The sequence below is a fragment of the Acinetobacter sp. V89_7 genome, assembly GCF_029967895.1.
Classification (GTDB): domain Bacteria; phylum Pseudomonadota; class Gammaproteobacteria; order Pseudomonadales; family Moraxellaceae; genus Acinetobacter; species Acinetobacter soli.
Genome location: NZ_JASCAJ010000024.1, coordinates 173,014 through 219,216, shown reverse-complemented (window position 1 = coordinate 219,216; position 46,203 = coordinate 173,014). Strand labels below are relative to the sequence as shown.

The 46,203-nt window shown below is 46.6% G+C and carries 42 protein-coding genes and 1 rRNA gene (1 of these 43 only partly in view); 23 read left to right on the top strand and 20 right to left on the bottom strand.

The features are described 5' to 3' along the window. Positions 1-239: 239 nt before the first annotated feature. Positions 240-354, top strand: a 5S ribosomal RNA gene (gene rrf / locus QLG00_RS06735). Positions 355-438: 84 nt separating this feature from the next. Here the strand turns inward: rrf and QLG00_RS06730 are convergent. Both QLG00_RS06730 and QLG00_RS06725 read right to left on the bottom strand, forming a co-directional pair. After that, positions 439-978, bottom strand: coding sequence for a type 1 glutamine amidotransferase domain-containing protein (locus QLG00_RS06730; RefSeq protein WP_004944561.1), 540 nt, complete (start codon positions 976-978; stop codon positions 439-441). Positions 979-1,134: 156 nt separating this feature from the next. Beyond that, a complete protein-coding gene (locus QLG00_RS06725; RefSeq protein WP_004944564.1) occupies positions 1,135-2,232 on the bottom strand; it encodes a putative zinc-binding peptidase in 1,098 nt (365 codons plus the stop codon). Positions 2,233-2,557: 325 nt separating this feature from the next. On the opposite strand from QLG00_RS06725, the gene QLG00_RS06720 reads away from it, so the two are divergent. The 4 genes from QLG00_RS06720 (at position 2,558) to zupT (ending at position 6,926) form a co-directional block, all read left to right on the top strand. Beyond that, positions 2,558-4,006: an aldehyde dehydrogenase family protein gene (locus QLG00_RS06720; protein WP_004944566.1), complete on the top strand. Its 1,449-nt coding sequence runs from the start codon at positions 2,558-2,560 to the stop codon at positions 4,004-4,006. Positions 4,007-4,402: 396 nt separating this feature from the next. Then, positions 4,403-5,881 carry a sodium-dependent transporter gene (locus tag QLG00_RS06715; RefSeq protein ID WP_004944572.1) on the top strand — a complete coding sequence of 493 codons (1,479 nt, stop codon included), beginning with the start codon at positions 4,403-4,405 and terminating at the stop codon, positions 5,879-5,881. A 12-nt stretch (positions 5,882-5,893) separates the two neighbouring features. After that, the gene (locus QLG00_RS06710; protein WP_004933550.1) at positions 5,894-6,037 is read left to right on the top strand and encodes a methionine/alanine import family NSS transporter small subunit; all 144 of its coding nucleotides are present in this window, start codon (positions 5,894-5,896) and stop codon (positions 6,035-6,037) included. An 82-nt stretch (positions 6,038-6,119) separates the two neighbouring features. Then, complete coding sequence (gene zupT, locus QLG00_RS06705; RefSeq protein WP_048765172.1) at positions 6,120-6,926, top strand: zinc transporter ZupT; 807 nt, start codon at positions 6,120-6,122, stop codon at positions 6,924-6,926. Positions 6,927-6,957: 31 nt separating this feature from the next. Here the strand turns inward: zupT and rsmB are convergent, their stop codons facing one another. After that, positions 6,958-8,262, bottom strand: coding sequence for a 16S rRNA (cytosine(967)-C(5))-methyltransferase RsmB (rsmB, locus tag QLG00_RS06700; protein WP_048765174.1), 1,305 nt, complete (start codon positions 8,260-8,262; stop codon positions 6,958-6,960). Further along, a complete protein-coding gene (fmt, locus tag QLG00_RS06695; protein ID WP_048765176.1) occupies positions 8,259-9,218 on the bottom strand; it encodes a methionyl-tRNA formyltransferase in 960 nt (319 codons plus the stop codon). The genes rsmB and fmt overlap by 4 nt, the downstream gene beginning before the upstream one ends. Positions 9,219-9,530: 312 nt before the next feature. Here fmt and ilvD point away from each other — a divergent pair, with 312 nt between their 5' ends. The 4 genes from ilvD to QLG00_RS06675 all read left to right on the top strand — a co-directional run bounded on the left by ilvD (position 9,531) and on the right by QLG00_RS06675 (position 14,985). After that, positions 9,531-11,216 (top strand): dihydroxy-acid dehydratase, encoded by a 1,686-nt coding sequence (gene ilvD, locus QLG00_RS06690; RefSeq protein WP_111812401.1) that lies wholly within the window; start codon positions 9,531-9,533, stop codon positions 11,214-11,216. A gap of 72 nt (positions 11,217-11,288) precedes the next feature. Continuing rightward, positions 11,289-12,611, top strand: a complete 1,323-nt coding sequence (locus tag QLG00_RS06685; protein WP_048765178.1) for a hypothetical protein — start codon at positions 11,289-11,291, stop codon at positions 12,609-12,611. A 186-nt stretch (positions 12,612-12,797) separates the two neighbouring features. After that, the gene (locus QLG00_RS06680) at positions 12,798-14,117 is read left to right on the top strand and encodes an NAD(P)/FAD-dependent oxidoreductase (protein WP_282470691.1); all 1,320 of its coding nucleotides are present in this window, start codon (positions 12,798-12,800) and stop codon (positions 14,115-14,117) included. 127 nt (positions 14,118-14,244) lie between these two features. Then, positions 14,245-14,985 carry a sulfite exporter TauE/SafE family protein gene (locus QLG00_RS06675; protein ID WP_055415573.1) on the top strand — a complete coding sequence of 247 codons (741 nt, stop codon included), beginning with the start codon at positions 14,245-14,247 and terminating at the stop codon, positions 14,983-14,985. Here the strand turns inward: QLG00_RS06675 and QLG00_RS06670 are convergent. The 4 genes from QLG00_RS06670 to QLG00_RS06655 form a co-directional block, all read right to left on the bottom strand. After that, positions 14,977-15,891 (bottom strand): LysR family transcriptional regulator, encoded by a 915-nt coding sequence (locus QLG00_RS06670; RefSeq protein ID WP_088458657.1) that lies wholly within the window; start codon positions 15,889-15,891, stop codon positions 14,977-14,979. The two genes, QLG00_RS06675 and QLG00_RS06670, sit on opposite strands and share 9 nt — an antisense overlap. A 112-nt stretch (positions 15,892-16,003) precedes the next feature. Further along, positions 16,004-17,299 carry a solute carrier family 23 protein gene (locus QLG00_RS06665; RefSeq protein ID WP_004933573.1) on the bottom strand — a complete coding sequence of 432 codons (1,296 nt, stop codon included), beginning with the start codon at positions 17,297-17,299 and terminating at the stop codon, positions 16,004-16,006. 271 nt (positions 17,300-17,570) lie between these two features. Beyond that, complete coding sequence (gene ppc, locus QLG00_RS06660) at positions 17,571-20,255, bottom strand: phosphoenolpyruvate carboxylase (protein ID WP_004933575.1); 2,685 nt, start codon at positions 20,253-20,255, stop codon at positions 17,571-17,573. Positions 20,256-20,442: 187 nt separating this feature from the next. After that, complete coding sequence (locus QLG00_RS06655; RefSeq protein WP_282470690.1) at positions 20,443-21,057, bottom strand: TetR/AcrR family transcriptional regulator; 615 nt, start codon at positions 21,055-21,057, stop codon at positions 20,443-20,445. A gap of 148 nt (positions 21,058-21,205) precedes the next feature. On the opposite strand from QLG00_RS06655, the gene QLG00_RS06650 reads away from it, so the two are divergent. From QLG00_RS06650 to QLG00_RS06625, 6 genes are all read left to right on the top strand, one after another. After that, positions 21,206-22,312, top strand: a complete 1,107-nt coding sequence (locus QLG00_RS06650; RefSeq protein ID WP_282470689.1) for an efflux RND transporter periplasmic adaptor subunit — start codon at positions 21,206-21,208, stop codon at positions 22,310-22,312. Next, on the top strand, positions 22,309-25,437 hold the full coding sequence (locus QLG00_RS06645; RefSeq protein WP_282470688.1) for an efflux RND transporter permease subunit: 3,129 nt from the start codon (positions 22,309-22,311) through the stop codon (positions 25,435-25,437). The genes QLG00_RS06650 and QLG00_RS06645 overlap by 4 nt, the downstream gene beginning before the upstream one ends. Positions 25,438-25,569: 132 nt before the next feature. After that, positions 25,570-25,947 (top strand): hypothetical protein, encoded by a 378-nt coding sequence (locus QLG00_RS06640; RefSeq protein ID WP_004933584.1) that lies wholly within the window; start codon positions 25,570-25,572, stop codon positions 25,945-25,947. Between the two features lie 102 nt (positions 25,948-26,049). Next, complete coding sequence (dnaJ, locus tag QLG00_RS06635) at positions 26,050-27,168, top strand: molecular chaperone DnaJ (RefSeq protein ID WP_004944612.1); 1,119 nt, start codon at positions 26,050-26,052, stop codon at positions 27,166-27,168. A gap of 119 nt (positions 27,169-27,287) precedes the next feature. Continuing rightward, positions 27,288-28,109, top strand: coding sequence for a 4-hydroxy-tetrahydrodipicolinate reductase (gene dapB / locus QLG00_RS06630; protein ID WP_004933588.1), 822 nt, complete (start codon positions 27,288-27,290; stop codon positions 28,107-28,109). A 199-nt stretch (positions 28,110-28,308) separates the two neighbouring features. Next, positions 28,309-28,956, top strand: a complete 648-nt coding sequence (locus tag QLG00_RS06625) for an START domain-containing protein (RefSeq protein ID WP_282470687.1) — start codon at positions 28,309-28,311, stop codon at positions 28,954-28,956. A gap of 62 nt (positions 28,957-29,018) precedes the next feature. Here the strand turns inward: QLG00_RS06625 and QLG00_RS06620 are convergent, their stop codons facing one another. Both QLG00_RS06620 and dkgB read right to left on the bottom strand, forming a co-directional pair. Then, the gene (locus tag QLG00_RS06620; protein WP_004944623.1) at positions 29,019-30,197 is read right to left on the bottom strand and encodes an MFS transporter; all 1,179 of its coding nucleotides are present in this window, start codon (positions 30,195-30,197) and stop codon (positions 29,019-29,021) included. Positions 30,198-30,206: 9 nt separating this feature from the next. Beyond that, a complete protein-coding gene (gene dkgB, locus QLG00_RS06615) occupies positions 30,207-31,010 on the bottom strand; it encodes a 2,5-didehydrogluconate reductase DkgB (RefSeq protein ID WP_282470686.1) in 804 nt (267 codons plus the stop codon). Between the two features lie 141 nt (positions 31,011-31,151). On the opposite strand from dkgB, the gene QLG00_RS06610 reads away from it, so the two are divergent. Next, positions 31,152-32,057: a LysR family transcriptional regulator gene (locus QLG00_RS06610; RefSeq protein WP_111812395.1), complete on the top strand. Its 906-nt coding sequence runs from the start codon at positions 31,152-31,154 to the stop codon at positions 32,055-32,057. On the opposite strand, the gene QLG00_RS06605 is transcribed toward QLG00_RS06610, so the two are convergent. Next, a complete protein-coding gene (locus tag QLG00_RS06605; protein ID WP_025096039.1) occupies positions 32,040-32,399 on the bottom strand; it encodes a hypothetical protein in 360 nt (119 codons plus the stop codon). The genes QLG00_RS06610 and QLG00_RS06605 overlap by 18 nt on opposite strands. 90 nt (positions 32,400-32,489) lie before the next feature. On the opposite strand from QLG00_RS06605, the gene QLG00_RS06600 reads away from it, so the two are divergent. Next, positions 32,490-33,902 (top strand): PLP-dependent aminotransferase family protein, encoded by a 1,413-nt coding sequence (locus QLG00_RS06600; RefSeq protein WP_048765192.1) that lies wholly within the window; start codon positions 32,490-32,492, stop codon positions 33,900-33,902. A 42-nt stretch (positions 33,903-33,944) separates the two neighbouring features. Here the strand turns inward: QLG00_RS06600 and QLG00_RS06595 are convergent, their stop codons facing one another. From QLG00_RS06595 to QLG00_RS06560, 8 genes are all read right to left on the bottom strand, one after another. Then, positions 33,945-34,967 (bottom strand): NAD(P)-dependent alcohol dehydrogenase, encoded by a 1,023-nt coding sequence (locus QLG00_RS06595; protein ID WP_004933617.1) that lies wholly within the window; start codon positions 34,965-34,967, stop codon positions 33,945-33,947. A gap of 23 nt (positions 34,968-34,990) precedes the next feature. Further along, positions 34,991-35,545, bottom strand: a complete 555-nt coding sequence (locus QLG00_RS06590; RefSeq protein ID WP_004933621.1) for a DNA-3-methyladenine glycosylase I — start codon at positions 35,543-35,545, stop codon at positions 34,991-34,993. Positions 35,546-35,579: 34 nt separating this feature from the next. Next, a complete protein-coding gene (locus QLG00_RS06585) occupies positions 35,580-35,825 on the bottom strand; it encodes a hypothetical protein (RefSeq protein ID WP_025096036.1) in 246 nt (81 codons plus the stop codon). Positions 35,826-35,836: 11 nt separating this feature from the next. Then, positions 35,837-36,403, bottom strand: a complete 567-nt coding sequence (locus tag QLG00_RS06580; protein WP_227264933.1) for a M23 family metallopeptidase — start codon at positions 36,401-36,403, stop codon at positions 35,837-35,839. A 7-nt stretch (positions 36,404-36,410) separates the two neighbouring features. Then, complete coding sequence (gene mutY / locus QLG00_RS06575; RefSeq protein ID WP_048765194.1) at positions 36,411-37,445, bottom strand: A/G-specific adenine glycosylase; 1,035 nt, start codon at positions 37,443-37,445, stop codon at positions 36,411-36,413. Positions 37,446-37,575: 130 nt separating this feature from the next. Further along, the gene (locus tag QLG00_RS06570; RefSeq protein ID WP_004933633.1) at positions 37,576-37,938 is read right to left on the bottom strand and encodes an HIT domain-containing protein; all 363 of its coding nucleotides are present in this window, start codon (positions 37,936-37,938) and stop codon (positions 37,576-37,578) included. 59 nt (positions 37,939-37,997) lie between these two features. Beyond that, positions 37,998-38,741: a dienelactone hydrolase family protein gene (locus tag QLG00_RS06565; protein WP_119690655.1), complete on the bottom strand. Its 744-nt coding sequence runs from the start codon at positions 38,739-38,741 to the stop codon at positions 37,998-38,000. 192 nt (positions 38,742-38,933) lie between these two features. Then, positions 38,934-39,092, bottom strand: a complete 159-nt coding sequence (locus QLG00_RS06560; protein WP_004933640.1) for a DUF1328 domain-containing protein — start codon at positions 39,090-39,092, stop codon at positions 38,934-38,936. 187 nt (positions 39,093-39,279) lie between these two features. Between QLG00_RS06560 and QLG00_RS06555 the strand changes: the two genes are divergently transcribed. After that, a complete protein-coding gene (locus QLG00_RS06555) occupies positions 39,280-39,732 on the top strand; it encodes a YcgN family cysteine cluster protein (protein ID WP_208476702.1) in 453 nt (150 codons plus the stop codon). Here QLG00_RS06555 and QLG00_RS06550 read toward each other — a convergent pair. Further along, positions 39,729-40,367 carry a cation transporter gene (locus tag QLG00_RS06550; RefSeq protein WP_004944645.1) on the bottom strand — a complete coding sequence of 213 codons (639 nt, stop codon included), beginning with the start codon at positions 40,365-40,367 and terminating at the stop codon, positions 39,729-39,731. The two genes, QLG00_RS06555 and QLG00_RS06550, sit on opposite strands and share 4 nt — an antisense overlap. 64 nt (positions 40,368-40,431) lie before the next feature. On the opposite strand from QLG00_RS06550, the gene QLG00_RS06545 reads away from it, so the two are divergent. From QLG00_RS06545 to QLG00_RS06525, 5 genes are all read left to right on the top strand, one after another. Next, positions 40,432-40,845 (top strand): Cd(II)/Pb(II)-responsive transcriptional regulator, encoded by a 414-nt coding sequence (locus QLG00_RS06545; protein ID WP_151746029.1) that lies wholly within the window; start codon positions 40,432-40,434, stop codon positions 40,843-40,845. A 122-nt stretch (positions 40,846-40,967) separates the two neighbouring features. Continuing rightward, entirely contained in the window at positions 40,968-42,158 is a 1,191-nt protein-coding gene (locus QLG00_RS06540; RefSeq protein WP_151746030.1) for a PQQ-dependent sugar dehydrogenase, read from the top strand. After that, positions 42,159-43,343: a class C beta-lactamase gene (gene ampC / locus QLG00_RS06535; RefSeq protein ID WP_151746031.1), complete on the top strand. Its 1,185-nt coding sequence runs from the start codon at positions 42,159-42,161 to the stop codon at positions 43,341-43,343. Positions 43,344-43,422: 79 nt separating this feature from the next. After that, positions 43,423-44,697 carry a replication-associated recombination protein A gene (locus QLG00_RS06530; protein WP_025096028.1) on the top strand — a complete coding sequence of 425 codons (1,275 nt, stop codon included), beginning with the start codon at positions 43,423-43,425 and terminating at the stop codon, positions 44,695-44,697. A gap of 476 nt (positions 44,698-45,173) precedes the next feature. Continuing rightward, positions 45,174-46,203, top strand: the 5' portion of a protein-coding gene (locus QLG00_RS06525) for a bifunctional diguanylate cyclase/phosphodiesterase (protein WP_282470685.1). Its footprint extends 1,007 nt past the window's final position; 1,030 of the gene's 2,037 nt are visible here — the first part of the coding sequence; the start codon lies at positions 45,174-45,176; its stop codon lies beyond the right edge, outside the window.

The following is a 46,203-nucleotide window of genomic DNA, read 5'->3' as shown; positions in this document are numbered from 1 at the left end:
AGCATAGTGATATGTGAAGCTGACCAATACTAATTGCTCGTGAGGCTTGACTATACAACACCCAAACAGTTGTTGTATCAAGATAAATTCGATACGAATACTTGATTTAGTGAAAGCTAGAACATAAAATACCGACTCAATAGTCCAATCCGTTAAACTCATTTGGTACAAAGTACGGCACATACTGTGAAATACAATCCACAGTCTGAATAAGACCCGAAAATGTCCATAAACAGTTTGCTGGCGACAATAGCAAGAGTGAACCACCTGATCCCTTCCCGAACTCAGAAGTGAAACCTCTTCGCGCTGATGGTAGTGTGGCGTTAGCCATGTGAGAGTAAGTCATCGCCAGCTTTTAAATACTAAGCCCCCTTAACATACGTTAAGGGGGCTTTTTTATGCCTAAAATAAGTGGAAAACCAATTAACTTTCTACCACTTAACTTAATTCTTTTAAAATTGCCGCGTTAAATTCAGGAATATCATCTGGATTACGTGATGTAATCAGTACCCATCCGCCTGTATTGCAGCGATGAACGGCTTCATCTACCCAGTTTGCTCCTGCATTTTCAAGATCTAGTCGGATACTTTTATACGACGTCAGGTTTTTATCTTTAATGCGTTCTGCATTGATAAATACCCACGGCGCATGGCAAATCGCGGCGATGGGCTTTCCTTGGTCGGTAAAGTGTTGAATAATGTTGAGCGCGTCTGAATTTAAACGCAATAAATCGGCATTGACGGTACCACCTGCAATGACGAGTAAGTCGTAGGCTGAGGGATCAACATCAGCTAAAGCCAAATCTGGCGAATATTTTTCACCTAATTCTTGATCTCCAACAACAGTTTGAACCGCTTTGTGATGCTCAGCAGCATGCTGTGTAGCAAAACCTTTTGATTTTAAAAATTCGAGTGGTTTGATCAGCTCGTCATGTTCGATACCTGCATTTGAGGTAATAAAAAGCACATGTTTGGTCATTGTTGGTCTCGTTGTTGTCATGAGTGCTTCAAGACTAACCAATACCTTTACCCAACCGTGTTGCAGTTTTATACGTGAACTGTGTCGTTAGATCAAATTTGTAAGGATTCAATACCTTTTCGATTGAATCGCAGTCATGGAGGATGATGTTTATCTTTATATTAACTCTGAAGGATTACGAGTTTCGGGTTTGAGCGCAACTTTCATCAGCGTTCGATGAATAAATCGTAATTTATCGAGTACCCCGTTAGATAGAGTAAACGGATAAGCATCGCCCAATCCCATACTTCGGTTTAGTGCATTGAGTGAGTAACTTAAAGCAAACCAGTTGTTAATGGTATGCTCAAAGTCGACAGATCCAATCGGTGATTCTTTGAAGTGCATATCCGGATCGTTTTTACGATTGGCTTCGATACACAGACCTGAATGATAAGCCGTGTCTAGGGTATCCATCATATGTAAATAATGCGCCCATGTTTCAGCCCAGTCTTCCCATGGATGTGCACAGGCATAGCGACTGATATAAAACTCTTGCCAGTTCATGATTGGCCCATTTTCATAATATTCTTGTAGCGCTTGGCCATAGTCTAGTCGTTCATCGCCAAAGAAATAGCGAAACTCTTCAAGCCAATCTGGATATAAATAGGTCATGACATCAAAGTAATAATGCCCACTTTCATGACGGAAATGTCCCAAAACGGTTCGATAGTTTTCGCCCATATCGAGTCGAGTTTTTTCACGATGAACCACATCAGCCTCACTGGCATTGAGGGTGATGGTGCCCATATGATGACCAGTCATCACGGGTTGGTTTGGCAAAGGTACTAAAAAATTAAATCTTAGACCATAACGATCCTGATCGTTTTTTTTGGGACGTGGAAAGATATTGAGTTGTTGAGTCAGATATAAAAAACGGCGTTTGGCTTGTTCAAGTCGATGCCAATACATCGTGCTGTTGTTAATGGATAAGTCCGGAATCGTATGCGTAAGCCGACACGATTCACAGTAAATATTCGGGTCATCTGCTGAAACCATCCAGTTACAAGCATGATGATGGTGGTAGTTGTAGCAGGGTTTATATAACTCTCCTGCATCGTCTGGATTCAGGCTTTTCCACTTTAGTTCTTCAATTCGATCAAAAGTTCCAATCGTCTTGCGATTCACTTGATAGCCCAGCAACGCATTGCAGTTTTGACAAAAGGTATTGTTAAAAAATACCTGATGATGGCAATTGTGACAGTAGAAAACTTTCATAGGAATGATCTTTTATGACGGTGGAGAACTGCTGGGCCTGATAGAGACAACAGTAGAAGACTTGATCAAGCTGATCAACCAATGCACATTACAGTTTCAATTATACGTGAAATTGTTGCCGATGAAATCATCTGAGCAAAGAATATGCTGGGCCATTTAATACTCGATTGAATAACATAATGATCGTAAAAGCCAGATGAGTGGCTTTGCCAAAGGTCTTTTTTTGTTACCGAAACACAGTGTATTTCCATACTCAAAGCGATAATGATAAGCACATAAGCCAGAAAGAATCTATAAATTCGATAGATGACAATAAGGAACCAGAATGACAACAAGCTCCAAAAAACCAATCGAATATCCACTTTATGTGGCTGGAAAAGCCAGTAAAACCGGGCAATGGCTGGATGTTCATCATAAATATACCGGTGAGGTGTATGCACGTGTTGCAGTCGCTGATGCCAAGACCCTAGAAAAAGCGACTGTTGCAGCGGTACAAGCCGAAGCTGATATGGCAGCGCTTAAGCCGTATCAAAAGCAGCAGATTTTACTGCATTGTGTGCGACGTTTTACGCAAGAAAAAGCGCTGCTGACTGATATTTTAATAGCAGAGGGAGGCAAACCACGCGCTGCAGCCGCTGCTGAGGTTGAGCGATTGATCAATACCTTTCAACTGGCGGCCGATGCGACCACGCAAATGGATGCTGGCCGGGTGATGCCACTGGCAGTGACGCCTGTTGCGGCAGCTTATGAAGGCATGGTGAAGCATGTGCCTATTGGGGCTTTGTCGCTGATTAGTCCGTTTAACTTTCCACTGAACCTGACCGCACACAAGATTGCACCCGCCATTGTGGCAGGTTGTCCTTTTGTACTCAAACCAGCCAGTTTGACGCCTATTAGTGCCCTCAAGATTGCTGAAATCTTGGCTGAAACTGATCTGCCTCAAGGAGCGTGGTCGATACTGCCTTGTGAGCGCAGTGCGGCAGATATTTTGGTAACTGATGACCGTTTTAAAATGCTAAGTTTTACTGGTTCAGATCAGGTGGGATGGGATATGAAAGCCCGAGCTGGCCGTAAAAAGGTTACGCTTGAGCTTGGTGGCAATGCTGCGGTCATGATTGAGCCTGATACAGCGCTAACAGACGCTTTGATTGATCGTTTAATTGCGGGAGCATACGGTCAGTCAGGGCAGGTGTGTATTAGCGTACAGCGTATTTTGGTTCATAGTGATCTTTATGCCGAGCTGAAAAAGAAACTACTGGCCAAAGTTAAAAAACTCAAAGCGGGTGATCCGGCACAGGAGTCGACAGTAGTTGGGCCAATGATCAAGGAAAAAGAAGCGGTTCGCTTAAAAAAATGGATAGACAAAGCAGAGAAGAAAGGCGCCAAAATTTTGGCAGGTGGCGAACTTAATGGTGTTTTATTTGAGGCGACGTTGTTAGAACAGGTGGATGAAAATCTCGAGATTTATAAAGATGAAGCCTTCGGGCCTGTTGCCATTTTAGAAAAATACAAAAATTTTGAGCAGGGAATTGCCAAAATAAATCGCAGTCGTTTTGGCTTACAAGCAGGTGTATACACTCAAAATCTAAACAAAATGCTGTATGCATGGGAGCATTTACAGGTGGGTGGGGTGATCATTAATGATATTCCCACTTTCAGGGTAGATAACATGCCTTATGGAGGCGTCAAAGATTCCGGTTTAGGGCGTGAAGGAATTCATTCCGCTGTTCGGGATATGCAAGAAGAGCGCCTATTAGTCATCAAAAACGGCTAAGCTTGAGTATCCAGCACTGTACAAAAACTGTTCCACGTGGAACAGTTTTTTCTTTGAGATGGTGATATCTGTTAAGCCAGCCTGATCAACAGATCGACTAAAAATATATTTTTGCTTTAAAAATAGGCAAATCTGATTGAAATGATTATCCAGTTCATGAATCAATGCATCAAAAAAGAGAAAATCTTGATAAAAACAGGTATTGTTCAAGCATAAGAAAGACAAAAACCACATGAACCATCTTTAAGGAAGAAGGAACAGTTTTTTGTCTGTTTGGGGTATGTCGTGACGCTTACCCAGCGAGGCTGCCATCAATACGTTCAAGATTTTACAGGTGGTATTTTTCTTGCAGTAATCAATAAAAATTTAAGCAAGAAAAACCAGGGAATTTATATTATGACTGATACTCGTGAAAACTGGTCCTCGCGATCAGGTTTTATTATTGCTGCGGTGGGGTCTGCCGTGGGCTTGGGCAACATCTGGCGTTTTCCTTATGTGGCCTACGAAAATGGCGGTGGTGCATTTTTAATTCCATATTTACTGGCACTGATTACCGCAGGTTTACCGCTGTTATTTCTCGATTATGCGGTGGGGCATCGCAGTAACAGTTCACCACCCAAAGCTTATCGTAAATTATTTAAAGGCGGCGAAACGCTTGGATGGTGGCAGGTCTGTGTCTGTATCGTGATTGGGCTGTACTACGCCAGTGTACTCACGTGGGCTGGTAGTTATATTTACTTCTCCGTCGGTCAAATGTGGGGCAGTAATCCAGAAGATTTTTTCTTCAATACTTATTTGCAAACCAGCAAAGCATCGGGGCTTGATCTGACTTTTGTAAGTCATTTGTTCTGGCCAATTCTGGGTATCTGGGCACTGACCTTGATTATTTTGTATGGTGGCGTGAAAAAGGGCGTAGAACTCTCCAATAAGATCTTTATGCCATTGCTTTTTGTTTTGTTTACCATTTTGGTGATTCAGTCCTTACGATTGCCAGGTGCTGTCGAAGGCTTGAATGCATTTTTTACCCCGAACTGGGCTGCCATGATGGACTATAAGGTCTGGCTCGCAGCTTATGGTCATACCTTTTTCTCACTTTCGGTGGGCTTTGGTATTATGGTGACGTATGCATCGTATTTAAAACCCAAAACCAACCTTACTGGATCGGGCCTGATTGTAGGTTTTGCCAATGCATCGACTGAAATTTTGGCTGGAATCGGGATTTTTGCGGCACTGGGCTTTATGGCGCATGCGGCAGGCAGTGAAGTCAAAGAGGTGGTCAGTGGCGGTATTGGGCTAGCCTTTATTGCGTTTCCTAAAATTATTTCGAGCTTGGGTGCTGGCGCCGATCTTTTTGGTTTGCTGTTCTTCTCGTCTTTGTTTGTCGCCGGTATTTCCTCGATGGTCAGTATTTTGGAAGTTCCCATTGCAGCAATGCAAGACAAGCTAAAGTGGGGACGTAAAAAAGCCGTGACCATTATTGGTGGTGGCAGTGCGGTCGTGTCGATCTTTCTATTTTCAAGCGTTAATGCCATCAAGCTGGTCGATATTATCGATCATTTCATTAACAATATTGGCATTATCGGCGGTGCATTATTGTCGATTATTAGTGTTGCATGGTTTAAGCGTACTGCTCTCAAAGCGCTTCGTGATCACGTTAATCGCATCTCGACCATTCAATTAGGTAAAGGCTGGGATTTCACCTTAACTGTAATTACGTCGCTGATTTTGTTAACCACGCTCAGCATGACCGTATATAATTTAATCAAAAATGGCTATGATACTTATAGCGCAAGTTTGCTGGGCATCTTTGGTTGGGGCAGTGTGTTGTTCTGTGCTGTGATTGCTGTGGTACTTAGTAAAATGAAAGATCGCTAGGAGAGAACCAGTATGAATAAGTTTGCAATCATTATGATGATTATCTCCATGGTCTTTGTTTGGGGCGGGCTGATTTTGTCGATTCTTCATTTGATGAAGCATCCAGAAGAGCTCGATGATGTGCTTGAGGATGTCAAAGATCAGCACACACTCTAAATAAAAGCGCCATAAAACAAATTGTAAATGAAAGTCATTATCAATTAAGATGATGGCTTTCTTGTTTTAGGATCAATAGCATATGACGGCACTATTGAGCTCCGAGGTTTTGATTGCATTTAGTGTGACCTTACTTGCAGGGCTCGCCACCCTCATAGGGGGAGCAATTGTGCTGTTCTTCAAGCAGCCCAGCTTTCGTCTGCTTTCTTTTGGTCTGGCCTTTTCTGCTGGTGCGATGATTTATATCTCACTCACAGAAATCCTGAATAAATCAATCCATGCGTTTAGCCAAGTCTTTGATGACAAGATCGGCTTTGCTTGGGGAACGGCTGCATTTTTGGCGGGTGTGGTTGGGGTATTGCTACTGGATCGATGGGTTCCTAACCCACATGATTTGGTCGAAAAAAATACAGCACAGCAGCTTGATCGGCGTCAATTGCAGCGGACCGGATTATTGACCATGCTGGCCATCACGGCACATAATTTTCCAGAGGGGCTGGCCACTTTTTTTGCAACCTTAGACAGTCCAATGCTTGGTGCACCTTTGGCAGTCGCCATCGCAATTCATAATATTCCTGAAGGGATTGCGATTGCCGTACCGGTATACATGGCCACCAACAAAAAGTCCTATGCGATCTTGGCCAGTCTACTCTCTGGTCTTGCCGAGCCAGTTGGTGCCGCACTCGGCTATTTCCTGTTAGTGCCCTACATGGGTGATCTGGTGTTTGGTATCGTTTTTGGACTGATTGCAGGCGTGATGGTGTATCTTGCACTGGATGAGCTTTTACCCACTGCCCAGCGCTATGGTCGAGGTCACGAAACAGTATATGGACTGGTTACAGGCATGGCGGTGCTGGCAGTGAGTCTGGTGTTGTTTAAATGGATCTGAGACACATCACACCGCCAGCTAAAAAATCGCGTTATGCGATTTTTTTGATGCGGCAGTAATAAAATCCGTCACCTTGTCCAAAGGTCGGTAGCAGTTGGCGTCCGTAAGCTTGCTCAATCCCCCAGTCGGCCTCGATTTTAAGCTCCGATGCGTTGGCATGTTCTGCAAAGAAGGCCTGCATTTGTTGCTCATTTTCAGGTTTGAGGATGGAGCAGGTGATATAGAGTAACGTTCCGCCGACCTTCAGTTGAGGCCATAGATTTTTCAAAATCTGCTGCTGCAACGCCACGGTTTGTGCAATATCGGTCGATTGTCTGAGTAAGCGAATGTCGGGATGGCGACGTAATACACCAATCGCCGAACAAGGAGCGTCCAGTACAATACAATCTAATACGTCGGGCGCCTGCCATGTGGTGGCATCTGCGGCAAGAATCTCAAGTCTTGAGGCATCTAACTGTAAGCGCGAAATATTTTCACTGACACGCAGTAAACGTTTGGCATCGTGATCCAGCGCAATCAGCTGCTCAGGTTTAAATGCCTCAAGCAGATGCGCCGTTTTACCGCCCGGTGCCGCGCAAGCATCCAGCACGATTTTCTGGTCTAGATCGTGCAACAAACTGGCGCATAGCTGTGCATGTTCATCTTGTACCGAAAACCAACCTTGTTGATAGCCCGGCAGCTCGGTGATTTGAACTGACTGCTCGATCACAATACCTACATCCGACCATGCACAGGCTCTGGCTTGTATCGACTGTGCTTGCAGTTTGAGCAGATAAGCATGGCGTCCGATCTGGCGCTGGTTAATGCGTAAGGTCAGCGGTGCGGTGTGTTTAAGCTGTTGGCAGAGATCATCGAGTTGTGCTGGCCAGTCTCTTTTTAATCGTTTGTACAACCAGCTTGGTAGGCCATGTGCCTGTTGTAGCTGGCTTTGAAATGTATCTGTTTCACGAGTAGCACGTCGTAAGATGGCATTCACAATCCCGCTTAAGGCATGAAAGCCCAGTTGCTTGGTGGCTGTGACGGTTTCAGAAATAGCAGCATGTGCCGGAATACGGGTACACAGCACTTGGTATAGCCCCAGATACAAACAGCTTTCGACCGTTTCGTTATTAAGGGGTTTGGTCAATAGGGGCAGGGTAATGGCTTTTAAGGCAAACCACTGACGCAACGTACCCAAGACCAGTTCGTGAAACAAGGCGCGATCACGATCCGGAATGTCATTGAGCTGCTGATGCAAAATCCCCGAGAGTGACTGACCTTGCTGCACTTTGAGTAGGGTGCTGACCACTTGGGCACGTAAATTGAGGTCTGTACTTGGACGCGGAAACTGTTTCATGCAAGTACCTGCCCAACATTAAGTTTTTGTGTCTGTGCAATCTGTACAGGATTTAATGCTTTGCCCCCTGGCCATTGTAATGCTTTAAGACAAACCACGCCTGCACCACAGCTCACATGCACGCCCTGTTTATCGATGGCAATAATCTGCCCCGCTTGGGTATCTGCTGCACTCAGGGTTGAAACAGCCGATTCCCACACCCGAAGATTATTTTGATCATCGAGTGGAATAAACGCGACAGGCCATGGGTTAAATGCCCTGATATTTCGATCGATCTGAATGGCATCTTGTGTCCAGTCAATTCGAGCTTCGGTTTTGGTCAGCTTGTGGGCATAAACGGTCTGCTCTTCGTTTTGTACTTCGCGCTCGGCCAGTAGTTTTTGTAATTGCTGCTCAGATTCAAGCACCGTGCAAATGGCCTCTGCGCCTTGTTCGGCCAGCTTTTCATATAAGTGGGCAGAGGTGTCGGTGTCTAGAATAGGGCAGTGTGTTTTTAGCAACATATCGCCAGTATCTAGTCCTGCCGCCATTTTCATGATGGTCACGCCTGTCTCAGGGTCACCTGCGGCAATCGCACGCTGAATCGGAGCTGCTCCACGCCAGCGTGGCAACAATGAGCCGTGAATATTGAGACAACCGTATTTTGGCGTATCTAACACCACTTGGGGTAAAATCAAACCATAGGCAGCAACCACCATCACATCGGCATTTAAAGCGGCCAGTTCGGCTTGGGCGCTTTTGCCCTCGTCAGTCGAAGACTTGAAATGCAAGGGCTGATACACCGGCAAATGATGCGTTAAGGCCAGTTGTTTGACTGGTGAGGGCGTTAATTTTTGCCCGCGACCTGCTTTACGGTCAGGCTGGGTATAGACAGCAACAATTTCGTGCGATGTTTGCAGCAAAGCGTCTAATGCAGATGCAGCAAAGTCAGGGGTGCCAGCAAAAATAATCTTCACACAGACATTCCAAAATAAACATGTGCACCAGTATAAGCCAAAACCCCGCTAAGCGCGAAAAAGCGCATTATTCTCGATACGATCCGCACTCAAAACCTATCAGCCATACAAAAATTTATAAAATAAAATCAAAGTCATAAAAATAGATTATGAATTACCAAAAAATTATTCATTTCACTTTGCCGTGTGTAACAAGATTTAATAGCGTTTTTTCGTTATTGTATTCAGTGACGGGCGAAAAAAACAGCATAACACCAATGAGGTGATACCCGCGTAGCGACAGGACCTTGCCTCAGCCACGGAGAAAAACGCATGAGTAATGACAAAATACGCCAGCATTCGGCACCGGTTTATGACGGGATCGAAAATGCACCTGCACGCTCGATGATGCGTGCAGTCGGATTTAAGGATGACGACTTTACCCGTCCCTTTATTGGCATCGCATCGACTTGGGCCAATGTTACGCCGTGCAACATGCATATCGATGGCTTGGCACGTGAAGTTGAGCAAGGGGTAAACCAAGCCAACGGCAAAGGTATTATTTTTAATACCATTACCATTTCCGACGGTATTTCAAACGGAACCGAAGGCATGAAATATTCCTTGGTATCGCGTGAGATCATTGCCGACTCGATTGAGGCTGTGATTGGTTGTCAGGGCTATGACGGGGTGATTGCCATTGGTGGCTGCGACAAAAACATGCCGGGCTGTATTATGGGACTGGCGCGCTTAAACCGTCCTGGCCTGTTTATTTATGGTGGTACCATTCAACCGGGTCAGGGGCATACCGACATGATTTCGGTGTTTGAAGCGGTGGGACAGTACGCCAAAGGCGAAATCAATGCCATTCAGGTCAAGCACATCGAAGAAGTGGCGCTGCCTGGTCCTGGCTCGTGTGGCGGTATGTACACTGCCAACACGATGGCCTCTGCCATTGAAGCTTTGGGTATGAGTTTACCGGGTTCTTCAGCACAAGATGCCATTTCAGAAGATAAACGTCAGGACTGTCATCGTGCTGGCGAGGCGGTGATGAATCTGCTACGCCTCAATATTCGTCCGCGCGACATCATGACCAAAGCTGCCTTTGAAAACTCGATTAAGGTGGTGATTGCACTGGGCGGATCGACCAACGCAGTATTGCATTTGATTGCAATGGCACATAGCGCAGGTGTGCATTTGGATTTAGACGATTTTGTTCGTATTGGCAAAGAAACGCCGGTGGTGGCCGATTTACGTCCGTCAGGCAAATACCTGATGTCTGAGCTGATCAAAATTGGTGGCATCCAGCCGTTGATGAAACGCATGCTACAACAGGGTATGTTAGATGGCAGCTGCCTAACCGTAACGGGTAAAACACTGGCCGAAAACTTGGCCGAAGTAGAAGATTATCCAGCGGGTCAGGACATTATTTTGCCTTTTGATCAGCCCATCAAAAAAGATTCACACTTGGTGGTGCTCAAAGGTAACTTGTCACCAACCGGTGCTGTCGCCAAAATTACCGGTAAAGAAGGTTTGTATTTTGAAGGCCCGGCCCGCGTGTTTGAGGGTGAAGAAGGCGCGATGCGCGGTATTTTAGAAGGCGAGGTTCAAGAAGGCGAAGTGGTGGTAATTCGTGGCGAAGGTCCTAAAGGCGGCCCGGGCATGCGCGAAATGCTCAAACCTACCTCTGCCATCATTGGCAAAGGCCTAGGGCAGTCGGTGGCGCTGTTAACCGATGGTCGTTTTTCTGGTGGAAGTCATGGCTTTGTCATTGGTCATGTCACGCCTGAAGCCTATGACGGCGGGCCTATTGGTTTGGTTAAAAATGGTGATAAAATCTCCATCAATGCAGAAACACGTGAGATCACCTTACATATCTCTAACGATGAGATGGACTCACGTCGTGCACAATGGCAAAAGCCACGACCGAAATATACCAGCGGGGCTTTGGCGAAATTTGCAAAACTTGCAGTGGGTGCGGACAAAGGTGCAGTTACCGATCTAAATCTTGATCTATAATTGATCATATTGTCCCTAAATTGTTATAAACCCTTGTATGATTACAGGGGTTTATTGTTCGAGGCGCTATACATGTCACTGTTAAGACGTTGGTTTGATCCGATTCGGTCGAGTTGGTTTTATCAAAAACCTTCGCGTCAGGCGGTTTTACCAACCGATCAAGGATTGCAGATTTATCTGCGTCTAGACGATGTCTACAGTTATCTTGCCGTACAACAGCTGAATCATCTTGATGATATTTTAAGCGACGAACTTAAGCCGCTCAAAGTCATTATTTCGCGCGAAGCCGCCGCGCCGCCAAATAGTATGTCGCATGCCGACTGGCAAAATTATTGTTTGAACGACGCCAAAATTTTGGCTCGGCAGCATCGTTTTAGCTTTGATGAAACACCAGAACTTCCTACACCTGAATCTTTGCAACAAGCCGAAGTAATTTTGCGCAATACCCCGCTGACTGGTAAAGATTTTTTGTACTTGCTTGAAGATGTATTTCATATGCTGTGGCAGCAGCAATATGGCAAGCTACGAACCTTATATACCATGGCCAGTCAGCAGCATAGCCCGCAAAACTTTCCAGAACGAATTTTTAAAGATGTACCAGTGGCAGCAAGTTTCTTTGAATTTGGTGGCCGTAACTACCACGCAGTAGATGATTTACTCCGACTGGCCCGTCGTTTGCGTCAGCAAAAACTTTTGACCGGTGCACCGCTTTTTCTGATCAATCACATTGAATGGCGTGAGCATCTGATCAATGATGCTGAAGAATTGGCTCAGATTCAGGCACTCAAACCCGAGCTAGATCTGTTTATTGCGCTTGAAGATCCGATCAGTTGGTTATTACTGGCTTATATTCGTGAAGAATTGGCCAATTACTACGACATCAAGCTCAATGTGTATCCACTGCCGTATCAGGGGCGTGACTGGTTTGACTGGAGTCTGGCCACTCGTTTATCTAAACGGACTGAAGTGGCATTCACGCCGTTTTGCCGTCCGACAGAGGCTGCAACGCACAATATGGCCCAGCTGTATTATAGTGTGCCCGAAGAGCAGCAGATCGAGACCATTCATTGTATTTTAGAAGCAGTCTGGACCAAAGGACGCGACCTGTCTTTTAAGGCACACTTTGAAGCCTTGCGCCAGCAGTTGCGTATTGACAGCTTATTGCCAGAAGATGAAGTATTGCAGCGCTTAAACCACAATGATCAGGCCTGTATTGCACACCATCAACCCGATTTTCCGGTGCTGGCCTTACGAATTGATGGACAGCAATATGTGTTTAACAGCTTGTATCGTGTCTGGCTGATTGAAAGTATCTTTAGTCATGTACTGGAGCAGCAGTACAAACACGACGCGGTTGTATCATTCGCCCAATCATCTGGCGCATCAAAAAAATGAATCGTGATGCGCTTTTTAAGCATGTCGCATTGAATGAGACCAGCACAAACAGATTGATTACCTAAAACTACACAGCCGCTGTAAAAGTTTATTTTTTATTCAAATTATTCATGTTTATAATAGCTTGCAATTTTCTTATGCATGGCTGCTGATGGGTCGTCATGCATAAGAAAATTGGAGGACGTTATGTCGACTCAAAACAAGTATGCCGAAAAACAACATCGAATCGTCATTGTTGGCGGCGGTGCAGGAGGATTGGAGCTGGCCACGCGTTTGGGTAACCAGCTGGGAAAAAGGAATAAAGCCGAGATTATTTTGGTTGATGCTGCCCTCACGCATATCTGGAAACCCTTGCTGCATGAAGTTGCGGCCGGCACACTCAATTCTTACGAAGACGAGTTAAATTACTTTGCCCATGCCAGCCAGCATCACTTTGAGTTTTTTCTGGGGCGCATGATTGATATTGACCGTAAAGACAAAACGATTTTATTGGCAGCGCTTCAAGATGAAGACGGTAAAGAAGTTGCGCCAGAACGCAGTATTGCCTACGACACCCTTGTGGTTGCCATTGGTTCGACTTCCAATGATTTTGGCACTGTGGGTGCCAAAGAGCACTGTATTTTTCTCGATTCCCGACCTCAAGCCGATCGTTTTCAGCGCGAATTTTTAAGTTTATATTTAGAGGCGCAGGCTAAAAATCTGGTACAACATCATCACAAGCAGCTCAATATTGCAATTATTGGGGCGGGCGCAACTGGCGTAGAACTGGCAGCAGAATTACACCATGCAGCCAATCAGTTTTCCAAATATGGCCTAAACAGTATCGACCCTAAAGATGTCAAAATCAGCCTAATCGAAGCGGCACCTCGCGTTTTGCCTGCCTTACCCAAACGGGTATCACACGACGCCGAAGCCACACTGCGTGAGATTGGTGTGCAGGTGATCAAAAATTGTCGAGTGGTCGAGATTGATGCACATACGGTCTACTGCGAAGATGAAATCGAGATTCCTGCCACCTTAAAAGTCTGGTCTGCCGGCATCAAAGCGCCCGACTTTCTGCAAGGAATTGGTGGTCTGGAAACCAACCGAATTAATCAACTGGTGGTCAATGCCAGCTTGCAAAGCTCACTCGATAAAGACATTTTTGCCATGGGAGATTGTGCCTGTTACATTCCCGCAGGTGCAGAGCGCCCAGTTCCGCCGCGTGCACAGGTGGCCAATCAGCAAGCCATCTTTTTAGCCAAAGCCATGGCGCTGCGTTTAGAAGGTAAACCACTGGGTAGCTTTGAGTTTAAAGACAAAGGCTCCTTGGTGTCGTTGAGCGATCAGAGTACTGTGGGCAATATCTTGGGCAATATTAATGTCGATGGTCTGTTTGCCCGAATGATGTATATCTCGTTGTACCGCTTTCATCAGGTGGCTTTGCATGGGGTATTCAAGACCAGTTTAATGATCATCAAAGACTTGCTCTCAAAAGGTTCTTCACCACAGCTTAAATTGCACTAACTCCATCTGCTGCTCACCTCTGTTTTAGAGCCTCAATCTTTGCTTGAGGCTCACTTCCAAAATCAAGCATCGTGATGCCACCCGTATTGAATTAGCATGATTCATATATTAGGGAGGAAATGAAACGATGGACATGCTGTTACTGGTGATTGCGGTTTTTATCTTTGCGGGGCTGGTCAAGGGCACGTTGGGGCTTGGCTTGCCGACCGTCGCCATGGGCCTAATGAGCATGGTGATTTCGCCGTTTCAGGCCGCGGCACTCTTAATCGTTCCCTCCATGATCACCAACATATGGCAACTCTTTGCCGAAGGTAAAGTCTGGGCACTGATTCAGCGTTTTTGGTCGTTATTGTTGGGTATTGTACTCGGGACGTGCTGGAGCTTTTTACCTACTTTAAGCGCATCCTCTGGAAAAACCAGTGAAATGCTGTTGGGTGGTATGTTAATTGCCTATGGAGGATTTGGACTCTTTGTCAAACAACTTCCCGATCTTTCGCGCCATGCGGGTTGGCTGTCACCGATTGTGGGATATATCGGCGGTGCGCTAATTGTCTCTACCGGAGTGATTATTATTCCCGCTGTGCCATACCTGCAGTCGCTTCGGTTAAAGCGTGATGAACTGGTGCAGTCGCTTGGATTGGTATTTACCTTTTCTACCGTTTGTCTGGCGATTTATTTATATCTCTATACCGGTGCCTCCAGTGTCGTGGATTATCGACTGGCATGGCTTGCGGTATTGCCTGCATTGCTGGGTATGTGGTGGGGACAAAAAATCCGCTACAAAATTGCCGAAGAAAAATTCCGTCGACTGTTTTTTGTGGGGCTGATGCTGCTGGGGCTGTATATGCTGGGTTCGCCTTTAACATAATTGCAGCTTGGGAGCTGCGGGCCGATGCGTCAATAAAAAATCGGTAAAGTCACGATACATCGTCGAGAGCTGGCTAAAGTCGCGTGCCACAATGAGTAATTTCCGATTGGCCCATGCACCGCTCAGTGGCAACAGGGCCAAGGCGTGGCTCTCTTTTAAACGGCTTGCTGCACGCGCTGGCATAATCGCCACACCCGCACCTGCGGCCACCACTTCGGCAATGGCAGTAAAATTTGGTAGGCGTAAACGGTAATCGATGTGAATACCAAGCGCACGTGCCTGAATATCGATTGAACGCTGTAAGGAGTGATGCGTACTTAATCCGATCATACTCTCGCTAAACACCGCCGGTAAATTGAGCGGATGCTGGCGAGTAAACTGATGCGTAGCTGGGCATATCAACACCAAAGGATCATGGACAAAATCTTGAGTTTGTAAATATTCAGTCTGGGAGAAGCTTGAAACCAGCCCCAATTGTGCGCGTCCCTGTTCGAGTGCCTGAATAATCTCAGAGCTTTCTGCCTCGTGCAATTCAATACTGATCGTAGGGTGCTTGAGCAAAAACATTGGCAGTAATGTCGGCAGATATTCACTTTGTGCCGATGAGTTACACCATAAGTGAAGTCGTTGCTGGGGTTCAGCGCGAAAGCGGTTCATGTCTTGTTCTAACAATTGCGCCTGCTGCAACAGCACACGGGCATGATCTAAAACGCGTTGCCCCGCAGGAGTCAGTTCGACACCAGTCCGATGCCGCGTAAACAGGGCACTACCGAAATAGTGTTCTAATTTACGAATACGTTCGCTGGCAGCTTGCAAGGAGAGCGCTGCCCGCTCAGCACCGTGAGTCAGGCTGCCTGTATCGACGACATGTAAAAACAAGCGAAGGTCAACAAAATCGTAGCGCATGGCAACGTTCAATCCTTGAGTGAGCCAGCTTATCATACTGAAAATGATGCATGCTCGCAGCGTAAAGGCATAAAAAAAGCAGCCCTAAGGCTGCTGATCGTATCTAGATGCTTTAACTTTTGTCTTTCAGACTAAAAAATAAATTCAGCAAGATGGCGGCAAATGTCGCCGTACCAATACCGCCCAGATTAAAACTGCCAAAGGTGAGTTCAAAATTACCGGCACCTAAAATAATGGTTACCGCGGCCACAATCAAATTTTTGTTGTTGCCAAAATTGACCTTGTTTTCAATCCAGATTTTGGCACCGGCAATGGTAATTAAGCCAAATACCACAATCGATGCACCGGTCAGAACGGCGGTCGGAATCGTACTGATCACGGCACCAAATTTGGGTGACAGCCCTAAAAACATGGCAAATACACCCGCAATCACAAAGACGATGGTCGAGTACACGCGTGTAACCGCCATGACACCGATATTTTCGCCATAGGTGGTCATGCCGGGTGCGCCCACACTGCCAGAAAGACTGGTCGCAATTCCGTCTGCCACAAAAGCCTTGCCTAAATGTGGCGTCAGGTTTTCACCGGTCATGGCACCGACAGCTTTAATATGTCCCAGATTTTCGGCCACCAAAATCAGTGCCACTGGCGCAATAATCAGCATGGCATTGGTTTGAAAGGTGGGAGCGCTAAAACTCGGTAGACCAAACCATGCCGCCGTGGCAATTTGACCAAAATCAATGGCCTTACCCAAGCCCAGTCCGTTGGTCACGATGGCATAGATCAGGTAAGACATCAGTAGTCCAATCAAGAGCAGTAAACGCTGTAATAGCCCCCGAGTAAACACAGCAATGGTTCCCATACACAGTACGGTAATCAGTGCCATCCACATATCAAAGGGATGCCCGGCAACTGCCTTGACGGTAACGGGTGCTAAATTCAGGCCGATAATCATCACCACGGCACCAGTCACTACAGGTGGCATGAGTTTTTCAATCCAGCGCGTACCAGTCAGCATGACCAAAAAGCCAATTGCAGCATAGACCACACCACAGGCGACAATACCGCCCAGTGCAACCGATAAATTGGCATTGGCGCCCGAACCTGTCACATGACCCGTAGCCGCCGCCACGACCCCAATAAAGGCAAAGCTTGAACCGAGATAGCTCGGCACCCGGCCGCCGGTCATCAGAAAAAATAAAATGGTACAAATACCAGACATTAAAATGGCCAGATTTGGATCGAATCCCATCAAAAGGGGAGCTAGCACCGTCGCACCAAACATGGCGAATGCATGCTGGATGCCCAGTACCGCGCTTTGAACAGGAGGGAGATATTCGTTGGTTGCGACTGGTCGATGATCGATCTGACCGCTGTACGCCTTCCATTTTGGAAACCAGCTGGACATAAAATAGGCTCAAATAATCCAATTGGAGCACATCATACCCTGTCTGGCGATGAGTTATAATTACTCGTTGATGACCTTATGTGTTCAAAATCATAGATTTATTTTTATTATTTACCAAACGGTAAAGATAATTTAGTATGAAATCAAGGTATTGATTTACTTAAACTATACATTATAAAAAGTTGAACCATTGTTAAAAAAACGTTTTTTTCATATGAATGAATCGGCGGCAAGCCTGTACTCACCGCCGATAATGAATATATTTCAGCGATTAGCCTGTATTACGCAGACCCGCTGCAATTCCTGCGATACTCACCATCAGTGCGTGATCGACAGGTGTATGATCGGCGTTGGTTTTTGCCGTGTATTCACGACGCCGTTTCATCAGTTCTGCCTGAAGTAAATGCAATGGCAACAGGTAGGGTTTACGTACCTGCATAGCTTGATCCAGTACATCATTTTTACTGAGCAGCTTCGATTCACCTTTCATGGTCAATAAGGTCTGAACGGCATCGTTCAAACGTGCGCGCAGCATTTCGCCCAGTACCTTAAGCTCATCATCATGAGTAAGATGTGATTCGTAATACAACGCGACATTGGCATCGGCTTTGGAGAGAACCATCTCCAGCATATCGATCAGGGTTTGGAAGTACGGCCATTCTGCCAGCATTTCATCGAGCAGCGGCTTTTTGTTTTCATCGATCACTTGATTAATGGCTGCACCGGTGCCGAGCCAAGCTGGCAACATGAGTCGAATTTGCGTCCATGCAAATACCCAAGGAATGGCACGTAACGATTCGATTCCGCCGCTTACTTTACGTTTGGCCGGTCGTGAACCCAATGGCAACATTTGCAGTTCAAGCTCAGGCGTCACGGTTCTCAGGTACTGTACAAAATGAGGATTTTCACGCACGGTTTCGCGATATACGCGAACTGAAATGTCCGTCATCTGATGCATCAGCTCACGCCACTCTGCCTTCGGTACGGGTGGTGGCAGTAACGTCGCTTCAAGGGTTGCTGCGGTATACACTTCAAGGTTTTGTAACGCAACGCCTTCTAAACCAAATTTAAAGCGGATCATCTCACCCTGTTCAGTCACACGAATGGCTCCAGAAATAGAGCCAGGTGGTTGTGAAAACAGGGCCTGCTGTGTTGGCGCCCCGCCACGGCTAATTGAGCCGCCACGACCATGAAATAAGGTGAGCTGTACATTGTGCGCCTTGGCCACCGCCGTCAGTTCTTCCTGCGCACGATACTGTGCCCAGTTGGCCGACATAAAGCCTGCGTCCTTGGCAGAGTCGGAGTAACCGATCATGACTTCATGTTTGCCCTGAATGTGCTGCTTGTACCAGTCCATGTTAAACAGTGTTTCCATGGTCTTGGCTGCGCCGTCTAGATCTTTTAAGGTTTCAAACAGTGGTACCACACGAAGCGGATGCAAAATACCAGCTTCTTTTTGCAGAAGCAAAACGGCCAGGACATCGCTTGGATATTCGGCCATGGAAATAATATATGCACCCAAACTTTCTGGCGGCTGCTCGGCCAGTGTACGCATGGTGGCAAACACTTCTTTGACATCTGGATGTTCAATCAGGCTGCCTTCTGGTTCTTTAAGATATTTAGGCAGAAGCGGGCGTTTGCTTTGCAATTCCTGAATCAGAAAGTTTTGACGGGCTTGCTCAGTCCAAGATTCGAAATTACCCAAGCCTAAATATTCGGTAATGGCGGAAATTGCCTGACGATGGCGCCCCGATTCCTGACGAATATCCAGTTTAAGCAGTTCGATACCAAAGCAGTTTACGCGGTAAATAAAATCAAGCAGCTTGCCATTGGCCAGTTCCGGTAAGTTACAGGCGATCAGTGAACGATGACACAACAGCAACGGTTCAAGTAATTCCTGTTTGTGGCGGATAATCTGACTGTCATCGCCATCTAGACCTTGCAAGCGTAGCGACAACCAGTGACGTGTAGCTTTCAGGCGTTCACGCGTGGTACGTAAGTATTCACGGTATGGCTCGGGATGACTACGACCCAGCGCAAGGCTTAATTCTTCAGAACAGGCCTGAATCGAGAGTTCCCAGCGTAAACTTTCGATATCACGCAAATACAGATCGGCCGCTTGCCAACGGGACAACCACAATACTTCTTGCGTGACCGTGTGTGTGACATTCGGATTGCCGTCACGGTCGCCGCCCATCCATGAGGCAAAACGAATTGGAGAAATATCAAGTGGTAAGGTCGCGTTGCAGTGCTGATGTACCAGTGTATTTAGTTCTCGAACAAATTTAGGTACTGCGTTCCACAAGGTTTGTTCAATGGTGGTAAAACCCCATTTGGCTTCATCGAGCGGCGTTGGCTTGTTTTGACGAATTTCATCGGTCTGCCATGCCGAACAGATCAAATGCTTCAGGTTGGTGAGCACTTGCTCACGCTCTTGCGGGGTCAGCTTTTGCTGATCGAGTTTTGACAGGGCGTCATTGATATCGTCATACTTTTGAATCAGGGTGCGTCGGCTAACTTCGGTCGGATGCGCAGTCAGTACCAGTTCAATATTCAGCTCACATACCTGATCAAACAGTTGTTGCGGGGTGATGTGGTTGTGCTGAAATTTCTCAAACAGGCGAATTAGTGGATTCGGTGAAGGGGCATGTGCATCAAACTCGCTTTGACGACGGCTACGAACCACATGGTATTGTTCTGCAATATTGGCAAAATTCAAAAAATAGGAAAACGCGCGGGTCAGCGGTAAGATTTCCTCGTCCTTTAAATTTAAAAATAACTTTTCTAATTGCTTTTCAACTTTCGCTTGACCGTCACGTGCACCTTTGGCGAGTGCACGAATTTGTTCAATCTGATTAAACAAATCTTGTCCTGCGTGTTGTTTGAGTGTTTCGCCCAGTAAATTTCCCAGTAAGCGTACATCCTCACGCAGTGGAGCATCAATTTGTTGAATCATTCTAGTTCTCCTGTTCTTCTACTATATTCACTTTCAACCACCTGAATATACGCCGATTAGCAAACATTCCAAGTCGTTACATGAAAAAAAATGCATTTTTTACCGTGTATTAAGCAAAAAAGGTGCGTTGCTACGCAAATGTTTCGTGATGTAGAAAAACAAAATCAATTGACCAGATCGCCAGCATTTAAGGGCTGTATTTGAGCATGAAAATCTCGATAGCATATTGAATGCTGAGCTCAAGCTCATCAGGTGTAGGAGGCAATTCTATGCCAAGCAAGACATTTTGATGACGTAAACCCAGTAATAACGACAAGATCAATTCGGTCTGGCGCAGTGGGTCATCGGCTTGAATCAATCCGAGTTTGCTGGCTTGCTCAAAAAAGTGAGTCAGCATGTTGCAGAGTTTTTGATGTGATGCTGCAAAAAACTGTCTTACCAATGGGCTTTTTTCTGCCGCAAGTTCATACAGCACATGATCAAGCTTGAGTGCTTCGGGTAAATAAATGGTGTGGAGTGCACACCGGCTAATACTCGCCAGTTGTTGCTTGAAATCGGATTGGGGCTGTAACTGAAATGTGTCGGCAGAAATGTAGGTTTCACAGCTTTCTTCAATGGCGCAGACAAACAGATTGGCTTTATCTTGAAAATGATTATAGACCGTCAATTTAGTCACACCTGCCATCTGTGCAATCTGATTCATACCGGCATGATGATAACCCTGTTTTAAAAAGATATTTTTTGCTGCTTCCAGAATACGTTGTCGTTTCTCAAGATCTTTTGGTCTTCCAGAATTTTGCACATTAAACCTCAATAAAATTTTTGAAAAACAAAGCAATAACGTTTATTTTTTAATTAATGTACTTGTGGGTATATTAATTAAAAAATAAACAATTTAAGATAATCGCATATTGTGCCTTAAAAATAAATTTGAAAAGAGTACTGGGATCATGAACAGAGCACACATTGGCCTTTCGGGCTTGATCATTTTATGCAGTATCACGTTGTTGGGGTGTCAGAAAGAAAAAACAGTCAATCAAGACATTCCCTTGGTGATGGTGACTAAACCGAGCAGCAGCGCACAAGCACAACACAGTTATGCGGGGCAAGTTGAAGCCCGCCAGCAAACGGCGTTGTCGTTTCGGGTTGCGGGTCAGATTACCGAACGTGATGTGGATGTGGGGGATCGTGTTCGTGCTGGCCAAGTACTGGCCAAACTCGATGTCAAGGATGCGCAATTACAGCTCAATGCAGCACAGGCACAATTTGATAATGCCAGTGCGGCGGCACAGGTTGCCAGCGACGAACTAAAGCGCTACCAACAGTTACTGCCGATTAATGCGGTGAGTCGTTCCCAGTTTGATGCAATTAAAAATCAATATACCGCGGCACAAGCAAGTTTAAAGCAGGCCCGTTCGAATCTGGATGTTGCAGCCAATCAAACCCGTTATAACCAGTTACGGGCGACTCAGGCAGGCGTTATTACTGCGCGAGAAATCGAGGTTGGGCAGGTGGTAAGCGCTGGGCAGACAGTTTATCAGCTTGCGATCGATGGCGATCGTGAAGTGGTGATTGGCGTACCCGAGCAACTGATCAGTACGCTAAAAATTGGTCAGTCTGCCAGTGTGCGCTTGTGGTCAAGCTCGGAAAATGTTTATCCGGCATATGTTCGGGAAATTTCGCCCGCAGCTGACGCAACACGAACTTTTCGTGTCAAGGTGGCATTTTCACAGGCACAACCGAGTATTCAACTGGGGCAAAGTGCGCGGGTGTTTTTGAGTGAGCCGACTCAGACCTCATTGAGTGTTCCGCTCAGTAGTGTCTCGGCGACGCACCAGCAGCCCTATGTATGGGTCGTACAAGCCAATCATACGCTCAAGAAAGTTCCGGTTCGCTTAGGGGACTACGGCCGTGAACAGGTCAGCATACTGTCAGGGCTTCAGCCATCCGATTGGGTGGTGGTGGGCGGTGTACATTTATTGCGTGAGCAGCAAAAAATTCGTCCGATCGACCGAAATAACCGCGCTGTCAACCTTCAAGCGAGGGCTGCATCATGAATTTTAACCTGTCTGAATGGTCACTGAAAAATAAAGCCTTGGTGCTGTATTTTATGCTGCTTTTGATGGCGGTGGGGGTGTATTCGTATACCCAACTTTCGCAAAGCGAAGATCCACCTTTTACTTTCAAAGTGATGGTGGTGCAGACCTACTGGCCGGGAGCTACGGCCAAAGAGGTGGCAGAACAAGTCACCGACCGGATTGAAAAAGAACTCATGACCACAGGTCAATATGACCGGATTTCATCATATTCGCGTCCGGGTGAGTCGATGGTCACTTTCTTTGCCAAAGACACGTACACCTCTGCCGATATCCCGGATATTTGGTATAACGTGCGCAAAAAAGTGAGCGATATTCAGCATGAGCTTCCCGTTGGTGTGCAGGGGCCTTTTTTTAACGATGAATTTGGCGATACCTTTGGCAATATTTATGTTTTGACCGGAAAAGATTTTGATTATGCGCTTCTTAAAGCCTATGCCGACCGTTTGCAGCTTGAACTACAGCGCGTACCCGATGTTGCCAAAGTAGAACTGATTGGCCTGCAAGACCAAAAAATCTGGATTGAACTGTCCAATACCAAAATGGCGCAGCTCGGTGTACCCGTCAGTGCTATTCAGCAGGCCTTACAGCAGCAAAACAATATGGTCAGTGCCGGGTTTTTTGAAACTCCTTCCGACCGGATGCAGGTGCGTCTGACCGGGAAGCTGAGTTCGGTTGAAGATCTAAAGCAATTGCCGATTTTAGTCGGTGATAAAACCATTCGACTCAGTGATGTCGCCGAGGTGTATCGTGGCTTTAGTGAACCGGCACAGCCGCGGATGCGCTTTATGGGAGACAATGGCATTGGTATTGCGGTATCGATGCGTAAAGGCGGCGACATCATTGCTTTGGGGAAGCAACTGCAACAGACTTTTTCTCATTTGCAAAAAACTTTACCTTTGGGCATGACTTTAAGCAAGGTCTCAGATCAGCCAGTGGCGGTTCAGCACAGTATTCGAGAGTTTATTCAGGTACTGGCAGAAGCGGTCATTATTGTGCTGTTGGTCAGTTTCTTCTCTTTAGGATTCCGAACCGGACTGGTGGTGGCGTTTTCCATTCCACTGGTCTTGGCCATGACCTTTGCAGGCATGCATCTGTTTGATGTGGGCCTGCACAAAATTTCACTAGGCGCGCTCATCTTGGCGCTGGGCCTACTGGTCGATGATGCCATCATTGCGGTGGAGATGATGGCGATTAAAATGGAACAGGGCTACAGCCGGCTCAAGGCCGCGGGCTTCGCATGGAAAACCACCGCATTTCCAATGCTTACAGGTACCCTGATTACTGCCGCGGGCTTTTTACCCATTGCTACAGCCAGTTCAAGTACTGGCGAATATACCCGATCCATTTTTCAGGTGGTGACCATTGCCCTGGTGGTGTCATGGATTGCAGCGGTGGTCTTTGTGCCGTACTTAGGTGAAAAGCTGCTGCCCGATTTTAGCCATACGCCACAGCGCGCGCCGTGGTATCAGCGTTTTTGGGCGAAACTGCGCAAACAGCCCGAACCTCAGCCTGTGCCTTATGATCATGGGCATGATCCCTATCAAACGCGTTTTTATCAGGCTTTTCGTCATGCCGTCGATACCTGCGTGAGCTACCGGAAAACCGTGATCGTGGTGACGGTTGGACTGTTTGTCGCGGCTGTTTTGCTATTTAAATTAGTGCCACAGCAGTTTTTTCCGCCCTCTAATCGCGCCGAAATTTTGGTCGATATCAAATTAGAAGAAGGCGCGTCTTTAACCGCCACCGAGCAGGCGGCAAAAAAAGTCGAGCAGTTTTTGGCGAAACAATCGGGCATCGATAATTATGTGGCCTATGTCGGTACAGGGTCACCACGCTTTTATCTACCACTCGATCAACAGCTTCCACAGGCCAGTTTTGCCCAGTTTGTGGTGCTGGCTTCGTCACTTGAAAACCGCAATGAGATTCGCCATTCACTTGAGCGAGAGATTAAATTGTTACTGCCATACGCCAGAACGCGAGTGTCGTTACTTGAAAATGGCCCACCCGTGGGCTATCCCATCCAGTATCGTGTTTCGGGAGAAGATCAGGATCTGGTACGTGACTGGGCACAAAAAGTAGCACAGACGGTAAGTCAAAATCCGAATGCCAGTAACGTACATCTGGATTGGGGTGAACCGAGTAAACGCATTCAACTTGAAATTGATCAGGAACGCGCGCGTCAATTGGGAATTAGCAATACTGATTTGGCCAACTTCTTAAATAGCTCGCTGACAGGCAGCGTGATTGATCAATATCGCGAAAAAACCGAACTGATCGAAATTCGTTTACGCGGTGATCAGAATGAACGTGCCGATGTGGCCTCACTGGGTAGTCTGGCGGTGCCGACCAGTAGCGGTCAGAGTGTACCGCTTGGGCAAATTGCCAAAATCAATGCCACATTTGAAGATGGGATTATCTGGCACCGAGATCGATTGCCCACCATTACGGTTCGTGCCGATGTTCACACCGATTTACAGCCTGCTACGGTGGTGTCTGAGTTGCAAAGCTCGATTGATCAGTTGCGCAGTCAGTTGCCGAGCGGTTATTTAATCGATGTCGGCGGTGCGGTCGAGGAGTCTTCTAAAGGTCAGGCATCGGTCAATGCTGGCATGCCGCTATTTTTAGGCGTAGTGCTGACGCTGCTGATGCTACAGCTTCGAAGTATCTCGCGAACCCTGATGGTGTTTTTGACTGCACCGCTGGGCTTGATTGGTGTGAGCTTGTTTTTATTGCTGTTCAATAAACCTTTTGGTTTTGTGGCCATGCTGGGCACCATTGCGCTCTCAGGCATGATCATGCGTAATTCACTGATCTTGATTGATCAGATCGAGCAGGATATTGCAGCCGGGCATGATCCATGGACGGCTATTATCGATGCGACCGTACGCCGATTCCGACCGATTTTACTGACGGCGCTGGCTGCGGTCTTGGCCATGATTCCGTTATCACGCAGTATTTTCTTTGGTCCTATGGCGGTTGCCATTATGGGGGGATTGATCGTGGCGACCTTTTTAACTTTATTTTTCTTGCCAGCACTGTATGCAGCATGGTTTAAGATTAAAAAAACGCCAACTTTGTCATAATTTTTTGCGAATAAAAGGTGCGAAATAGTGAAAAGTCAAATATAGTAGCACCTTATTGTTAACACAAAAAAACAGAGCATACATTCATTGCAATGAAACCTAAAAATGCAATGGATTCGAGGTTGGATACGAATGGGGCAAGATCAATTAAAACAGCATCGTCGTTATATTACGATTTCTTATGTCTGTATGTTTCTTGCATTGGCAAGTGTGGTTTTAGCAGTGGTTGCCTATTTTCTGGCTCGAAAAGTTGCTCTGGTTGAAAATGCAGAAGTCTGGATTCAGGCGCACGGCGTCTGGATCATGCACAGTACCGTGCTATTTCTGCTCATGACCTTATTTGCCTCGCTTTGGTTTATTCCCCTGATTTTCTTTGCATGGAACAGCGCACTCTGGGTTACCGCGTTGACCATTGCCGGTGTGATTTTTGCTGCGATTGCCTGGTTGTATTTGCTCAATGCATTGATTAAAGGCATGTCTAAGTATTTAAAAAAGAAAGCGGTTTTTTAAAACCGTTATTTTTTTTCGCAATCTCCCTTGTAATCATGACGCACGCCCCCAATTTAATCGCAATCAGGTATTAAATAAATTCCGTGAGGAGCATCGCCAGTCATGGCTAAACGAGATTATTATGAGGTTTTAGGCGTTTCGAAAACCGCAGGTGATGATGAGATCAAAAAAGCCTACCGTAAGTTGGCGATGAAGTATCACCCGGACCGTAACCCCGATAACCACGAAGCAGAAGAAAAGTTTAAAGAAGCTGCTGAAGCATACGAAGTACTGTCCGATGCTGAAAAGCGCAGCATGTACGACCGTATGGGTCATAATGCATTTGAAGGCGGTTTTGGCGGCGGCGGTGGTGGCTTCGGCGGATTTAGCGCAGAAGACATTTTTAGTCAGTTTGGCGATATTTTTGGTGGTGCCTTCGGTGGCGGCGGTGGTCGTCAGCAACAGCGTCAACGCCGTGGCTCAGACCTGCGCTACGTAATGGAACTTACGCTTGAAGAAGCGGTTCGTGGCGTGAAGAAAACCATTACCTTTACTGCACCGGCACCGTGTGAGGTGTGTGACGGTAAAGGCTCGAAAAATCCGAATGACGTTGAAACCTGCCGAACCTGTCATGGCTCGGGTCAGGTACGTATGCAGCAAGGCTTTTTCTCGGTTCAGCAAACCTGTGGCACCTGTCGTGGCCAAGGTAAAATTATTAAAAATCCATGTAATGCATGTCATGGTTCAGGCGTTGCCGACCGTCAGCAAACTTTGGAAGTGACCATTCCTGCTGGCGTAGACAACGGCGACCGTGTACGCTTAAGCGGTAAAGGCGAAGCGGTACGTGATGGCCAGTCTGGCGATCTTTACGTCGAAGTAGTGGTGCGCGAGCATGAAATCTTCCAGCGTGATGGTGCAGACCTATATATGGATGTGCCGGTCAGCATTGCAGATGCTGCATTGGGTAAAGAGATTGAAATTCCAACGCTTGAAGGCCGCGTGAGTTTAAAGATTCCAGAAGGCACGCAAACTGGCAAACTGTTCCGCTTGCGCGGTAAAGGCGTACGTCCAGTGCGTAGCAGCATGGTCGGTGATTTGCTTTGCCGTATTGTGGTTGAAACACCAGTAAACTTGACCAGCCGTCAGCGTGAACTGTTAAAAGAATTGCAAGCCAGCTTGGATGGAGACGATCACGGTTCTTCACCTAAGAAAAAATCCTTTCTCGACCGTTTGTTCGATTAAGTGATACTGAAAAAAAACCTGCTTCGGCAGGTTTTTTTATGGCGATTTTTTTAGCGCACTGCCTGAGTTTTGATATAGTAGGCTGCAACGTTTGATTATCTATTTTCAGGATTAAAATTATGTCAGCATCTCCACGCATTGGTGTTTTGGGTGCGGGTGGCCGTATGGGTCGCATTCTTATTCAGGCTGTGCAACAGGCTGGCTATCAGTTGGCGGCGGCGGTTGAGCGCCCAGAAAGCAGCTTGGTCGGTACAGATGCAGGTGAGCTGGCAGGAATCGGATCGATTGGGGTCAAGGTGGCGGGTAGCCTGTCTGAAGTATTAAAAGACTGCGATGTGGTGATTGATTTTACTGCACCTGTTGCGACCGAGCAGCATCTACAACTGTGTGCTGAGGCTGGTGTGGCCATGGTGATTGGCACGACAGGTTTTTCAGAACAACAGAAGCAACTTTTGAACGAGACCGCAACGCGTACTCCAGTGGTGTATGCTGCAAACTATTCTGTAGGGGTAAACGTTTCAATCAAACTGCTTGAGCTTGCCTCTAAAGTATTTGGCGACAGTGTGGATATCGAGATTATTGAAGCACATCATCGTCATAAAGTAGATGCGCCGTCTGGCACTGCACTGATGATGGGTGAGGCGATTGCAGAAACCCTAGGCCGTGACTTGAAAACCGATGCAGTGTATTGTCGTGAAGGGCATACTGGTGCGCGTGAGCGTCAAAGTATTGGCTTTCAAACCATCCGTGGCGGCGATATCGTCGGTGAACATACCGCGATGTTTATTGGTGAAGGTGAACGTGTTGAGATCACTCACAAAGCCACCAACCGTATGAATTTTGCATCGGGTGCTGTGCGTGCTGCGGCATGGGTGGTCGGACGAGATGCCCGCAAATACGACATGAAAGATGTACTGGGTTTTAACGAGATCGACGTATAAAGCTTCATTCTTATTCTTCTTAATAAACCAAATCGTCTCACATTGAGGCGATTTGGCTTTAAAATAAAAAATGACCGAATACCCATAAGGCGCTGCCACCTATAAAGTCTGTCGTTGAGCCGCGTCAAGCAATTGGCTTTGGTGCAACCCAATGATACTGCTCGAACTTGCTCGGTATGGCATAAATAATGAGAACAATATGAAAAAAAAATCATGGCTTTTGGCCTTGCTGCTCACATTGGCCACATCTGCCCAAAGTGCGCCTGCCAACGAAAAACTGAGCCTTGTTCGCAACAATATCAAGGTCTGGACCTATCGTTCAGAGGCCAATCCGGTGATCCAATATAAGGCAGAAACCACCTATGATGTGCCGCTTGAACGGGCGGTCAGTTTGGTGCTTGATGTCGCTCGTGCGCCAGAGTGGGTGCCTTATATGGGGGATACCAAGATTTTGTCGAGAGACGACAAGAAGGGCGAGTTTGTACTGTATATGGTGCTCGATTTTCCTTTTCCGCTAAAAGATCGTGATGTGGTGGTGAAAAGTAGTTTGAGTAAGGATGCGACAGGCCGTATCGTGATTCGAAATATGGCCTTGTCTGGTGGATATCCCGAACAGCCGGGCCGAATTCGCATACATCACTATGTCGGAGACTGGACGTTTCAAAAGTTAGGTGCGCAGAAAGTAAAGGTCACCACGTCGGGTTATGCCGACCCTGCAGGAAGTATTCCGCTGAGTTTTGTGAATATGTTTGTCGAGCAGCAGCCCTATCAAATGCTGATGAAAATGAAAACAGAGCTGGCACAGTCCACAGTATCGAATGTCTATTTACCCGACGTGTTAAAGTAAAGCAATAAAAGTAAAGCAATAAAAGTAAAGCAATAAAAAAGCGTCCCTGAGGACGCTTAAATTTAGTCGGTGCACGGTTTGGCATGAGAATGCGCGGTCTGTGCCACTCGCATTTGCAGCAGTACCAGCAGTAACCCTAATCCGGCTAAACCAGCGCCGGTGTAGGAGACGGCTGCATAACCGAGCTGCTGACTCAAGACCCAGCCACCTGCCGCGGCACCCAGTGCATTGCCTAAATTAAATGCACCCACATTAATCGATGATGCCAGCCCGGGCGCCTCGTGTGCAATTTTCATGACGCGCATTTGGACCGGAGGAACCAGACCAAAAGTGGCAATACCCCAGAGAATCACGGCAATCGCTGCGCCCAGTTGTGTTTGCGCCAACCATGGAAAGAGTAACATCATCACGATTACCATCGATAAGAAACCAATCAGCGTTGCATTTAAAGCGCGATCCGCCAATCTGCCTCCCAAGTGATTGCCAATCGAAAATCCAATCCCGATTAGAACCAGCATCAGCGTTACAAAGCTCGGTGTTGCATCGTTAAAGCGATGCAAACTTGGTGCAATATAGGTGTAGAGGCTAAACATCGCACCAGAGCCCAATACCGTGGTCAGCAGTGCCATCAAGACGGGAAACCGGGTCAGCACCTTTAGTTCTGCTCGAATATTCGGACGTTGACCCGACTGCCCCTGTGGCAAGGCTTGATACAACGAGATCATGGTCAGTAGCCCCAGTCCCGAAATACTTAAAAATGCCATTCGCCAGCCAATTGTCTGACCGAGCCATGTGGCCAGAGGAACTCCCCCGATATTGGCAATGGTCAGGCCCATAAACATGGCTGCCACGGCACTGGCCTGTTTATGTACGGGAACCACACTGGCCGCCACCACCGAACCAATGCCGAAAAATGCGCCATGATTGAGACTGGTGATGAGGCGTGCGGCCATCAGGCTCCAGTAATTCGGTGCCAGTGCCGCTAAAATATTGCCCACGGTAAACAGTGTCATCAGTAAGATTAACGCCTTGCGCCGTGGCACATGTCCCAGCCAAAGCGTCATGATCGGTGCACCGAGCATAACGCCCAAGGCGTATCCTGTAATCAACATTCCCGCTGTTGGAATACTGATCTGTAAATCACTGGCGATATTGGGCAATAAGCCCATTGGTGAAAATTCGGTGGTTCCAATGGCAAACGCGCCAATCGCCAAGGCGAGCAGAGGAAAGTTCAGTTTCATGGCCTAATCTCAGTCCCACTCAGGAGCAAGTTCAGCCGGATTGACCTCTCGACCGTTACGCTCAAGCGCTGCTATCTGTTGCATGTCATCTGCACTGAGCTGAATCTGCTGTGCTTGCAGATTTTGAATCAGATGTTCACGCTGGGTCGATGACGGAATGACGGCAAAACCGCGTTGTAACGCCCATGCCAGTGCAATTTGAGCGGTACTGACCTGATGTTGGGCTGCAATGGCCTTGAGTACGGGATCTTGCAAGACTTTGCCGTAGGCCAGTGTCATGTAGGACGTAACGTCAATCTCATGCTGTTTGAGCATATCAACCAGTTTGGTATTTTGCAGATACGGACTCAGTTCGATCTGGTTGGTGGCAATGTGCTCTGCACCGACCGTATCGATTGCCAGTTGCGTTTGTGCGATATTAAAATTTGAAATCCCGATATGCTGGGTCAGGCCTTGCTGTTTGGCCTGCATCAATAGCTGCATGACAGCCACCAGATCAATGTTTTTTTGTGGCGCAGGCCAATGCACCAAGGTTAAATTCACAGCGTCGGTTTTGAGTTTCACCAAGCTGTCTTTTAAGCTGGGGATTAAATCTTGTTCGTTCAGATTGCTGACCCATATTTTAGTGGTTAAAAATAACTGGTCACGTGCCACACCGCTGGCTTGAATGGCTTGACCTACTTCGGCTTCGTTGTCATAAATCTGGGCTGTATCGATGGCGCGATAACCGACCTCTAAGGCGGTTTTCACCGCATCCACCACCACCTGATCTTTTAAACGAAACGTACCTAAACCAAATGCAGGAAGAATCATATGCGTACCTATTTTTTACGCCCGCGGACTGCAAGCAAGAATTTAAAACAATGATGATTATTCTGCGGTGATAATTGTTGCGAAAAAATACTGCAATACGCAAAATATCGTTGAGTATTTGTCAAGAATCATGATCTAGATATGAAATCGACCCTAGAAGAGCTAGTTGCGTTTATTCGTATTGTCGATGCCGGATCGATTGTATCGGCTGCAGAGCAACTCAATCAAACGCCATCGGGTATTAGCCGTGCACTTAACCGGCTTGAAAAAAAACTCAATGTGACCTTACTAGAACGAACCACGCGTAAAATTAAACTCACCCAAGAGGGCAGTTTATTTTTGGTACGGGCACGGACGATTTTGGCCGATCTGTCAGATGCCGAAGAGGCACTGTTAAAATCGGACAGTGATACCTCGGGACAGCTTCGCGTCGATTCGGCCACACCGTTTGTGCTGCACGTGATTGCACCCTTAATGAAAAAATTCATGCAGCGCTATCCCAACATCGAGATCGAACTCAATAACAACGATCAGGTGATTGATCTACTTGAACACAAAACAGATGTTGCGATTCGTTTTGGCGCATTGCATGACTCCAGTTTGCATGCACGCCTGATCTGCAAAAGCCGGCTTTATATTGTAGCCAGTCCTGAATATCTGGCCGAACATGGGCATCCCCGACATTCACATGAACTGAATACGCATCAGACCATTGGCTTTAGCCGTCCGGTATATTTAAATACATGGCCCCTCAAGGTGGGTGAGGAGTATTACAGGATTGAACCTAAAATTACTGCCTCCAGTGGTGAAACTGTCCGTCAGCTGGCATTGAGTGGCCACGGCATTGCACGTTTATCTGAGTTCGAGATCTGGCAAGACCTACAAGCAGGCCGACTGGTGGCATTGTTTGAAGATCAAATTGAGCGGCAGCTTCAGCATATTCATGCGGTGTACTATCAGCAAAAGCACTTGCCAAACCGCATCCGCTTGTTCATCGACTTTTTGGCCGATGAGCTAAAAGATCAATTTTCAACGCCAGATGAATGATTGTGTGGCACTTGGAAGCTGAACCTGCAATAAGGATGCATGTTCGTTGGGGCGCTGTATACGAAACAGATTTTGATTCTGGCTGCATTCAAACACCAATTGCTCGGTTTTTAATGTGCCGATCAGCATGCCATGCTCACTGGCTGGACGATACTGATAGCGGATCTGGTTGGGAGTATGCGACTCGCGCTGCCAGAGTCGAAAATCATACAGTTGCTGCATTTTAAGATAGCCCTGAATCATACTCTGACAAATATAATCTTGCTGCTGCTGTTTCGCATCGAGCGGATGACAGGCGCTCAACAGGAATATAAATGTAAATATAAATCCTAATTTTTTCATGGTGTTATCTCATATATGTTGCTTTTTAGAGGTTAATCGGTTTGTATGGATCAATACAGATACAGATTTTTATAAAAAAGCGGTACAGATATGGCCTTTCACTATCAGCGCTTGGCACAGCAGATTGCACATAAAATTTATCAGCAACAGTTATTGCCGCAGCAGAAGTTAAGTTCTTTGCGTGATTTTGCAGCCCAGCATCATGTGAGTGTCAGCACTGCAAAAAGTTGTTATGAATGGCTTGAGGCGCAGGGGTTGATCTATGTCCGTCCAAAATCGGGCTATTTTGTCAAACCCAGAAGTGGGTTGAGTCGTTTACCCGTCAGCCCTGAATTTGAATCGATGCCACGTGAGGTTTCCAATCTGATGTTACAAAATCAGATTCAGGAAGCCTCTATTCAAAATCATTTGATTCCCTTTGGTGCCATTCAGCTTAGCCCTGAGCTGGTGCCAATCGATGGCTTGCGTCGCTCGATACAACGCGCCTTGAAATATTGTAAACCTGAAGATTTTTTGTATTGTGAAAAGCAGGGCCATTTGCGCTTACGTCAGGCATTGAGTGAACACTGGCGTGAAGACGGCATTTATGTGGCACCCAGTGATATCTTTATCACCAATGGGTGTATGCCGGCGTTATCGTTATTGATTCAGCAGTTAAGTCGTGAAGGCGATAGTGTCCTGATTCCAACGCCGACTTTTAACGGACAGCTGCAAATGCTGGCGGGTTTAAATCGACATATTATCGAGATTCCAGCAGACCATAGCGGCACTGATCTATTACGCCTTGAACAGGCCATGCAGCAGCATCGGCCGAAATTGTGTTTACTCACGGCCAATTATCAAAATCCTTTGGGCTATTGTTTGGCCGATCAGGATAAGCAGACCATTGCGCAGTTAGCGGCACGTTATGAATGTATTATTTTAGAAGATGATATCTACGCCGAATGCAGTCACAACGGGCAGCGCCCGCGACCAATCAAACATTGGGACGAGGCAGGGTATGTGGTCTGGGTCAGTTCGGTGTCAAAATCATTATCGAGCGCGTATAGAATCGGCTGGTTTTGTATTGGGGCTCAGCTCGAATCCATGCGTCCACAGTTTCTTTCACACAACATGATTGTGAATACACCATTGCAACTGGCGCTGGCCGATTTTATTTTTAGTCGTGCCTATCGTGCGCATCTGAATCAGTTATATCCACGTTTGCTTCAACAGGTCGAAGCCTATCGAGACGCGATTTTAAATGCATTTGCGCCTTTAAGCATTGGTTTGAGTCAGCCTCAAGGGGGCTATGCCTTATGGCTTGAGCTACCCGAAACGATCAATAGTATGACGTTATACGAGGTTGCCCAGCAACACGGCATCAATATTGTTCCGGGTACGGTATTTGGTGAAGATCAGCGTTATGGACATTTTATCCGGCTGAGTGTGGGGCATGCTTTGCGGCGTGATTATCATGCAGCGATTATCTTTTTGGCAGATTGGGTGAAACAGCATGGTTAAAATCTGGCGATCACGAGCGATCACCAGATTTACGCGAGCAGATTAAAAATCGGCTTGGAGCACAATTCGATAACGTGCCTTGCCCGAGTGTAGACGCTCAAGCGCATCATTGAGCTTCGACATAGGATACATCTCGATTTGCGGCGCGATATTTTTACGGGCAGCAAATTCGAGCAGCTTGCGTAAGGCAGCAGGCGAGCCAGTAGGCGATGCGGTTAGTGATTTAGCACCTCCAAGTAGCGCACCGACAGGTACAGGAATCGGCTCCATCACCACGCCCAAAAAGTGGAAAGTACCATTAGGTGCCAATGTGTTTAGATACGCATTCCAGTTTAAAGGCACATTGACCGTACTCAGCAGTAAATCAAATTTACCTTGTTGCGATTTAATTTCGGCATCATCACGGCTATTGACCACGTGATCGGCACCCATGGCTTTGAGTTCGTCGGTTTTACTTGGATTTGAACTAAACGCAGTAATCTCGCAGCCCCATGCTTTTAATAGCTTGATGGCCATATGACCCAGTCCGCCAATCCCAATCACGGCAACGTGGTGAATGGCTTGAATCTGATGTTTTAATATGGGGTCAAACACGGTAATTCCACCGCACAACAGTGGCCCGGCACTGGTTGGATCAAGTTCGTCTGGTAAGGGAATGACCCATTGCCAGCCGGCACGGACTTTATTGGCAAAGCCACCCGCATGGCCAACAATGGTTGCGGTATTTTCACCAGTACACAAGACCTGCTGACCACTGATACACTGATCACAGGCCTGGCAGCTTTCTGCCGTCCAGCCAATCCCGACACGTTGACCCAGTTTGAGCCCTTTGGCTTCGCTGCCAAGCTGCGTAATGGTACCAATGACTTCGTGACCTGCCACCACCGGATAAACCGAAGAATGCCACTCATTGTTGATGACCGAAACATCGGAATGGCACAGCCCACAATATTCGACTTTGACTTCTACCTGATGGGGCAATAGTTCACCGGCATCAAATGTATACGGCACGAGTGCTTCGCCAGCTTTCATTGCGGCGTAAGCTTGAATTTCATTACTGCTCATGATTGACATCCTTAATGCTTGACTCATTTAAACGAACAATCATCTTCATGATCATTCACCATGCCTACAGCCTGCATAAATGCATAACAGGTCGTGGGTCCTACAAATTTGAATCCAAGTTTTTTAAGTTGTTTAGACAACTGGACACTGAGCTCTGTTTGAGCCGGGGCTTGCCGATAATCTTGAACATCATTAAGTATTGGTTGATGCTGCACCTTTTCCCATAACCATGTTGAAACATCCTGTGTCTGATGTTTAAGTGATTGCCAAGCAATCGCATTATCACGAATGGCTTTGAGCTTGCCGATGTGTCGGATCAAGCCTTTATCCTCTAATTTGAGTTCCAGTTGGTCATTTGTGAACTTGGCAATTTCTTCAATGGAATGCTGAAAAAAATGTTGTCTATAAGCTTCTCGCTTTTTTAACACCGTGATCCACGAAAGCCCAGCTTGTTGACCTTCGAGGCATAACATTTCAAAGAGTTTGGCTTCATCATGTTCGGGTTTACCCCACTCATGATCGTGATAAGCCATATACACAGGATCTGTAGAACACCAGCCACAGCGCCGAACACTCATCTTATGCTCCTTGAAATTGAATCTTAATCTATTGTTATAATGTAAAACGCGTCCACTGATCGGACGATGTGTCCCAATAATATAATTCTGCGCGTTCTAAGTTTTCAAACTTGATCCAGAAATCCTGACCTGATTTATCGGCATAGCCAGTACTGATCAAGAGGGCATCCTCTGTAATTTCCATGATCCAGCCTTGATAGCTTTGACCATCTATACAGATTTTTTGTTGATTCCCCGATTCGGCAAATTCGACCAGTCGATTAACCAAAGCTTCAGACATCATTTAAGTTCCTAACGTAAATATGGATAAGGGTTTACTGCACCACGGCCTTTTCCGTCCAGATAAAGTCCATAATGCAAATGGGGAAGGGTATGGCGTGCATTTCCGGTATTGCCTACATACCCGATCAGCTCGCCTTTTTTGACAGCATCACCCACGCTTAAACCACGTTTGTGTCCGTCCAGATGGGCATAATAATGCCATGAAGCGGCCGGACCAATAATCCAGATGACTTTACCACCTAAGTTGTTGTCTCGTAAGTCTGCAACAATCCCATCGGTGGTGCTGTATATTTTTGTTCCACGTGGAGCAAGTATATCGATGCCTTCATGCCGACGACCATGACTGCGCGCAGCTCCCCATGTATCACTGAGTGCATCGCGTTGAATGCCTTTCACCGGAATGGGCAGGCGATGGCTGAGCGGGGTGGCCTTTAATCGTGCCAGATCTGCGCTGGGTAGAGGTGTTGTTTTTTTGGGTGTTGTGGTACAGGCAGACAACACAACCGTTACAAAGATGATCCCAATATAGACAAAAAAAGGGCGCACAGCTCCTCCTTGGATGTGTCTTTTGGGCATCACTATGTCATGAATCCAGCGCAGAGATCAATTTTTTCATCGCGGTGGGAATACCTCGAGATGTGGCTTCTTCGGGGCTGAGCCACTCGCCGGCAGCCGCACTCATCAGATGCTCCTTTTGATCATGTTCCACGTGAAACATCTGTACATTCAACACCCAAGTAAAGTGGGTGAAGCTGTGGCTGATCTGTACGTTTTGTGCCAGCGGACTGAGACCATACTCCCTAACCCATTGCTGTATCTCGCCTGAATGCTCGATAATCGGGAGACACCACAAGCCACCCCAAAGTCCGCTTGCATCGCGTTGCTGCCAAAACCACTGTTGTTCCGACTGGATTAACAGTACTTCGGCGTGGCGTATCGGCACTGGTTTTTTGGGCTTCTTAAAAGGTAATTCACTTTCGATGCCTTGCTGATGTGCCTTGCAGTGCTGCTGCATCGGACAATACAAACACAACGGTTTTTTAGGCGTACAAATGGTTGCACCTAAATCCATAATCGCTTGGGTATAGTCGTGATTACGCTGCCGAGGGCAGAGCTGCGTTGCAATCTGCCACAGCATGCGCTCGTTGGCAGGTTTGCTAAAGTCATCTTCAAGTGCCAAAAAACGTGATAAGACACGTTTGACGTTGCCGTCCATAATCACGCCATACTGACGTAATCCGAGCGACATCAATGCGCCAGCTGTGGAGCGTCCAATTCCGGGTAAGGCCATCCAGCCGTCTAGATCGTGAGGAAAATGACCTTGCCGATGCACAATGCCTGCTGCCTTATGCAGATTGCGTGCCCGCGCATAATAGCCCAGACCGGCCCAGTAGGGTGCCACATCATCCCATGTGGCACTGCCGAGAGCATCGACAGTGGGAAAGCGCGTCATAAAGCGTTCAAAATATTGCAATACGGTTTTGACTTGTGTCTGCTGCAACATGATTTCAGAGACCCAAACCTTATAAGGGTCATCGGCCACCTGCCAAGGCAAGTCGTGTCGGCCATGTTGATCAAACCAAGTCAGCAATGCATCGGAAAAACAAAAATCAGACATGAAATCATACAGCGGCAGGGAAGAGGTCAGTATACCCAAATTGAATTATCACAGCTATCCGTTGCAAGTAAAGCCATGCAAAAGGGACGATCATTGATCGTCCCTGAGCTGATACTATGCGTGTGCCGGTTTAGTCTTGCACAATCCCCCAGCGCTTATCGAGCTTGAGCTGCTGCCCTTTATAGCGTGGAATGATGTGAATATGCAGATGCTCAGACGCTTCGCCAAAGACATCGCCGTCATTAAAAGCCACATGGAAACCATCGGGTTGATGACGAAGTTTGAGTTCATTACGTGCAAGTTCGAGTAAAGAAAGCAGACTTTTACGCTCTTTATCTGTCACTTCAAAAAAAGAACTGACATGACGAATCGGGATAATGATGGAGTGTCCTTTGGACAGAGGATTTGCCTCGGGCAAAATTACACCAAAATCATTTTTATCAATGACGTCGTAGTCGTCAAATTCACAATAAGGGCATTTTTTCTCTGTCATTTTCATATCCTCGATTGATGTTGTTCTTTAAACCCTTGTGTCCCAGCACCGTTTATACATCACTTTGCACACAGATGACGTTCAAGTAAGGCATACATAGCAGCCAAACTGTCTTGCTCTGCTTGTGCACTATAGCCTAAATCTACCCCATTTGCTTTGGCTCGTTCATCGGCAAGCGGGTTACTAAAGCCATGTTTGGCACCTTCCAATACCACGACGCTGTAGTCCACCTCTGCATTGTTCATTTCTTCTTTGAATTTAGCAACATCTTCAAGTGTGACCATGCTGTCTTTTTCACCATGTAATACTAAAATTTCACCCTGAATTTGTCTTTTTTGTGCAGGTGCTTTTGGGGTGAGTGTACCGTGAAACGAAACGACTGCTTTTAAGGGCGCGCCTTCGCGTGCCAGATCGAGCACGACTTTACCGCCATAACAAAATCCAATCGCGGCCACATGACTTGCATCCACTTCAGGTTGTGCTTGGAGTGTTTCAAGACCCGCCGTTGCACGTGTGACGATGGTATCTGGATCTTGAAAGGTTTGCGTCATCCACGCATTGGCCTGGGCTGCCTCTGTGGTTACTTTTTTCTCGCCATACATATCGATCGCCAGTGCCGCATAACCATGTTCGGCCAATTCACGAGCACGCTGTAGCGTATAGTCGGTGCGACCCCACCATTCAGGTGCCACAATCACACCTGCAACCGGGCTTTTATTAGCGGGGGCTGCAAAAAAACCAATCAGATGGGTACCGTCCTTTGCGGTGTACTCAATTTCACGGGTAATAATCGATGCTGTCATGGGTTAAATCCTTATAAAGAATAAAAGTCAGCTTGTGCAGATCAGGCACTATGTGACTCAAAGAGCCTGCTACATGGTCTTAGGATGTTCAAAAAATAGTGGGTTGATGTCAGATTTTCAAGATAAAAAAGAAGGACCGTACAGTACGATCCCTCTTTTTTATGGTTGAAGCGTATAGACACGAATGAATCGTTATACCCTACCACGCGAGATAAATCCGATAATTGCCAAAATAACAGCAACTACGAGTAAGATCACTGCGAAATCTTTGGACAAGCCAGCAACGCCACCGAACCCTAACAGACTCGCAATAAGTGCAATCACTGCAAATATAATCGCCCAACGGAACATTTTTTTGATCTCCTTATATTTATCGTTCTTTCAATATAGAGCGAAATTTCAGATGGCTATGTGTTGTTTATGTGGCGAAAATGTATAAAACACAGCATCTTGAGGAAACATTTGTTACAAAGCCGCTCAACCACGAAGGGCCAGCAAAGAGTGTTATACTTTAGGCTCTGGTACCGAGATATTCACTATGACCACCGCACTGCGTCCCCAATTTTGGAAACATTATCCGCTTGATGCACTCAATACAGCAGAGTGGGAAGCCCTGTGCGACGGTTGTGGCCTGTGCTGTCTGATTAAACTTGAAGATGAAGACACGCATGAAATTGCCTATACGCAGGTGGCCTGCAAACTGCTCGACTGCAACACTGCGCGTTGCTCTGATTATGAAAATCGTCAAGCCAGCGTGCCCGACTGTATTCAACTGACACCTGAGCGTTTGCAAAGCATTCGTTGGTTACCGTCGAGCTGTGCCTATCGGCGTTTAAATGAAGGGAAAAACTTACCTTCATGGCATTATTTAAATACGGGCTCAAGGCAAAGTATGCTAAAAGCACGCAAATCAGCAGCAGGGCTATGTATTTCAGAAACCGAGGTACATGAAGACGATATCGAGGAATACATCGTACGCTGGATTCGTTAATCTGCCCTACGACTTTGTATGACTTGGCTGTCCCGACGCTCTTGAAGTGATTGCTGAGTAACGCTCCATGCGGCAGTCAAACCCAAAAAGGCCATGATTGAGGCCACCACCAGATCGGGCCAGATGCTTTGGGTACCAAACACACCGAGTGCAGCCAGCATAATGGCGCAATTTCCAATCGCATCGTTACGGCTACACAGCCACACCGATTTCATATTGGCATCGCCATCGCGAAAGGCAAACAGTACAAGCGCGCTGATCAGATTGGCCATTAAGCCCATAAAGCCAATTGCACCCATAGCCATTGCTTCAGGCGCCATGCCGTAGAATATCGACCAGAGTACTTTAAGCAATACAATCAGGGCAAAGATCCCCATGGTCAGGCCTTTAAGCAGTGCAACGGTGGCCCGCCAGTACAGACTCATGCCCAACGCAAAAATCGAGATGATGTAATTGACGGAATCACCCAAGAAATCCAGTGCATCGGCCCATAGCGAAGTCGAGCCAATATGTGCACCGCCGAAAACTTCAATCAAAAACATGCCAAGATTTAGTAAAAGTGCAATCCATAATGCCGTCTTAAATTTAGCACTCTGATATTTTTCGGGTGGGTGATGTTGACAGCAGTGAGCCATATGCAAGTTCCTCAGTATGGGATAAGCTGAGTAAAAAGGCTGGAGCCGCTCCAAGGTCAAGCACATGATGAAATATTTAATTGGTGAACTGGCAAAAAAATCGCAGGTTTCTGTCGACAGCATCCGTTTCTATGAAAAACGTGGTGTGCTCAAAGCACCCAAACGCGCAGACAATAACTATCGTTACTATGATGATCAGGCACTGGATCAACTGATTTTTATACGACATTGTCGAGAGCTTGGGATGTCTTTAAAAGAGATTGAGACATTGCAGCAATTGCTCGAGCATCCTGAACAGCAATGTACGCTGGTCGATCAGGCGATCGAAATACATTTGGGCCACATCAATGAAAAAATCAAACAGTTTGAACGCTTTAAAACCGAGCTGCAACAACTCAGGCAACGTTGTCAGTCAAGTACGACCATCGACGACTGTAAAATTGTACAAACGCTCAAAGAGTATGATCCCTCAATCTAGTCGTCTTGATTGACTGTGCTAGTGTCTCGACATATCTGGTAAAACAAAACTACATATTCACAGCATTGTGCCGAGTCTGAATTTTTTATGCTACAAGATCAAAGACTCAGGAGTATAACGAGATGACGAAGCAATTTGCCACGTCGATACTGTGTAGTAGCTTTATTTTGTTGGGGGCGTGCGGTGCAAACAACACCAACTCCAAAGCACCCCAATCCAATTCACAAAGCAGCTCAAGCGTGCAACAGGCAACCCGCGTAGAGCAAACATTTAACCAGGAAGCGGTTGCCAAATTTGATGAGCCTTGGGCGCTGACCACATTACCTGATGACCGATTACTGATCACCGAGCGTCAAGGCAAGCTTAAACTATTTGACCCAGCCACTCGAAAAAGTCTTGAGGTTGCGGGTGTGCCGAAAGTCAGTTATGGCGGGCAGGGCGGATTGGGCGATGTGATTGTGCATCCCGATTACGCGCGAAATTCTTGGATTTATCTGAGCTATGCTGAAGCAGGCACCGGTGGATACGGTGCAGTGGTAATCCGTGCCAAACTCGATCAGACCCGTGCAGCACAGCCACGTTTGACCGATATTCAAAAAATCTGGACGCAAGTGCCCAAAATGTCGGGACAGGGCCACTATGCACATCGTTTAGCTTTTGATCAGGAAGGAAAACTCTGGATCAGTTCGGGCGAACGACAAAAGTTTGATCCAGCGCAGGATATGACGTCGAATTTGGGCAAAATTGTGCGCTTAAATGACGATGGCACGCCAGCAACCGGGAATCCATTCGCCAGTCAAGGTGGCGTTGCTGCGCAAATTTGGTCACTGGGTCATCGTAACCCGTTGGGCATGGCCTTCGATGCCAAAGGTCAGTTGTGGGTCGTTGAAATGGGCCCCAAAGGCGGTGACGAGCTGAATCGGATTGTGAAAGGTGCCAACTATGGCTATCCGATTGTTTCCAATGGTGATCATTATTCAGGAAAACCAATTCCCGATCACGATACTCGCCCAGAATTTCAAGCGCCTGAGGTGAGCTGGACACCGGTTATTTCTCCGTCCAGTATGATTATTTACCAGCATACTGCCTTTCCAGCATGGAAAGATAAAGCCATTATCGGCGGGTTATCTTCTGAATCCATTGTGGTGGTTGATCTTCAATCGCAACCCGTACAGGAAGTACAGCGCATTGATATGCAACATCGGATTCGAGGCGTGCATGCCGCCAAAGATGGAAGTCTTTGGGTGATTCAAGATGGCACCAATGCCAGCCTACTCAAATTAACGCCCAAATCATCAACCGACAGACTTTAAATGAAATCCACTTATTTACATCGTATCGCATCGTTCACTTTTACCGGCTGCATGGCAGGATTCATCTCCTGCACTGCAGTCGCTCAGCCGCTGAGTGCGCAGCAGGTTCAGCATCAAATCGATCAGTATTTTCAGCCATTGATCGATCAGTATCAGATTCCGGGTATGTCCGTTGCAGTTACCATGCACGGACGGCATTACTACCGTCATTATGGTGTGGCATCCGTACAAACCCAGCAGGCGGTTTCTGAGCAAACACTATTTGAACTTGGTTCCGTGAGTAAACTGTTTACAGCGACCCTAACAGGTTATGCGCAAGCACAGGGCAACCTGAAACTCAGCGATCATCCCGCACAGTATTTTCCAGAGTTAAAACAAAGTGCCGTGAATCAGGCTACGCTACTGAATTTGGGTACCTATACCGCAGGGGGCTTTCCGCTACAGTTTCCCGAGCAGGTCACCACTCAATCCGACATGGTCAAGTATTTTCAGCAGTGGCAGCCCAAAGCAGCCCCAGACCGTATTCGTGAATATTCTAATCCGAGCATTGGTTTGATGGGAGAACTGACGGCGAGAGCCATGAAAGCCCCGTACACCACCTTAATGGAGCGCAATTTGCTGGTGGCGTTGGGTATGCGCCATACCTATATTCAGGTTCCAACTGCTCAGATGCCACATTACGCATGGGGATATAAGGCTAAACAAGCGATTCGGGTTTCACCGGGGATGTTTGATGCACAGGCGTATGGGCTCAAAAGTACCACAGCCGATATGCTTAAGTTTTTAGATGCTGAGCTGAATCCGCAGCAGCTCAAACCTGCCCTGCAACAGGCAGTGGAAAACACACAAATCGCTTATTTTAAGGTTGGGCCTATGCAGCAAGGTTTGGGGTGGGAGCAGTATGCCTATCCTGTTGCTTTAGACACTTTGCTGGCCGGTAATTCAACTCAAATGGCGCTAAATGCACAGCCGGCTCAGCCGATTGCTCATCCGGTCAAAGCGCCAGCACAAACTTGGCTAAACAAAACTGGTGCAACGAATGGCTTTGCGGCCTATGTGGTATTTATTCCAAGTGAGCAGATTGGACTGGTCATGCTGGCAAACCGTAATTTTCCCAATGAAGCCCGCATTCGTGCCGCCTATGCCACGCTTACGCAGCTTATTCAGTCTAATCACAACAAATGATCAGTTGCAGTGTAGATTCAAATTGTAGATTTGCACCAGACGCAATAGACTACAGGAAAACCCCATAAAGTCTTTGATGATGTCAGATACTCATATTCCACTTCCCGAACGTTTACGTCCACGCGATTTATCAGAAATTATTGGACAAGATCATTTGCTGGGTGAACATGCGCCACTGCGTCAAATGATTGATCAGGGCCATTTGCCCTCGATTATTTTCTGGGGGCCACCCGGAGTGGGTAAAACCACCATTGCATTGCTGTTGGCACAGGCGGTAGACCGGCCTTTTATCAGTCTGTCTGCACTCAATACCGGGGTTAAAGAGCTACGTGAGGTGATTGCCGAAAGTGGCGACCTGTTGACTCCCGTGGTATTTATTGACGAGATTCATCGGTTTAATAAATCGCAGCAAGATGCGCTGCTGAACGCGGTTGAAAAAGGCAAGATTACCCTGATTGGCGCCACCACCGAAAACCCGTCGTTTGAGGTGAATGGTGCGCTATTGTCGCGTTGTCAGGTATATACCTTGAATGTGCTCGATGCAAATGCCATTCAACGCTTAATTGATCGAGCGCTCGATTCGGATGCCTTTTTAAAAGCGCGCCATATTCACATTGAAGAATACGATGCGCTGCTTCAGTTCGCCGCTGGTGATGCCCGTAAGGCACTCAACCTGATCGACTTAATTGCCAGTACATTTGAGCCTGATCAGGAAAATTTGGTCACCAATGCCGTAACGGTTAAGGTGGCACAACAAAATATTGCCCGCTACGACAAATCGGGTGAACAGCATTACGATATCGTTTCGGCCTTTATCAAATCGATTCGCGGGAGTGATCCGGATGCAGCGCTGTACTGGATGGCACGAATGCTTAAAGGCGGGGAAGATCCCGTATTTATTGCACGGCGCATGCTGATTGCCGCTTCTGAAGATATTGGCAACTCCAACCCGAATGCATTGCTGTTGGCCGGGGAATGTTTTCGCTCAGTGCAGGCTGTGGGCATGCCCGAAGCGCGAATTATTTTGGGCCAGTGTGCCGTATATCTGGCTACGAGTCCGAAAAGTAACAGCACTTATCTGGCCATCGATCGGGCATTGGCTTTGGCAGAAAAAACCGCCAATTTGCCTGTACCATTGCATTTACGCAACGCACCAACCAAACTGATGAAGCAGCAGGGCTATGGTGTGGATTATCTGTATCCACATCATTATCCGGAGCATTTTGTAGAGCAAGAGTATTTGCCGCCTGAACTCAAAGGCACCAAGCTGTACGAATACGCCCGAAATAAGCGTGAAGTCGAAGGTGAGCGTTTGCAGCAACGTCGCTGGCAACACGAGCAGCAGCAACAATAATCAAAGGAACTCCCATCAAGGAAGATGAGAGTTCTATCAATAAAGTCATGAAAAAAATAGGTAAAAAGAATGGATGTTGGAGCAGTTTGAATTGCAAACCTGCGTGCGATATTTAATCTGCGCAACAGGTTACGAAAACCAGTACCTTTGAAATCGATGCGATCCATAAAAAATTTAAAGAAAACTGGGATCGTGTCTATCCTGCAAGGTTATTGGTGGATTTAGAAAATGATACAACAGATAAAATGTCATAATGCTTAAGCAGATTATAACGGATCAAATACCATCGATCCGTTAATCATGAATATATCTTCAAGTTAATCTATTAAAAATGAACAATTTAAAAAATTATAATTTATAGTAAAAGTATGTTTCTAATATTTAAATAGATTTTTTATGCCAAATAAAACGGGTGACGAATGATGTTATACTTATAGACAGATTTGTCTATAGAATAAAATAGTGCTGATATAAAAGTGAAAAATAGTTTAAATCTGGATCATACAGTTAATAGCATCACTCATTTAAATAAAAATATGACGGTGTGTGGTGGAAATGCAGCATTCTTTGAACGCATTAACATGGATGTCGCGGTATGTCAGCAACGCGATTTGCAAGATCTACTTCCAGATGACTGGTGGCAGCATATTTATCCCTTATTGCAACCCGCAATTGAGGGACACTCGGGACAGGCCTGCTGGCAGATTCAATGTCACAAGCAGGGCACTCTCTCTAAAATGGCCTTTGTATCGCCTTATTTTTCAGGCGATCAGCAGGTCGCGGGCATCACCCTCAGTGTGGTTGAACAAGCTGATCAGCTTAGCATGCAGCAGCAGCTTGCGAAAATTCTGAAAGATTTTGAAAACTACAAATTGGCGATCGATGCGCATTCGATTGTGGCCATCACCGATCATCGTGGCATCATCACCCATGTGAATGAGAAATTTTGTGATATCTCGCAGTATGAATATCACGAACTGGTGGGCAGCACGCATAAAATTATCAACTCGGGCTATCATCCACGGACATTTTTTAAAACCATGTGGAAAACCATTGCTCAAGGACAGATTTGGAAAGGTGAGATCTGTAATCGTACCAAACATGGCAATTTGTACTGGGTCGATACCACCATAGTGCCGCTTAAAGACAACAATGGTTTATTAAAGAATTATATTTCTATCCGAACCGATATCACGCAGTTGAAATCTTCCGAAGATCATGCCAAGTACATGGCGCTGTATGACGAATTAACCGGACTGCCCAATCGACGCTATGTCAAAGAGCGGCTAACGCAGGTGATTCAGGCCAGTAAAGATGAGCAACATCATAGTGCAATCATGATGATGGATCTGGACAACTTTAAAACGGTCAATGATACCTTGGGGCACGACTACGGCGATCATTTACTCAAAATGGTGGCGAAACGGGTCAGCAAATGTGTGCGGGAAACAGAAACCACGGCACGTCTGGGTGGCGATGAGCTGCTGATTATTCTGTCTCACTTAA

What these genes read in the sequence shown, in the direction of transcription:
- QLG00_RS06730 (WP_004944561.1), bottom strand. Translation starts at nt 978, where the DNA reads ATGACCAAACATGTGCTTTTTATTACCTCAAATGCAGGTATCGAACAT.
- QLG00_RS06725 (WP_004944564.1), bottom strand. Translation starts at nt 2,232, where the DNA reads ATGAAAGTTTTCTACTGTCACAATTGCCATCATCAGGTATTTTTTAAC.
- QLG00_RS06720 (WP_004944566.1), top strand. Translation starts at nt 2,558, where the DNA reads ATGACAACAAGCTCCAAAAAACCAATCGAATATCCACTTTATGTGGCT.
- QLG00_RS06715 (WP_004944572.1), top strand. Translation starts at nt 4,403, where the DNA reads ATGACTGATACTCGTGAAAACTGGTCCTCGCGATCAGGTTTTATTATT.
- QLG00_RS06710 (WP_004933550.1), top strand. Translation starts at nt 5,894, where the DNA reads ATGAATAAGTTTGCAATCATTATGATGATTATCTCCATGGTCTTTGTT.
- zupT (WP_048765172.1), top strand. Translation starts at nt 6,120, where the DNA reads ATGACGGCACTATTGAGCTCCGAGGTTTTGATTGCATTTAGTGTGACC.
- rsmB (WP_048765174.1), bottom strand. Translation starts at nt 8,262, where the DNA reads ATGAAACAGTTTCCGCGTCCAAGTACAGACCTCAATTTACGTGCCCAA.
- ilvD (WP_111812401.1), top strand. Translation starts at nt 9,531, where the DNA reads ATGAGTAATGACAAAATACGCCAGCATTCGGCACCGGTTTATGACGGG.
- QLG00_RS06685 (WP_048765178.1), top strand. Translation starts at nt 11,289, where the DNA reads ATGTCACTGTTAAGACGTTGGTTTGATCCGATTCGGTCGAGTTGGTTT.
- QLG00_RS06680 (WP_282470691.1), top strand. Translation starts at nt 12,798, where the DNA reads ATGTCGACTCAAAACAAGTATGCCGAAAAACAACATCGAATCGTCATT.
- QLG00_RS06675 (WP_055415573.1), top strand. Translation starts at nt 14,245, where the DNA reads ATGGACATGCTGTTACTGGTGATTGCGGTTTTTATCTTTGCGGGGCTG.
- QLG00_RS06670 (WP_088458657.1), bottom strand. Translation starts at nt 15,891, where the DNA reads ATGCGCTACGATTTTGTTGACCTTCGCTTGTTTTTACATGTCGTCGAT.
- QLG00_RS06665 (WP_004933573.1), bottom strand. Translation starts at nt 17,299, where the DNA reads ATGTCCAGCTGGTTTCCAAAATGGAAGGCGTACAGCGGTCAGATCGAT.
- ppc (WP_004933575.1), bottom strand. Translation starts at nt 20,255, where the DNA reads ATGATTCAACAAATTGATGCTCCACTGCGTGAGGATGTACGCTTACTG.
- QLG00_RS06650 (WP_282470689.1), top strand. Translation starts at nt 21,206, where the DNA reads ATGAACAGAGCACACATTGGCCTTTCGGGCTTGATCATTTTATGCAGT.
- QLG00_RS06645 (WP_282470688.1), top strand. Translation starts at nt 22,309, where the DNA reads ATGAATTTTAACCTGTCTGAATGGTCACTGAAAAATAAAGCCTTGGTG.
- QLG00_RS06640 (WP_004933584.1), top strand. Translation starts at nt 25,570, where the DNA reads ATGGGGCAAGATCAATTAAAACAGCATCGTCGTTATATTACGATTTCT.
- dnaJ (WP_004944612.1), top strand. Translation starts at nt 26,050, where the DNA reads ATGGCTAAACGAGATTATTATGAGGTTTTAGGCGTTTCGAAAACCGCA.
- dapB (WP_004933588.1), top strand. Translation starts at nt 27,288, where the DNA reads ATGTCAGCATCTCCACGCATTGGTGTTTTGGGTGCGGGTGGCCGTATG.
- QLG00_RS06625 (WP_282470687.1), top strand. Translation starts at nt 28,309, where the DNA reads ATGAAAAAAAAATCATGGCTTTTGGCCTTGCTGCTCACATTGGCCACA.
- QLG00_RS06620 (WP_004944623.1), bottom strand. Translation starts at nt 30,197, where the DNA reads ATGAAACTGAACTTTCCTCTGCTCGCCTTGGCGATTGGCGCGTTTGCC.
- dkgB (WP_282470686.1), bottom strand. Translation starts at nt 31,010, where the DNA reads ATGATTCTTCCTGCATTTGGTTTAGGTACGTTTCGTTTAAAAGATCAG.
- QLG00_RS06610 (WP_111812395.1), top strand. Translation starts at nt 31,152, where the DNA reads ATGAAATCGACCCTAGAAGAGCTAGTTGCGTTTATTCGTATTGTCGAT.
- QLG00_RS06605 (WP_025096039.1), bottom strand. Translation starts at nt 32,399, where the DNA reads ATGAAAAAATTAGGATTTATATTTACATTTATATTCCTGTTGAGCGCC.
- QLG00_RS06600 (WP_048765192.1), top strand. Translation starts at nt 32,490, where the DNA reads ATGGCCTTTCACTATCAGCGCTTGGCACAGCAGATTGCACATAAAATT.
- QLG00_RS06595 (WP_004933617.1), bottom strand. Translation starts at nt 34,967, where the DNA reads ATGAGCAGTAATGAAATTCAAGCTTACGCCGCAATGAAAGCTGGCGAA.
- QLG00_RS06590 (WP_004933621.1), bottom strand. Translation starts at nt 35,545, where the DNA reads ATGAGTGTTCGGCGCTGTGGCTGGTGTTCTACAGATCCTGTGTATATG.
- QLG00_RS06585 (WP_025096036.1), bottom strand. Translation starts at nt 35,825, where the DNA reads ATGTCTGAAGCTTTGGTTAATCGACTGGTCGAATTTGCCGAATCGGGG.
- QLG00_RS06580 (WP_227264933.1), bottom strand. Translation starts at nt 36,403, where the DNA reads ATGCCCAAAAGACACATCCAAGGAGGAGCTGTGCGCCCTTTTTTTGTC.
- mutY (WP_048765194.1), bottom strand. Translation starts at nt 37,445, where the DNA reads ATGTCTGATTTTTGTTTTTCCGATGCATTGCTGACTTGGTTTGATCAA.
- QLG00_RS06570 (WP_004933633.1), bottom strand. Translation starts at nt 37,938, where the DNA reads ATGACAGAGAAAAAATGCCCTTATTGTGAATTTGACGACTACGACGTC.
- QLG00_RS06565 (WP_119690655.1), bottom strand. Translation starts at nt 38,741, where the DNA reads ATGACAGCATCGATTATTACCCGTGAAATTGAGTACACCGCAAAGGAC.
- QLG00_RS06560 (WP_004933640.1), bottom strand. Translation starts at nt 39,092, where the DNA reads ATGTTCCGTTGGGCGATTATATTTGCAGTGATTGCACTTATTGCGAGT.
- QLG00_RS06555 (WP_208476702.1), top strand. Translation starts at nt 39,280, where the DNA reads ATGACCACCGCACTGCGTCCCCAATTTTGGAAACATTATCCGCTTGAT.
- QLG00_RS06550 (WP_004944645.1), bottom strand. Translation starts at nt 40,367, where the DNA reads ATGGCTCACTGCTGTCAACATCACCCACCCGAAAAATATCAGAGTGCT.
- QLG00_RS06545 (WP_151746029.1), top strand. Translation starts at nt 40,432, where the DNA reads ATGATGAAATATTTAATTGGTGAACTGGCAAAAAAATCGCAGGTTTCT.
- QLG00_RS06540 (WP_151746030.1), top strand. Translation starts at nt 40,968, where the DNA reads ATGACGAAGCAATTTGCCACGTCGATACTGTGTAGTAGCTTTATTTTG.
- ampC (WP_151746031.1), top strand. Translation starts at nt 42,159, where the DNA reads ATGAAATCCACTTATTTACATCGTATCGCATCGTTCACTTTTACCGGC.
- QLG00_RS06530 (WP_025096028.1), top strand. Translation starts at nt 43,423, where the DNA reads ATGTCAGATACTCATATTCCACTTCCCGAACGTTTACGTCCACGCGAT.